Below are 57671 nucleotides of genomic sequence, written 5' to 3'. Positions count from 1 at the left end.
TCGTTTTACGGACAAAAATTCCTTGGCTACAAATACTCTTTACCGGCTAAAAATGCTGGATAATGATGAAAGTTATGAATTTAGCCGGATCGTTTCTGCGAAGACAGATTGTTCAAAAAATGATATCTCGGTTTTCCCAAATCCTGCGATTGATCATGTCACTATCAAAGGTGTGGAGCAGGGAAATAAAATTGACCTTTATAATTCGTCGGGTGCTTTAATTTTATCTCAAAAATCTAAGTCAGAAGTTGAGACTCAGATCAGTCTAAAAAACTATCTGAGCGGGATTTATACCATTATTGTAAAAGATCAGAATGATGTTATTCTCGAAAAAATGAAGCTGGTAAAAGAATAATAATTTTCGTAAAATTCATCGTGACAATAAAAATGTCCCGACTTTAATTTTCAGTCCATCGGCCACGGCCAGACCAAGTTTTGTATCGATTCTGAAAAAATGGTGAAGCTGATCTTTGACAGCTTCATCGTTTTGGGAATTATTGATTCCCTTTAACGTGCAGACAATGGTAGATACCAGATTGATCTTGTCTTCGTCCGATAACATTTCCCTGTAAAAAAGTCCGGGTAAATTATAATCCTCTTCGTTTTCTGAAAAACCTGCTATGGTGTTGAAATTCATTAATAAGGGCGATATTCCTGTGAATTCAGAGGCAACAGAGCATTCCGAATCCGACAAAAATCCTTGCTTAAACCGTATTCCTTTTCCCAAATAAACACCCGATCTTTTTTTGTTATCGCTCATGGTTTAAGAATCTTAAAGTTTTCAGGTTAATTGTTCCCGGAGATAAAATATTCCTTCCAGAAATTAATAACGGGAATAAAGTACCTGCTTCACTCCCGTTTATTGCAATACCATTTAATAGACAATTCAAAAGTACAAATCCCCTACCGCCTGCACGATTGCTAAATAAAGGTAAAACGTGTACAATTTATCGGAATCTTAAACTGATGAAATATAAATGAGGATTATGCGGTTACGTAAAATCCATATACGTAATTCTCACGTATGTAGATTATGAATGCATAACTTTTTTATACAACCATTTACCAAACCAAAATTATGATCACGTTAGGATTACTTGTAAGACTGGAAGCAAAGCCGGGAAAAGAACAGGAAGTAGCGGATTTCCTGAAAAGTGGATTGTCATTGGTTATGGAAGAACCTGATACCATTACCTGGTACGGAATAAAAATTGGAGAATCAACATTCGGGATTTTTGATACATTTCCTGACGAAGCGGGGCGCAATGCACATTTGGCAGGAAAAGTAGCCGCAGCATTGATGGCAAACGCTCCTGAACTTTTGGCATCAGATCCGGTGATCGAAAAAATTGAAATTTTAGCGTCAAAATAAGCTTTAAAAACGACCTGAAACCGGCAGAAAAATTCTGCCGGTTTTTTTATGTCATATGAAATTATTATTTAATAAAACAAGGAACAAAACCATACAAATATCTGATAACAAGATTATTATATAATATTAAAAGAAATTTTATTCGTTTGTTTCCCGACTTAAAAATCGCTAGTTTTCATAACGAAACGGAGTCGTAAATTTAAATTCCGTCCATGTTTTACCAAGTAAGATTATGAAAAAATTAATGTGGATTTCATTGATTATTTTGGCGTTGTTTAATTGTAACTGTGCCGCGTCTAGAAGCAGACACAAGGTTGTGATTCTGGAAAAAAGCGAGGCCACTGTGGCACTTCGGAGCGGTTCATCATTAACTGTAAAACTCCCTTTGCAAGCGGGAACCGGTTATGACTGGACATTGGATAAAGGCAAATCTCAAATTGAAGAAATAGCATCCTCCACACAAAAATCAGCAGAAAAAGATCTCCCAGGAGGTAAAATGATGAAAACATTTACGCTGCGCACCACAAAAGCAATGGGGGAAGATGTGTTGAAATTCAACCTGAGCCGTTCTTTTGAAAAGAATCCACCGGCTGAGACGCGCATTTTAAATGTAATTATCGAACCCTGAAATTCCAGGATAAAACAGGACCCGCAGCCTGCTTATATCCCGGCTATTTCAAGGATCAATATAATAGCGTCATTGGAAAGTGCTTCAAATTCCAGTTCATCAAGATTCCGGAGTGACAAGCCGTCCCGGGCCTCCATTAGCCTGTTCTGAACTTCAAAAGCGCCTTCGATAATAAAAACAAATATTCCGTTTTCTGGATTCTTGAGTTGGTATAAATCTTCTTGCCGCCCAACGTATTTTCCAATATATCCGAAAGTTTCCTGATGCGTAGTAAGACCATTTTGTGCCGGAGAAAAAAGCGGGAAAAGCCTATTTCTGTTTTCCAGATCAATATTAATTTCCTGAATTTTTGGAGGAAAAGAATTGCTGTTATTTGTTAAAAACAGTTGGATAAAATTAACAAGTTCCGTTTCATAAGGATTCGTAATTTTGTAGTTCATGCCTTTTGCAGCTGAAAAAATCTGCATTTGACCGGATTCCAGAATTCCGGTTTCACCCAAACTGTTTTTAAATTCAACCGCACCTACAATTGGAAGTAAAATCACTTCCGTATTTTCTCCCAACTGCATTTTAAAACTTTTTCCGGCGGCCAATGTATCATCATTCAAAACTTGCAAATTACCAAATGGTTTTCTGTTCTGATCCTGATAAAGACCAAAATTAAATGTATGAAAACTACGAAACCAAGGCAATTGAGAGCATCCCCGTTGTCCGGCCAGGTAAATTTGTCCTTCTGTTTGTGTGATCATATCGAAAAGTTAAATCCCTGCATTATGGCTCTTTACATTATCCCGCAACAACAATGGTATGTGCCAGCACATAACCTTCGGAAACGCTACCCGTAAACGAGGCCAGTTCTGTTGTAATTCCATCACTAAAAACATTATCATTTGCGTTTGTGGTATCCTGCAAACCGTGGCTTTTATATGCACCCTGAGCATAAACGGCATTGCAAATTATCTGATCAAAAGCAATTTGCGTGACCAAAAGTGAAGTACCTGAACTATTGTAAATATGCGCATGAATATGTGGCGCACGTCCTGAATACCAACCCGGGTAAATACTAGTAAAGGTTACCAGACCATTCGCGTCCGTCGTTTGCCTTCCGCGAAGAAAATGAACCGTTGTAAAATTGGCAGACTGCATCCCGGTTCCACCATATTCCGAATAATTTCCGCCAGCATCACAATGCCAAATGTCTACAAGAGCATTGGCCAAAGCCGCGCAACTGTTATTTTTGTTTTGAATCGTGATTTTTACCGTAAGTTTTGTTCCTGTGCGATCCGAAGTAATATCGTTTGTCACCAGGGTACCTGGCGTTTTTGTTGGGAATGGCCCTGCTGTTTCCGTAACCGTTGTCGTGCACGAACCTGCGGTTGTGCCTGTTGTTGTTCCAGTGGTGGTCCCGGTTGTTGTTTCCGTCGTTGTCGGATCTACGCTATCTTTACTGCACGACCCTAAAATCGGAAGAATAGCCGTCGATCCTAATGCTGATAAAATACCCCTTCTTAAAAATTCTTTGCGATCCATAGTTCAGTACGTATGTTTTTACAGACCATACGCACCAATGAGCGCCAATGTTGCTGAATGTAAGAATGTTGTGGTAAATTCCGGTATTTATGGCCTATCAGTCAACTAATTAGCAATAACTGATTTACTTTGTCCTATGAAAAAATACGCCATTTTAATCGCCACGCTGGTTTTGGGATGCACAACAGCCAAACAGAAATCCGGTCCAGCAGTATCGTCCACAAATCTTACCGCCGACGGGAAATTATTCACAGCATTATTCCAGCAGCGTGCCGCAGAATATAAAGCGCTTTGTTTTCAGGCGTTCAACATTGCGCATATCCGCGTTGACGAAGCATTGCTTTTACCGCAATCCAAACCATTGGCCATTGTTACCGACATAGATGAAACCGTTCTGGACAACAGTCCATATGACGTAAAACAGTCGTTGCAGGGAAAAGATTATGAACAAAAATCCTGGGAGGAATGGACAGCACTTTCCAAAGCTGATACAATTCCCGGCGCCTTACCCTTTTTGAAATACGCATCTTCAAAAGGTATAAAAATATTTTATCTGACCAATCGCGCGGAAGCTGAACGTAAAGGTACGTTAGCAAATCTGGTAAAATTCGGATTTCCTGATGCTGTCAATGACAATCTGATTTTGAAACAAACGGTTTCTTCCAAAGAAGCCAGACGCCAGAAAATTGCTGAAACACATAACATCATTATGCTAATGGGCGATAACCTGGCGGATTTCAGCGCATTATTTGATAAAAAACCGGCAGACGAAAGATTGAAAAATACATATTTATCGGCAGCTGATTTTGGTAAAAAATTTATTGTTTTGCCAAATCCGGTTTATGGTGACTGGGAAGGCGCGGTTTATCAATACAATCTCAAATTAAAAGCTGCGCAAAAAGATTCTGTTATTAAAAATGTGTTGAAAAGCTATTAACAAAGATGCTGAGACCGTAGATCTAAAATAGGTGCAGCGCACCAAAATACTTATAGAATAACCATAAGTCATTTTGTGGTTAAAGGTGCAGAGCACCTGAATATTTGTAGCACCAACGAGACAATTAAATTTCCACAAGGTGCGGATCACCGTAATATAATCTTAAACAAAGGTGCATAGCGCCGCTGAAATTAACATGCAAAAATCACTATCCATTTTATTCCTTCTACTTCTATCTCTACCCTTTTCCGGAAAAGCTCAAACGGCAAAAAAAGGAAAACCTCTCGGCGAACTTCAACAGCAATTTATCGACTTGCGCTTCGGTATGTTTATCCATTACAATATCCCGACGTAAGTAAATCAGGATTGGCCGGATCCGGATACTTCGCCTTCCGTTTTCAACCCGACAAAACTGGATTGCAATCAATGGGCAAAAGCAGCGAAATCTGCCGGGATGACTTACGGCTGTCTGACGACTAAACATCACAGCGGTTTTTGCATCTGGGATACCAAAACAACTGATTACAATGTCATGAACAATCCTTTGAAAAAAGACGTCGTGAAAGAATATGCAGAAAGTTTCCGGGCCAACGGATTAAAAGTGATGCTGTATTATTCGATTCTGGATACGCATCATAAACTTCGCCCGGGTTATATAGAAAAGAAACATATTGAGATGATCAAAGCGCAGTTAACCGAATTACTAACTCAGTATGGTGAAATTTCCGCGCTGATTATTGATGGCTGGGATGCGCCCTGGTCCAGAATTTCTTATGACGATGTTCCTTTTGAAGAAATTTACACACTGGTAAAAACCTTGCAGCCGAATTGTTTGCTGATGGATTTGAACGCGGCCAAATATCCAAAAGAGGCACTTTATTATACCGATATCAAATCCTACGAACAAGGTGCCGGACAGAAAATTTCAAAAGAAACGAATAAACTTCCCGCACTTTCCTGTCTGCCGATCAATGGCTCATGGTTTTGGAAAACGACTTTCGCAACTGACCCTGTGAAAAATTCGAATGAATTGGTGAATAATAATCTGATTCCATTCAACCAGGTTTTTTGCAATTTCATACTAAATGTAGCGCCAAACCGTGATGGACTGATTGATGATAACGCATTAAAAGCACTAAAAGAAATGGGTGATTTATGGAAAAAAGGTGGAAATGTCCCGAAACTTGGACCAGTCGATGCACCTATAATTTCGTCCAACATTGCCAAACATCAGCCGACAAATTCAAGTTGGAGTAATGATATGGATATCATGGATTTTGCCAATGATGATAATTTCAGCACTTCCTGGGTTTCAAATAAAGAAGTTAAAAATCCGTGGTTTGAGATTTCTTTTGATAAGGATAAGGCATTCAATATGATTACCATTGCGCAGGGTGAAGCTTCGATAAAAAAATACCGGGTTGAATATTTCGAAAATGGAATCTGGAAACCGCTTCAAACGGTGACCAATCCTGAGAAAATAAAAACATTGCGTTTTGACAGAATCTGGGCAGGAAAAGTGAGAATTTCAATCGATGAATTTTCATCACCGCCTACGCTGGCCGAAGTTGGTGTTTATAACGAAAGGAGATAACCAAAAACTCTCAATCCTAAAAATCCATCAATCCCAAAATCAAGATCCAGATGACGATTATCATGAATGCGACCAACCTGCATCAATTTTTCTGCTTCAACGAAGTTCTAGTTTTGAAAAGTGAAAAATTACTACTTCAAGCTACTCATGAGCAAGGAAAATACCACGCATACTTTTCATATTCCCGTTTTAGGATTGGGCTATTCTGTTGATACACCTATTAAAGTTTCTCATTTCGGAATTTCTTCCGTTGCCTCGATTGTGGATGATGAAATGATTGAAAGAATGCGGAAATTTCATAACCTAAGAAACGGCGAAACCTATATTCCGATTCTTTCCAATGAACACGATTTCAGAAGCAGGAGAATTACCGCTTACCTGGATTTAATGGAAAGAATCGTCAACAAACAATTCGAAAATTTGCGTCAGCAACCTTTTGAAGAAGGCACTGACATCACCCGTTATTTTGACCTTTTGCCTAATACCTCTTCTTTAAAAATGCGTTATGAAAAAATGCTTTCATCAACAGATACGGAAGAAAAAAAATGGATGCAAAATGCCTTGCGGAATTGTCTGACAAAAGGAGCAATTGATGTCAACATTATGTCAAAGGTGGATAAGTTAAACAAAGATGCTTTTGGTGAAATTCTGACTGACGACTATTCTGATGCGTCAGCAGCTCTGCGCGGATTTGCGAATAGTACGCTGACTTCCTCGCTTATTCTTTCCGCAGGAATGAACCCAAGACTTTACAATTACCTCGAAAATTTCAGTGACTTTTATCCGGATGAACATGATCATTTCCGCAAAAAAATCATTCTAAAAGTGAGCGATTTTCGTTCTGCTTTCATACAGGCCAAGTTTCTGGCAAAAAAGGGAATCTGGGTTTCCGAGTTCAGGATTGAGTCAGGATTAAATTGCGGTGGACATGCTTTTGCTACCGAAGGATATTTATTAGGACCGATTCTGGAAGAATTTAAAGATAGAAAGCAGGAAATGCTGACAGAACTTTTTGGCTTGTATAAAACTGCGCTTGAAGTAAAAGACTATCAAATCAATAAAATTCCTGAGTTAAAAATCACCGTTCAAGGCGGGATAGGAACAGCCGAAGAGGATCATTTTTTACTTGAACACTATCAGGTAAATGCGACCGGCTGGGGAAGTCCTTTTTTGCTGGTTCCCGAGGTTACCAATGTTGATGAAACTACGTTAAAAGATTTGGCAGAAGCAAAAAGTGATGATTATTATATCAGTAATTCTTCACCGCTTGGCGTTCTTTTTAACAATTTCAAAAAAAGCAGCGCCGAAATACAACGGCTGGAACGCATAGCAGCCGGTAGGCCTGGAAGTCCGTGCAAGAAAAAATATCTGGTTTCCAATACCGAATTCACGAGCGAACCGATTTGCACAGCATCCCGGCAATATCAACATTTGAAAATAAAACAATTGCACGCAATTGAGCCAAAACCTGCTGATTACGAAGAGCAATTCAATGCGATCACAGAAAAACTTTGTTTGTGTGACGGACTGAGCACATCCACGCTTCTCAAAAATCATTTGCTTAAACCAAGAGAAAATTCAGCAGTTTCTATTTGTCCTGGGCCAAACCTCGCCTGGTTTTCAAAAGTATATTCTCTGGATGAAATGGTAAACCATATTTATGGAAAGGTTAATTTGCTTAGCAAAGTGAGCCGCCCCAATATGTTTATCAACGAGCTGAATTTGTATGTTGATTATTACAAAAAAGACCTGGAAGCAAGTGCTGAAAAACTGAATGAGAAAAAGAAAAAATATCTGATCAAATTTAAAGAACAGCTACTCGCCGGAATTGATTATTACAAAGAGCTGGTACCAAAAATTACAAATCAGACATTGGCTTATAAGGCAGAGATGATTGGGCAGTTGAGAGGGATTGAGATGGAGTTGAGGGAGATTGGGGTGTAGTGGTACTAACATGGATTTGTAATCAGTGGTAGCACTCTCAAAAACTTTCCCGAACTTTGCCCCCACATTGGTTTACTTCCAAACCATAAAATCTAATTCCGGACAACCAGTCTGTTTTGACATTGAAATTATATAGAGGATTAATAGAGGCGACGGTTCAGGCCTTGCAGCAAATTTTTTCAGACAAGCAACAGGCAGATCGTGTTGTAGAACGTTTATTAAAATCCAACCCGAAATGGGGAGCACGCGACCGGGCTTTTCTGGCGGAAAATATTTATGAAATCGTTCGTTGGTGGCGACTGATCAAGTTTTCTGCCAGTTTGGAAAAAGTGACGCAGCCTGAGCATTTCTGGAAAATGGTTGGTACCTGGCAAATTATCAAACCTGCACAACTTCTTACTGAAACGGATAATATACTGCCTGAATGGGCGGAATTTGAAGAAATTAATCTGGAAACGGTTTTGAGTCGGTATCAGGAAGCGTTGAAAGTCCGTAAAATCGCACAGTCCATTCCTGATTGGATCGACGAAGTGGGCGAAAGAGAACTGGGTGAGAAGTGGGAAAAGGAAATCACCGCGTTGAATAACCAGGCTCCTTTTGTGTTGCGTGTCAACACGTTGAAATCGGATTTACAATCTGTGATATCTGTTTTTGGTAATGATAAAGTTGAAACCGTTCCCGAGGTCCCGACGGCGATTATTCTTAAAAAGAGGCAAAATGTTTTTGGACAGGAAACTTTCAAAAAAGGACATTTTGAAGTCCAGGATGCTGGATCTCAATTAATTGCTCCGTTTTTGGATATTAAACCAGGACAAACTGTGATAGACGCTTGTGCAGGCGCAGGTGGAAAAACGCTACAAATTGCTTCTTTACTGGAAAACAAAGGCAACATCATTGCCCTCGATATTGAAAATTACAAACTGGAAGAACTCCAAAAACGTGCAACCCGGAACGGTGTAAAAATCCTGACAACCGGCCTGATCAAAAATGACTCTACGGTGAAAGATCTGGTTGAAAAGGCTGATCGCCTTTTGCTGGATGTACCTTGTTCAGGACTTGGCGTTTTGAGAAGAAACCCGGATACGAAGTGGAAACTTCAACCAACATTTCTGAATACGATCCGAAATACGCAATGGCATATTCTGAGCACTTATTCTAAAATGGTAAAAAGAGGCGGGAAAATGGTTTATGCCACATGCAGCTTATTACCTTCCGAATCGGAAGATCAGGTAACAAGATTTATCATGGAATTTGGTGATCGCTGGAGGTTGATGAACGAGCGCCGTACATCCGTAGCAGATGAAGGTTATGACGGATTTTACATGGCTCTTTTAGAAAGAATCAAATGAGATTTTGCTTTTAATTATTTCTAACAACAAGTCAATAGTAATTAAAAACTCTTAAGAATATCATTTTCCAACCGGCATAATTATTTCCTGATTTCATTGGAACCGTCAATTTCATATACCTTCCAGTCACCAAAACTTTTATGCATCCAATTACGATAATTCAATTTTGAAAGCCACAAGGGTTGAGCACTGTAAACCGTCTTAAGTCGGGTATTATTTAACTTTTCGTCAAAAGAATTAAATACGAAATAAACCAACGTATCACCATTCATCAATCTTTTCGATTCAAGCTCAACACTTTTTTCAGTAAGTTCTCTTCGCAAGATTGTATGATTCTTCCGATAGAACCTTGGAGATAAGGATTTTACGTCATTGGCCAGGGTATAATAAAAGAACTCTCCCTGAGTGTATATTACGATTGGCTTGTAAGGTAATGCTCCAATAAATTTGAAGATCTGAGATGAATTGTCGTGTACACGAAAGGAGTTTGCTACAAACCCAAAGAAATTAATTATCGCTAATAAAACTATAACGCTATACAATATATTCTTTTTAAAAAACCCTTCAATAAATAAAAACGAGTCGACGATCATAAATGGTACAAATACCATTATTGGGTAAATGAATCGTATTTCTTTATGCGAAATTAACATGTGTACAAAAAGAAATGGAAAGAATAACCAGGTGAATGGGTGTTTATAATTCCTGATTCCAAAAACTCCCACAAGAATTATCAGAACTATGTTTAAAACAGACAGCCATCTTCCAACCAAAAGCTGTTCAAAATACCACCACCATGGAGCGGTACCGAACGAGGCAGCTTTGTTCTCTATTAGATTAATGTAAAAATAGTTCCATGAACTTAGTACCCATTCTCCATAAAACCATCGATCAATTAGTATTCCAACGAAACAGACTATAAGGAATCCCACAAATATCATAATCCACCTCTTTATCGACTTAAAATAAAATATTAAAAGCCATAAAGAGAGTCCAAAAATCATGATTGCTGATTGATATCGAAACAAAAACGATAATCCTAACAGCATTCCTGTTAGCAACTGGCTATTGTTTGTGAGAACCATTTTATTACTTCCCTTTTCATATTTGCAGAAAGTTGCTATTGCGATAATTAAAAAACAGGCACTCCAGTTTTCAGAAAAAAAACGCACTCCAAAGAGAGGAAAGCAGTACAAAAAGAAGGTTGATAAAAAATAAAAATATTGATAAAATGGGTTAGCAAATCTTTTTCGCAATGAACTGAACAAAAAGTAAGAGCTGAAAAGAAACAGACATGAGGAAAATAGCCTAAGTAAAATCGCTTGGTCAAAAGGATTTTTCAATCCTGCAAAACTCATCGTATTAAGCAGAATATAAGCTATCATGGGTTGAAGTGCCGGTCTGAGCCTATCGGTAAACTCCCATGCCAGATACTTTTTTTCAAGTAATCCTCTCTTGTAGTTTGCAAATTCAAGAATCTGGAAATGTTCGTCATTATTCAACCATCCATCTGAAATTACTGCTGCTAAAAAGTAAAATATTACTATTACGAACAGCGCATATAATAAGAAAGATTTTTTGAAAAACGTATTTTCAATTTGAAAAAAACTTACCATAAATAAACTTAGTAATTCTGCTAAAAAATTTATTTGGGCGCCATTTTACTCCAATCTGATTGTATCCTGAAACAATAATATCTAACTCATTTTATACAGAAAGCCATTAAAATCTGGTTTTGATAATCTTATCCAGATTTACATTTCTGGCGACCAAGATACTATTGTTAATTCTCCTATTCTTCCAGCAGAGCGCAACATCGTAATGCTTTCCAGCCATTTTTTGGGGAAAAATCACAGATCGGGCACTTCCTGCCAAACTAGATTTTGTTATTTTATTGAGCCAATTTCTATTCTCATGCCTTACAGCAACCAGAAACGGCTTGCCGGGCTTGTCACAATTAAACAAAGCAAGGTAAACATCGCTCTCCGGGACTGATGATGGGAGGCTCTTTACTTGAAAACTTATCGCAGGATATTTCCATTTTTGATACTCAGGCAAATGATTCAAATTTTCAATTGTAAATTGTATATCCGAGCTCACCGTGGCAGCCTTTATTTTATTATACCAATCTTCAATATCTCCATTGCTAAAAAAACCCGGGAATTCGTAATGTTGATAAAGTGCAATATTTGGATCCTTAGTATCGGTGTACTGATATAAGAAAAAAGCATGATTTGGGAAATTGTAGGAATCTACTTTCAATTCGTCATTGTGCACTGCAATAGCCTTGTCATACTTTGAGTAAGAAAGAGCATTCAGGGCGATGGCGCAGAAAAGAAACCATATAAAAAAGTATCTTTTGTACCTATCGTCTTTTAAAGCACTTAATACAAGCAAGTAAAACAGGATAAAAGTACTGACAGCATAAACCTGAAATCTTATTGCCAGCATACTTCCGGCTACGTCACCGGCTCTGCCAATAGCAATCATCAAGCCACATGCCAGGAGCTCTAAAAAGCAAATTTCCGTTATGCTTAAAGGAAATAGAACATCCCGCCACTGGCTCCTGTTGAAAAACTTGACTATGTTAATTACGACCAGCACAATTAAGAAAAATGTGCCTGCAACCGTTGACAAAGCAAGTCCGTAAGAATCGGATAATACTTTTAAAATTGACCCGCAATAAGAAACAAAAGCCTTGAATACAATCCCGATGATTTGAGGAAAAGGAGGAAATTTAGATGCGATTGAAAAGTGAAAGTCGGTAAAAAATATGATCACATAAAGTACAGCAAAAATGCCAAATAAGATACTTTCCTTTTTTCGTTTCTGGGTGACCAGCCACACCAACCCAACCGGGATAACACTCAGCCCATCCAGATTAGATACCGTCGCGGCAATCGCAAAAGGAATTGACCAGTACCAAACCTTTTGTTTTGAAGGTTGTAAAAATATAAGACAATAAAGTGAAAATGTAATGGCAAGGGTATATTCAAATGAGGTAATTGCCCAGAGATGGGTAGCATAAACAATAGGCGAAAAAAGCAAAACAGCTACTGGTATAAAATAAGCCAGCCCGGTATTGGCTGATTTAAAAATTAAAAAAAATGCATATCCCAGTAAGACCAGGTTCAGGTAGCCAAAAATGATCATTACTCTGAAATTCATTTTTCCATACATCAACTTTATGATCAAACTTACCAAACGTGAGAAGAACACACGATGATCATTCTGCTGTTCAAATAACAAATAAAATGAATCTGATGGAGCTGTAATGATTTGATTCAGAGAATATAACAAAGCTTCGTCATCGTTGTAGGGGACATTGAGCGCGTGTTTAAAAATAAAGATACCAAATGAAAAAACTGGTACCATTATAATTAAAATATACACCACCGACAGTAATACATTGGCGCGCAAAATAGAGATGTTTATAAAATGAAATTTTGTAGAACACATATAAAGGACAAAAAAATATGCTTATCATCATACGTTTTGACGTAATGAAATAAGCAAATCTTATTGTACGGTAAATACGCTTGTTCTATTAGTTAACTTTTATAAATATACATATCTAAAAATCCGTTTCTGAATTTTCCTTGCGGATCATATTCCTTTATTACCTCTTGGAAATCAGGCAGTTTATCATACAGAGATTGTAGTTTGGCAGGTGCCATGGTAAACATTTTCCCCCAGTGCGGACGCGCATTGAATGGCGCAAGTTCTCTTTCAATAACAGGTAAAACTTTGCTGACATTGGGCCAATCCTGTTTCCAGGTAAAATGTATGGCAACGCTATCCTGTTTGTAACATGGGCTCATCCAAAGATCATCAGCCGCAATGGTACGTATTTCAGTAGTCATCAAATGAGGGGCTACCAGATCTGCCAGTTTGTAAACTGCCATGATAGCTTCTACCGCATTTTTTCGCGGTACAAAATATTCAGATTGCAGTTCAACACCACTACTTGGGGTAAAACCCATTTTAAAATGTGGCATACGTTCATACCATGGACCTGGCACACCCATTTGTACCGTGCAATTTTCAGCCGACAATTCCGGAATCGGGTGTAAATTTTTTGTTGCCAGTTTTGCTCCAAAAAGTTCTGCGTCGGGAGTGTAGTTTTCTCCTTTTTCAATTTTTCGTTTCACCCACACTTCTGCAATATCCCGGCTTTGCCAGTTAGTAAAAAGACTGACGCTATACCCTTTTGACTCTATGGTTTCAAAATTGTCTTTCAATTTTTCGAATGAAAGATTTTGATAAACATACTGATTCATTTCAAAAGTGGGCTGAATATCCAGTGTCACCTTTGTTACTACGCCCAAAGCACCAAGGTTAACAACGGCAGCTAAAAATTCCTGACCGTCTTTTTCCTTTGTCAATTTTATCGTTTCGCCTGTTCCCGTTACCATTTCCATCCCGGAAACCGCTGTAGACAAATTTCCGTTTTTATTCCCTGAACCGTGCGTGGCTGTCGCGCAGGCACCAGCCACAGAAATATGCGGAAGCGAAGCGAGATTATGCAAAGCATATCCTTTTTTATCGAGAACAGGACTTAACTGTCCGTATTTCAAACCGGAATTTACGGTAACCGTTTTACCATCCGAAGAGATTTCGATCAGCTCGTCGGCCTGCGTCAGTGAAATAAATTCATCTTTACTATCCGCGATTTTATTGAAACAATGCCGGGTGCCGAGTACTTTAAATTTGCTGTGTTTTTTAACAAATTCACTTACCTGTTCTGTTGATTTGGCCTGGTATAATTTGGTAGTGCTATATTCCAGATTTCCGGCCCAGTTTTTGAGCTTTTCACCGGTCGCCCAACCTGATAATGGAGAAAGTAATGGAGCCGTCATTAATGCAGATGATATTTTTAAAAAGGTTCTTTTCTTCATACCAATTCGGATCAAAATATAATTTTATCCCAAATTAGTTTAATAATTACAAAAAAGCGATAATATATTATTTGTCTTAAAAAGAAGCGTTTTTTAAGTGGTAATTACTCGAATAGTTATTATTGACTTAGTTTGTCAATCCCGGTTCAAAAGCCGATTGCCGACTGCCGAAAGCCGAAGCCCTTTTCTTACAATTCTTCCCTTTCCCTATATTCCCGTGCGATTTGTTCTCCTGATTTTGCCAGATTTTTTGCTTCAATATAAATTCTTTTAACATCCGGAAAAGCGGCCCGGATGTTATTCTCTGTCCGGCTGATGGCATCAACGACTTCTTTCAAACTGATATCTTTTCTAAACTGAACATCCAGCGCAAGTAAAATTTCATTGGGAGAAAGATGCATCGTTAAAGGATAGTAAACTGTGGAAATATCCTCATCCTGATTAACCAACTCATATATTCCGCGAACAATATCAGACTGGGCACTTTCACCAATCAGTAATTTCCGGCTTTCCACAACCATCACAACGGCTACAACGCACAATATTAAACCGATTACGATGGAAGCAACTCCGTCAAAAATCGGATTGTTGAAATAATGACCAAGAAATACCCCCAAAAATGCTGTAATTAAACCCGCTAACGCTGCGGCATCTTCATAAATAACAGCAAAAAGAGAAGGATCTTTGCTCGCCCTCAATTCACTCCAAAAAGTACCTTTTCCTCTTAATTCATTGAATTTTTTAACCGCAATAATAAGCGAACCTCCCTCGAAAAACATGGAAACGGCCAGGACTATATAATTCCATTTTGGATCTTTGAGCGGCTCCGGATGCTGAATATGTGTAATTCCTTCATACAAAGACATTCCACCGCCCAGCGCAAATATCAAAATCCCGACGATCAACGACCAGAAATACAGCTCTTTTCCATGACCAAAAGGATGTCCCTGATCAGCTGGTTTTTTGCTTCTGCTGATCCCCAAAAGAAGTAATAATTCGTTTCCTGAATCTACCGTACTGTGGATTCCTTCTGAGAGCATTGCGGAGCTTCCGGTAACAGATGCGGCGATAAATTTGATTACTGCAATACCAATATTGGCGCCTAATGCGCCGTAAATAGGGAGTTTGGATTCTTCGGCCATATATGAGGATCAGGAGTGAGCAGATATTTGGGAAGTTAGGGAAAAGAACTGTACCAAATGAGTTTCTTACAATCAGTAAACTTTCCATTTTGAGACTTTTGGTACTAACCATACTCTTCCAGGCTATGAAACGCGTTGAAACTATTGATTTTACCAGAGGTTTGGTCATGATCATTATGGCTCTTGACCATGTCCGAGACCTGATGCATACCACATCTTTATCCCAAAATCCTGTGGATTTGACTACGACCACGGCCGGGATTTTCCTGACCCGCTGGATTACTCATCTCTGTGCCCCAACCTTTGTTTTTCTTTCAGGAACTTCTGCTTTTATTTCGCTCAAAAACAATACTGATATTTCCGCCGGGAGAAAATTTCTGGTTCGCCGGGGATTATGGCTGATCCTTCTGGAATTTACACTCATTAATTTTGCTTTATGGGCTGATATCCATTTTAGAATATTGGTTTTTCAGGTTATTGCAGCCATCGGCGCGGGACTTATCATTATTTCATTTTTATTAAAATTATCTTCCCGGACGATTGGGATTATCGGATTGGTTATCATTTTTGGACATAACCTTTTAGGTAATGTCACTTTCAAAGAAAATCCGGTTTTGAAGGTAATCTGGTCTTTCCTTTTCCGATTGGATGTTTTAACCGTCACGCCAAATTTCACATTTGCTATTCTTTATCCGATCATTCCCTGGCTGGGAATTATGCTGGCGGGTTATGGCTGTGGACAGTTATTTCTACTTGAAGATAAGCAAAGAAAAAAAACCCTATTTTTCATCGGAATTTGTTTGCTGGCATTTTTTACGATTTTACGTTTAAGCAATTTTTATGGCGATCCTTCACCTTGGTCGGTGCAAAAAAATCCCGTTTTTACTTTTTTGTCTTTTATCAATATTTCCAAATATCCACCTTCTTTGCTTTATTCGGTGATCACCTTAGGCTTTGCATTTTTATTTCTGGCTTTGGCTGATGGTGTTAAAAATGGATTCACACGATTTATTTCAGTTTATGGGAAAGTACCTCTGTTTTATTATCTTCTTCATTGGTATCTTATTCATTCTTTGATGTTTATTATGGTTTTTTTTCAAGGGTTTACCTGGAAGGATTTACCTTTTGGTCCGTTTATGTTTGGCCGGCCTGTTAACGGCTCCGGGGTTGAGCTTCCTTATGTTTACCTGATCTGGGCTTTTGTTGTGCTGTCGATTTATCCGTTATGTGCCTGGTATTCAAGGTATAAATCTGCGCATCGGGAGATGAAATGGTTGCGATATCTTTAAGGAATTCACTTATTTCACGCAAAGGCGCGAAGGGCAAAAGCGCCAAGAAGGGAAGCTTTCGTATAGCGGTGAAGGTGAGACATTTTTGGTGGCTTGATTTTAATATGGATAGAGAAAACCTAATTTTTTGGTAAATTGTATATGAATTCAACTGTACCGCAGCCCTTTTACCACAAGCTTTCACATACGATGATCGCTTTGGCCCTAATTACGCTTACCATTTACCTTGGACAGGATATTATTGTGCCGCTAGCCATGGCAACTTTACTGGCCGTTTTACTAAGACCGATTGAAAGCTGGCTTACGCGCCATGGAATTCCAAAAATGCTTGCGATAAGTCTGGCCGTTTTACTTGCTATTTTGATTGTAGCCGGACTTACCGTTTTACTTTCCATGCAGCTGGCCGATTTCTCAGACGAATGGCCAAAACTGCGGAAGAATATTAATGATTTTTATTTAGATGCGCGGCGCTGGATCCGGCGTGAGTATAGTGTCAGTTATCGTCAGCAGGATCAGTATTTGAAAAAGGCACAGACACAAACCATGGAAAATTTCCAGGGCGGCGAAACGCTGGGAATCATAACAGGACCGTTGGGCAGTCTGGTTTTACTTCCGATTTACATGTTTTTGCTACTTTATTACCGAGCGATGCTTTTACTCTTTATGGTTGAATTGTTTACCCAAAAACACAAGGAAAAAGTAATGGAAGTTTTGGGTGAGATCAAGTCTATTATTCAGAGTTATATGGTCGGTTTGCTTCTGGAAACAGCCAGCGTCGCGATTCTAAACTGTATTGGATTACTGGTTTTAAATGTCCAATACGCTATTCTGCTGGGAATTATGGCGGCGATTCTGAATCTGGTCCCTTACATCGGCGGGTTGGTTGCTATCGTTTTGGCAGTCATGGTGACGTTCATCAGTCATCCTGAAATTGATACTATTTTAGGCGTTGTCGGAATATTTCTGGCTGTTCAGTTCATTGATAACAACTTTCTGGTTCCGCTGGTTATCGGTTCAAAAGTTAAGATCAATGCTTTGGTTTCTATCGTCGGGGTTTTGGTTGGCGGCGCCATAGCCGGACTTTCCGGGATGTTTTTATCGATTCCCGTAATTGCGATGATGAAAGTAGTTTTTGATCGCGTTGACGGTTTGGAAGCCTGGGGAATATTGCTTGGAGATGAAACGCCCAAGGAAGCCAGCAGCAGTTTTTTTGGGTTTAAAAAGAAAAAACATCCTGAAAAATCTGAGGATTAAGAAAAAAACCAACGAGCCGAGATTCTCTTTTCGGCTCGTTTTCTACCGGACTACCTATTAACTTAAAACCGGAGCACATGAAGAGTCCGGCCAGACAATACCTTTGCAGTGCATTTATTAAAATCATTGTTTATGAAGTTGTCAGAGTTTTACATTTTATTCTTTTTTATTTTCGTTTTACACGTTGCCAAAGCACAGGAAATAGCACTGGATCCTGTGACCGTTACCTCGTCGCTTATTGAAAAACGGGCGTCAGAAAGTGGACGAAACATTGCCGTGATCAAAGGTGATTTATTTCAAAATTTGCCAGTTCATAGTATTGATGATCTGTTGCGATATATCCCGGGACTGGAAATTCAGGCGCGTGGCCCAATGGGTTCTCAAAGTGATATCGTTTTAAGAGGCGGAACATTTCAGCAGGTCCTCGTCATTATGGATGGTTTGCGATTGAACGATCCGAATACCGGCCATTTCAGCAGTTACATTCCCATCGTACCTTCCGAAATTGAACGGATTGAAGTTTTAAAAGGAGCCTCTTCTGCCATTTACGGTTCTGAGGCTGTGGGTGGCGTTATCTACATTGTTTCAAAAACTTTTGCTGCAAAGCTCGCTGCAAAAAGTGATGATGCATCAATTCCTAGTGCTAACAAAACAGTGGTAAATGCTTCCGCTGCCGGTGGTCAGTATGGTTTATTTACAGGAAATGTTGGTGCATTTGTTCAGCGAAATAAGCTGGCAGTCTCCGGTGGACTCATATCCAATAATGCCGATGGCGTCCAACAACGCGGCACAAAAGGTTATTTCCACAATAATACGGCGTCACTTTCTGCAAATTACGCATTTTCTCCTGCCTGGAACCTGGCAGTCAGATCTTCCTTCGATCACCGCGATTTTGCAGGGCAAAATTTTTATACTGCCGCAAAATCTGATACAGCAAATGAGCAGGTAAAGACACTTTGGAACCAGGTGAAACTGGGTTACAAAAAAGGGAAATCTGCATTTTCATTTGATGCAGGATACAAATTTGTTGAAGATCAATACCTGTTCAATTCCCTGTCTATTAAAAATAACAGCAAATCCAAACTTTGGCAGGGATTGGTAACCTGGCAGCAAACTGTCACTTCCAGCACCAGTCTGGTTGCGGGTTTGAATTACCAAAATAAAAATATTGCTTCCAACGACCGTGGAAATCATTCCATAAACCAGCTTGCTCCTTTTATCACTCTGTCCCAAAGAATTGGAGAAAACTTGACAGTAAGTCCTTCCATCCGTTTTGACTGGAGGGAACATATTGGCACAGAAGCCGTTCCGCAGGTTAATTTATCATACAAAAAAGACAACTGGCAATTACGCGGAAGTGCTGGAAAAACAATACGTGACGCCGATTTTACTGAACGTTATAACAATTACCAAAAACCAATCGTAAGCAACGGAAGTAGCGTTGGCGACCCGGCATTGAAAGCGGAAACTTCATTCAGTTACGAGGCTGGTGCAGACTGGTTTTTAACGAATCTGAAACTTTCAGGAACTGTTTTTCAGCGTAGGCAAAGCAATCTGATCGACTATACCTCCTCGCCTTATGCGCAGATGCCTCGGAAGGATAATCTCTCTCCAACCGGAACTTATGCATTGGCAAAAAACATTGCCAGCGTTAATACTACCGGTGCTGAATTGGATATCCAGTATTCCAAAACTATTGCAGATAATCAAAAATTGTGGTGGACAACCGGACTTACCTGGTTGAATAGTGAAAGCAGTGAAACGACTTCATTTTACATTTCTTCTCACGCCAAATTTTTAGGCAATTTCTCGGTACTTTATCAATATTCCAATTTTTCACTTAGCGTCAACGGAATTTATAAAAACCGCGCAAAACGTGAAGCATCAGCTATTGAAGCGACTATTTCCAGAGATTATTTTGTGTTGAATGCCAAAGCTGAATATGCTATTTTGAAAAAAACATTAGCCGTTTTTGTACAGGCGGATAATTTGGGTGATACCAAATACAGTGATTTATTAGGAGCGAAAATGCCGGGAAGATGGCTGATGGGCGGATTGAGATATAGTTTTGTGAAGTAAGTCTTAAAGAAGGGTTTCATGCAAAGAAGATAAGAAAAAAGGGCAAAGGACGCGAAGTAGAAGCTTTGCGATCTTTGCCCTTAACTTTTTTGCTTTGCGTGAAACCCTTTTTTAATCTTTCCTGAACTTGGCTTCGTACATATATAAAGTTCATTTTCAACAGATGCATTAAAAATATGCTTTACCTTACCCTAATCTTAACCTTATTTTCTCCTTTGATTTCCTCAGAAAAATCCGTTTCTCAAACAGAAATTATAAAACCGATAACAACCGAATCCACAAAAATGAATGTCTATTTTCTAAGTGGCTTGGGAGCGGATAAACGTGTTTTTGATAAACTAAAACTGGATGATCGTTGTGATGTTCATTATATTGAATGGATTTCCCCCAAGAAAAAAGAGCCACTGCATAGTTATGCGCAAAGGTTAATTGCACAAATGGATACGACCAAACCATTCCAGTTAGTCGGGTTGTCTTTTGGCGGCATTATGGCTTCGGAAATTGCGGAGATTATTCGTCCGGAGCAGATTATATTGATTTCAAGCATGCCTACCAATATTCCCATTTCTAAATTTAATCGTGGTTTGATTAAAGTCCTCCTGGCTAGTCCATTTGCTGCACCAATATTGAAATCTACAAATTCATATACCTACAAATATTTCGGCGCTGATACTCCTGAATTAAAAACACTTTTAAAACAAATCCTTCATGATACGGATAGTAAATTTTTAAAGTGGGCACTTACCCGTATGACCGATTGGAAACATCCGAGCAGGGCTGAAAATTTATACCATATTCACGGCTCGGCCGACCGGCTTATTCCGTTGAAAATTGTAAAACCGGATGTTATTATTGAAGGTGGCGGACATTTGATGGTTTACAAAGAGCATGAGGAAATATCGAAAATCCTGAATCAGCAGCTCGCAAAAAAATTAAAATAAGTTTTTTCCTTCTCCGACCCAACCTCACGCATACCCTTTGTAGTTTATTTTATTGACAGCGAAAGTTTCTGTCATTCTTTAAACTTAACTTCAAATGGTCATGAAACAAGGAAAATTGGTAATTGGAATGATTTTGCTGGCGCTCATTCAGCTGGTGGCTTGTGAAAGAAACGATCTTGATTCGGATAATTCCGCTGACAAAATTGAAACTTCCAAGCTGGAAGAAATAAAAGTTGCCAGTAATACCAGTATAGAAAAAGGCAAACCCATTCTTTTTGTATTACAAAACGGATTATCCCCAATCAATTTTCAGTGGAAAGTTTCACCCGCGCAAAATGTCAGAATAGCCAAAAGTGATACCACTGCAGCTATTTATTTCCCTCAATCCGGTAATTACACCGTTACCGCTCTGGATAGTATTTCTCAGGATTCCATTTCTTTTACAGTTGATATCGTCATTACCGATCCCGGAAACACCAACATTGATAAACAACAAGATTTTGATTTGGATGATGTTATTAGTCTAACACCCATCACATTCGCAGACTCTACCTTTCATCTTGAATTTTATGCCGAAACAAAAAACACTTATCAATGCACAGATAATTATTTGTTCTTTTCCCGAGATAAGGTCGAGGATACATTTGTGTATGATTTTAGGAAGGTTGTCATCAGAGCAGGTTGTACTACCGAAAAGGGGAAACTGAAACAATACATTTATACCAATGAGCCGATAGTAGACGGCAAGAATTATAATCTTGAAATCACTTTTAACGGAAAAAATTATAAAGGATCTTTTACAAGAAATGGTGGAAATTACCAGTTCACATGGCCTTATGATGATGGCGTAATTTTCACGACGAAGACATTGTAACGTAAACCTACCAAAAATTCACGCCGGCAAATACTCAACTTTGCCGGCGTTTGGAGCATAAGATTGGACGACTTACAGAAAATATTAGCCGGTTGCCGACGAAAAGAGCGTCAGAGTCAGGAGAAACTGTATCGTCAGTTTTACCCTGTCCTATTTGCTTTATGCAGAAATTTTTTTGACGATAAACACGATATCGTAACGGCCATTAATAACGGAATGATGAAGGTTTTTAAAAATCTGGATCAATACGATGCGGCAAAAGGTGAGTTTTTCAACTGGATGTATACGACCGTTAGAAATGCCGCGCTGACTTTGCTTCGGGATAAGAAAACACAGCATTTTGATTACGATGAGATTAAGGAAAATATGTTTTTTGAAGCAACGGAAAACCCGTTTCAGGAACTGGAATATGATGATATAGAAGTTTACATGAGTCAGCTGCCCATGGCAACACGACGGGTTTCCAGTCTTTTTTATCTGGATGGATTTTCGGTTAAGGAAATTGCAGAAGCGTTAAATATTAGTGAGGGAACAGTGAAATGGCATTTGAGTGAAAGTCGCAGCAGACTAAAAATTATATTTGAAAAGTCGATTTAAGAACTTGTGAGCAAGAAAAACCCACATATCAAAAAATACCTTAACGGTAAATTACCTGAACCGGAAGTTCAGGCGGATGACGCGTGGGGACAATTGAATGATATGTTGGGGCAGACTTCCGTTCCGGATCCACAGTTACAAAACGTTGGTAAGTTCAAGTACTTTTTAAAATATGGGTTAGGATTCTTGTCTGGAGTAGCGATTGTAACTGCCACATGGCTGGTACTTCCCGAAAATAAAAAAGAAAAAACAAACATAAAATCGAATCTGGAGCAAAAATCAGGAGATAGTATTGTATTCAATGATGCACTTGAAGAAATCAAAACAAACATCCCTGAAAAACAGATTATGCGAAAAGACAGTTTATCAAATAGTGCAGCCAACATTGAAAATAACACTATAACTGGTTCATTAACAAACGATAAAACAAATTTCAAACCTTTCGCGGTTAGCAAAAATTAAGCCAATAATTCTGATTTAACTAACAATTCCGAAACAACATTATCAGATGGAAAAACGAATACCTCGTTTAAGCAAAACGTCGAAAATAAGGCGGTTTCGATAGCCGAGAAAGCTGATCATTTTGAAAACACATTAAAGAAAAAGATCAACAAAAGAATCGTATCAAACAGATTACCCGAAAGTATCAGAAGGAATGAGCAGGTTTCAAGCTTGAAAGAAGCGAAATCCGGCAACACTACTTCGGAAAAATCTTTTGGTCCGGCAGGAAATCAAACTGCATATTTTAAAGAAAAAACCAATTCCCTGGAAAACATAAACAATATTAAATCAACCGGTAAGCTCTCATTTCCAGTAAAAAATCTGAATCCGAGATCAACCCGTTTCTCTGGTCCGGAAAAAAGCCGGATGGTACAAGTTCCTGCAAAACCTGAAAGCAAAAAAGAGGAAAACCCAAAAACAAAGTCCAGAAAACCGATATTAAAAACACTTCACGCGGGATTGGAATGGAATGCAACGACTTCATTTAAAAACACGAAATATATTTTAAGCGGAGCGGATAGCATTAGCAAACCTTATCTGCTACTTATTCCGGGCATCTGGATTAGCAAAGATCTGAGTGAAAGACAATCTGTGACATTTAGTTTTTTACCTCACCAATCCTATTTTGGTGGAAACAAGCTAATTCATCAAAAAGCAGATTCCATCTTCATCGCAACGAAAAACACGAATATGATCAAAGCGGTGGGATTGAATTTTTCTTTACAATACAATTACAGGTTCTATTCCAGCTGGGCAATCTCCGGTGGGTTCGGATATAGCAAATTGCAAAAAGCTTTGTTTCAGGGAAATCTCCAAAATTATGCCGGAAAAATTATTCCTGTCTCAATGGTTACTTTGAAAAAACCGGATCTTATAAACTTTCTTCAAACCAATATTATCACCTTCAAAACCGGCATTATCTTCAATCCCGGCCGGTTCCAGGTTGGAGCAAATCTTATTGTTCCACTCACGGATGTTTCCGTTACTTCTACTCCACTGAGAACTTTAAACGGCCAGCTTTTCTTCCGTTTCCGTATAAAATAATTCGATCCTGCACAATTACATTACTTTCCAAATCTACTTTTAGATTATTAGAAGAACCATAATTTTTATTTGGATTCAATCTAATCAATCAATAGCTTTGCCTCTTATTAAGACTAATTATATACAAGGCGAAATATCTGATGAAACACTTAACGTTTACTTTCACTTTGGTATTGGCCATCTGGCTGATTTCAAATAGCGCATTTTCACAAGCAACAGGAAGAATTAAAGGGACAATCCGGACATCCGACGGCGTAGGTGCGGAGTTTGTAAATGTAGGATTGAAAGGACTTTCCAAAGGCTCAACAGCGAATGCAAAAGGAGAATACGAAATCAAAAATATCGAAGCAGGAAAATATATCCTGATCGCTTCCTTCATTGGATTGGAAACAAAAGAAGTTGCCGTTGACATAAAATCAGGAGAAACCACTGTTTTGCCAGACATTACTTTGGCAGAAAATGCAAAAACATTTAGCGAAGTGGTGATCACCGCACAAGGAAAACTGCAACGCGAATCAAGCGAATATGTTTCTAAAATGAACTTGAAAAATCTGGAAAACTCTCAGGTTTACACAACCATCACAAGAGAGCTGATGAAAGAACAGCTTGTTTTCAGCATTGATGATGCGCTTAAAAATGCGCCGGGTATCAGCAAAATGTGGGAAGCAACGGGCCGAAGCGGTGACGGAGGAAGTTATTACAACTCACGCGGTTTCATTTTACAAAGTAAATTGAGAAACGGTATTGCTGGAAATGTTTCCACTAAAATTGATGCAGCAAACCTTGAAAGTGTTGAAGTAATAAAAGGCCCGTCGGCGACCTTATTCGGAAACGCGTTAACTTCTTACGGTGGGTTGATCAATCGCGTTACGAAGAAACCATTTGCAAAATTCGGAGGCGAGGTTGCTTATTCAACCGGAAGTTTTGGTTTTAACCGTATCAGCGCTGATGTAAACACTCCGCTGGATTCAGCGAAAAATATTCTTATGCGTGTTAATACAGCTTACAATTATGAAGGAAGTTTCCAGGACAACGGTTTTGGAAAAATGTTCACCTTGGCTCCAAGTCTATCTTATAAGGTGAATGATAAATTATCTTTCAATCTTGATGCAGAATTTTACGACGGACAAAATCAGGGGAATACCATTATTTTCTTTCCATTCGGAGGAACAATTGCAGCGCTTGGTGTGAACAGCGCGGATAAACTGGATATTGATTACAAACGTTCTTATTCTCGTGGTGATCTTTCTCAGAAATCAAGAAATGCGAATTTCTTCGGTCAGATGAATTACAAGATTTCTGATAGCTGGACTTCATCGACCAACTTTACTGCTACAAATAGTTACTCAGACGGTGTAAATCCATACTTCTACTTACTAAGTAAATCGGCTGTAACAGGCGTTTCGACGGACATTGGAAATGGTTATCTGTCACGTAATGACCAGGCGACGGAAAATAGCAAGGATCGTGTGACGGAAATTCAACAAAATTTTAACGGTGATTTCCAGATTGCGGGCATGAGAAACCGCTTTGTAGGTGGCCTTGATTTCTTCCACCGGGTTGCAGATCAATACTTCACAGGTGTAACCATTGATACAATAGCGGCAACGGGTGATATTCCAACATACGGACAATTCAATCTTAATACCTTGAAGGCAGCATATCAGGCAGGCAAAGGTTTTGATTATCCTTACAACTTCATCAACAATACATACAGCGCTTATGTGTCGGATGTATTGAATATCACAGATAAATTGATCGTTTCCGCAGGATTACGTATCGATTATTTTGACAACAAAGGAAATTACAGCATTGTAACAGGTAAAAGGACAGGTGGTTATAACCAAACATCCTTTTCTCCAAAATTTGGTCTGATTTATATGCCGATTAAAGATGTTGTTTCGATTTTTGCTAACTATCAAAACGGGTTTACCAATCAGGCAGGAAATAGTTTTGATGGAGCAGCTTTCGAGCCCGAACATGCTAACCAGGCAGAAGGTGGTGTAAAAATTAACGCATTCAACGGAAAACTGACTACTACTTTAAGTTATTACGACATTCAGGTTTCGAATCTGATCCGTGCTGATATTGCTCATCCAAACTTCTCTATTCAGGATGGAACGCAGCGGAGCAAAGGTTTTGAAGCAGAAGTAATCGCGCATCCGTTACGTGGTTTGAACGTGGTTGCCGGTTTTGCTTACAACGATTCGAAATATGAAAAAGCAGATGAAGATGTTGTTGGTCTTCGTCCTGCTACTGCCATGTCTCCATATCTTGGAAACCTTTGGATCAGCTACCGGATTCCTGAGGGAATGGTTCGCGGTCTTGGATTTGGCTTTGGTGGAAACTATGCAAGTGATAATAAAGTGGTGAACACAAGAAGCCAGGGTGTTTTCATCCTGCCGGAATATACAATTTTGAACGCAACTGCTTTTTACGAACAATCGAAATTCAGATTCGGGGTGAAAGTGGATAACATTACAGACAAAAAATACTGGATCGGATATTCATCCATTAATCCACAAAAACTAAGAAGTTTTACTGCCAGCGTTTCTTTCCGGTTTTAATAAAACCAGACTGATTTTCTAAGTAAAACCAATATCATTTCCTTCCCGTATTCTGGCCAAAAACCGGAATACGGGATTCGTGTTAAAAATTTGTTGCAGCGATTTATAACTCAATCACCATGAAAAAGGTCTTACATTTTCTTCACCTCTGGCTAGGAATCGGCTCCGGAATAATTGTATTCATCCTGGCTGTAACGGGTTGTATTTACGGATTCCAACAAGAAATCCAGGACGCTACACAGTCTTTCCGTTTTGTTGAACCTCAGCATAAACCTTTCCTGGCTCCTTCTACATTCAGGGTTATTGCGGAAAAAGAATTGCCAAACAAGAAAATCCACAGCGTACAATATGGTGATAGCAAAACGGCTGCGGTAATCACTTTTTTCAATTTTGACCCGGAATATTATTATCTGATGTATGCCAATCCGTACACCGGCGAAATACTGGAAACGAGAAATATGGATAGTGATTTCTTCCGGTTCATTCTGATGGGACATTACTATTTATGGCTTCCACCGACAATCGGTCAGCCAATTGCCGCATCAGCAACGTTGATTTTTGTTTTCATGCTTCTTTCAGGTCTGGTACTTTGGTGGCCAAAAAATAAAGCGGCTTTGAAGCAAAGATTTAAAGTAAAATGGAATGCCCAGTGGAGAAGAAAAAATTACGATCTACATAATGTGTTAGGATTTTATAGTATTCCCATTGCGCTTATCATCGCTTGCACAGGTCTGATTATGGGTTTTCAATGGTTCTCAAAAAGTGTTTATTGGGCAACTTCGGGCGGACAAACCATGACGCCATTTTATGAAGCGGAATCGGTCGGAAAACCAGATCCTAATAAAAAAATTCCTGCCATCGATTTCCTTTGGAAAAAGACAATGGCTGAATATCCGGCTGCACAAACAATTGAAATGCATTATCCGGAAACAGCAAAATCTACGATTGCTGCCGTTACCAATCCTGTCGCAGGTACTTTTTACAAAGCTGATTATATTTATTATGATCAGTATAGTTTAAAGGAAATTCCGGTAACGCATAATTTCGGCAGATATCATGACGAGCTGACTTTGGCAAACAAAATCATGAGGATGAATTACGATATCCATATTGGTGCGATTATTGGCTTGCCCGGGAAAATATTGGCTTTCATTATCTCAGCCATCACGGCTAGTCTGCCGGTAACCGGATTTATTATCTGGTGGGGAAGAAGAAAGAAAAGTAAAAAACCGAAGGTGAAAATGGGGGTTAAAAAAGAAATGGTGAAAAGTTAAACGCAGTGTTAAGGGAGTTCAGCGCGGAGTTACGCTGAGTTTTTTTTTAAATTTAATCTGTGTAACTCCGCGCTAAACCCTCCTAACGCTACGTTTAAACAAAATGCTTCTAAGAACCAACAGCGACAACATAGATTTTCAAAAGTTAACCGGAGAACTGGATATTGAGCTATGTAAAATTTACAATACTAATCCGGAAGATTACGAAGAATATAACAGAATTACCGGCCTGCCAACAGTTGTCTTAGCCTATGAAAATGAAGAGCCCGTCGGCTGCGGATGTTTCAAGATTTTCAATGATAAAACCGTCGAAATAAAACGCATGTTTATCAAAGAAAATCAAAGAGGAAAAGGAGTTGCCTCCGCTATCCTGGCAGAGTTAGAGAAATGGGCGAAAGAATTGGGATACGAAGAAGCTGTGTTGGAAACCGGAAAAGGCCAGCCGAATGCAATAAAGCTTTACCAGAAATACGGTTACAAGATCATTGAAAATTATAACCAATACGACGACCTGGAAATCAGTGTTTGCCTTAAAAAATTACTTTGAAGACACAAAAAAATGCGTGATATCTTTCGACATCACGCATTTTTAAAAATCTATTTTCTTTACGTCAAAGAAACATATTGATTGATGCTAACCTTCGCCTTCAGTTCGTGTAGCAAGCTGAACAAACCGAAAAACGTACGATTGATATAGATAAAATGTTTTGAACCACGGTTCACATTCATTTTTCTCAAATTCTTGTCATTGGCATATTTTTCGCCCAATTCCACCAGTCTTGCAAAGAAAACTTCATCCGCAAAATCAAACTCTTCAACCTGGAAAGGTTCGGTGAACAAAGTCAGAATTTCGTGGAAAAGTTTTGAAAAGTAAGCGGTTTCTTCAGGCGTATCTTTATCCGTCAGAATTTCCAGCTCAAATAATTTGTTTCTGAAAATTTCAGGATCATTCATATTTTCCTTTTCAGCAAGCTCGAAATAAGGCGTGTAGAAATCTTCCGGAATTTCTTTCATACAACCAAAATCGATAGCGATCAGGTTTTCGTCCTTATCAACCAGGAAATTTCCAGGATGCGGATCAGCATGAACTTTCCTCAACTGATGAACCTGGAACATATAAAAGTCCCAAAGTGCCTGTCCGATTTTATCAGAAGCCTCTTGTGAAGGATTTGTTTTTACAAATTCGGAAAGGTGAATTCCCGTCATCCAGTCCATCGTGATCACACGCTCCGAAGAAAACTCCTCATAATATTTTGGAAAACGAAGATTTGGAATATGCGAACACGCCTCACCGATTTCCTTACTTTGAGCAATTTCCAGGATGTAATTTGTTTCCTCCGTCAGCTTGGTTTCAACCTCCTGAAAATATTTGTCCGAATCCTTACTCTGGATATTGAACATTCTCATCGCGATCGGTTTTACCAGCGCAAGATCCGAAGTGATACTTTCTGCAACACCCGGATACTGGATTTTCACTGCCAGTTCCTTGCCGTTTGCAGTTGCTTTATGTACTTGTCCGATACTTGCAGCATTTATCGCATTTGCATTAAATGTATCAAAAAGATCTAGCGGCGATTTGCCAAAATACTTTCGGAATGTTTTAATGACCAAAGGAGCCGACAACGGCGGTACAGAAAACTGCGAAAGAGAGAATTTTTCAACGTAAGCCTGTGGCATAAAACTTTTCTCCATGCTAAGCATTTGAGCCAGTTTCAATGCACTTCCTTTCAGGTTTTTCAGTCCGTCGTAAATATCTTCTGCATTATTCGTATTCAGGTTATCCCGTGCAGATTCAGGATTTGTGATCTTCTCACCGTAATATTTTAAATAATTCCCACCGATTTTAACACCGGTTGTAATCAATTTGGATGCACGCTGAATTTTTGAAGTAGGTATGCTGTCTATGGTTTCCATTCACTACCGTAATTTTTCTTTAATTAAAAATTTACCAAAATCGATCACACTTTCCAACGGTGTAATGTTAATCAGGTCAAATGTCGCACGGATTGATTTTTCGATGAAAAGATCTGTCTTTTCAAACCCAACCGATTCATCATCAAGCCAGAATCTTAGTGTTACCAGTAACTGGACCCATGCTCCTTCTTCCAACCCATCCTGTTGTAATTTCTGGATTCGCTCACTTTTCACTTTCAGATATCCCTGACTGCTTGCCGTGATAAATGATTTGAAATAGGACCGGAATTCTTTCAATTTCATCATTCCGTTCAGCTTGCTCTTATCGCCTTTTAAAGCGAAAACAACATAACTTCTGTTGGCTGTCAGAATTTCAAAGAATGTATAATAATAGGTCAGCAATTTATCCCGAAAGCCAAGCGACTCGGAATCAGCGCTTTTGCTCATCAATTCCAGTGTCAGTTTATGAAAGCTGATAAAAACCGATTTTTCAATCGCTTCGATGGATGAGAAATAAGCGTAAAATTCTTTTTCAACAATTCCGTTTCTTTTACAAAACAGATAAACCGATTTTGGATTTTCATTATTTTCCAGACAGTAATGAATATACATTTCTGTGATACTGGCTGCTGAAATTTCTTTAATTTTTGTTGCCATCTTTTTTTGAATTAGCTCATCGACACGATGATTTCCATTAAATTTAAACGAAAAAACGAATACTATTCTTATTTCAGGTGATTGTTGTGAGGGGAGAAACGCATCTTGTTTTTAACCAATTCGTTTCATTTTTTTCTGTTTTTTTTATTACCAACAGCTTCTGACCAATACGCATGAGATTAAAAGTTCTGGCAAAAATTATTCTGATATGCTGTCTATTAGCTAACACCATTAGCCTGATTTTCATTACAGAATGGGCTCAAAATATTTTAAAAAAATGGCCGCAGGCAATCGTTTTAGGAATAATATTTTTTGCCTTTCAGTCAGTCATTCTTGCCGGTTTGGTAAAACCTTACTTCAAAGATATTTCTGCCAGGATTCTTTTTAGTAAAAAGAAACTTCTGATCGGATTGTTTGCGGGATTTGCAGTCTGGATTTTAACTCAGGTATGGGTACATTATGCAACCGGACTCTCAATCGATTATCCAACATCTTCAAGAGTTAGAAAATACCTTTTCATATTTTTATTGAATTCTGTTCCGGCTGCTTTAATTGAGGAATTTATCTTCCGTTTTCTTCCGGTTCATTATGCAGAAAAGAAAGGAATTTCAAGACAGCAATTAATAGTTTTGGCCGTAGGTGTCGCTCTCGTCTTCAGTCTTTCACACGTTTCTGCTTATATTTTCCGGGATCATACCTCTTTTTCAGAACTGGCTTTTCCGCTCATAAGCGCCTTTTTTTACGGAATGGCCTACTTTTTCGTGTATTTTATGACAGACAATATCTATTTAACCACCCTGATTCACGCATTCAGCAATAATCAATTATATCTGGTCAGTTCGCCTTACAATGATTCCTTTTATTTTTACACGCTGATTTTCATTACGCTCGTCTGGTTTATGAGAAGGGAAGCAAGGAGAATTCGTTATTGATAAGTTACTATGTGGGAATTTTTATGGAGCTAAAAAAACTATCGTTTCTTTGTTGATAATGAGGAGAGTAGTCTGTGTTAATTAAAATATTTACATTCAAGCAAGCAAAATATCAGCTGGAATTCCAAGGTCCTTGTGCAAAAACTTCATAAATCTTACGCTCATCTGTTTTTTACCATTAATGATTTCAGAAATTGCTCCTTTGCTCATGCCAAAACGCTCAGCCAGGTTGCTTTGAGTTAATCCTTGTTCTTCCATTTCAGCTTTTAGAGCTTCAATTGGTGATAATTGTCTGATTGGATAGTTCCGTGCTTCATAATCAGCAATTAGCAGTGCCAATATTTCCAGCTTATCTCCCTCAGGTGTGTTTTTTGATGCAGAGAACACATTTTCCATTTGTTTAAGTGCAAGATCATATTCCTGCTCTGTTTTGATTGGTATGATCGTTTCCATGAGTATATTTAAATTAAACTTCAATTGTTTTGGCGTCAACCTTATCGTATTCTTTGTGTGTCCCGATAAACTTGATATAGCATAATTGGAATTCATAATTAAAAGCCGCAATTAGTCGGTACTTATTGCGGCAAATATTAAAGACTATCCTTTCATTATCTACATAGTCCGCACCTTTAAACTGATCAGTAAGACTTTGAGGAGTGTTATAAGATTGCTTAGCAATTTTACCATACCAATGAAGCAAGTTAATTTGAGCATCAGGATGCTTGTCCCAAAATACTTTAAGTGTTTTAAGTGAGTATATTCTCATAACCACAAATCTATTAAACAAAGTTCACATTTAGCGAACCTTATTTAATTATCAGTCAGCATGGAATATAAGTTATAAAGTTTTTTTATATGCCTGCACTCTTTACAAGGTAAAATATTATTTGTTCTTTCCTGCACAGCTTGGATTTCCGCTCCCTTCTTCTACCAGATTTTACCAGGAATTTGTCAAAATAATCTTCCCGATATGATCACTGCTTTCCATCAATTCATGGGCTTTTGCGGCTTCTTCCAATGGAAATTCACGATAAATCACAGGTTTAAATTTCCCGTTTTCCAATAAAGGCCAGACATTTTCCAGGATTTCTTTTGTCAATTCAGCCTTAAAAGTCACATCTCTGTTACGAAGCGTACTTCCGGTAATTGTCAACCGGTTTTTCATAATCAATCCAAAATCTACACCTTCGGCCTTGTTTCCTTTCATGGTATTGATAAAAACCATACGGCCGTCAACACGCAGTAATCTTAAATTTTTGGGAATATAATCTCCACCAACCATATCCAGAATCACATCAACACCTTCCTTTTTAAGTACCTCTTCAAAATCTTCTTTTTTGTAATTGATACACAAATCAGCACCAAGTGAGACACAAGCCTCGCATTTTTCATACGACCCGGCCGTAGCAAAAACTTTTGCACCAAAACCTTTTGCCAATTGAATCGCTGTGATACCAATTCCGCTGCTTCCGCCATGTACCAAAAGATTTTCACTGCTTTGGAGTTTTCCTTTTTGAAATACATTATGCCAAACAGTGTAAACAGTTTCGGGTAATGAAGCCGCCTGTACAAAAGAAAATCCGGACGGAATTGGCAAACAATGTTGGGCGTTGACAACCGCATATTCCGCATAACCACCGCCGGCCAGTAATGCGCAAACGGCATCGCCAACTTTCCAATTCGTTACGTCCGCTCCGGTTTTCTCAATAGTTCCGGCTACTTCCAAACCAGGAATATCCTGAGGAGCACCCGGAGGAGGCGGATAATTTCCTTTCCGTTGAAAAACATCAGGACGATTAATTCCTGCTGCGTAAACCTTGATTAAAACTTCATCTGCTTTACAATCTGGAATTGGCCGCTCCTGGATTTCTAAAACTTCCGGTCCGCCCGGATGTGTAATGACAACTGCTTTCATAACTTTTTATAGTATAGATCTGCTTCACAATTTCCGTGCCTTTATTTTGTTAAAAGCATTACTGAATTCTTTAAAACAAAAAAAACCTGAGAAATCCCAGGCTTCATTGTTGTTCAAATCGATAGAAAAATCAATAAATATCTTTCCCAAAAGGTGTAAAAGAAAGGCTCATTAGTTTGAAATGTTGTTTGGCAAAAGGCAATCCAATAATAGTAATCGCCAACAAAATTCCAAAAATCAGATGGGTGAGTGCGATCCAGATTCCGCCGATAAAAATCCAGATTAAGTTAAAAATCGTCGACAAGCAGCCGGTTTGCCCAGGCACTTCACGCACTTCTCTTCCAAAGGGCATCAAGGTCAAAATCCCGATTTTGAAACATTGAATACCAAAGGGTATACCGATAATCGTGACGCACAATAGAAACCCCGCAATAAAATATTCCATGGCTACGATAAATCCGCCAAAGATTAACCAGATGATGTTACCGATTAAATTCATGTGTCCTCATTTAATAAGTATGCAAGATCTTTCTTTTTTTTAATATATAATCGCTGTAATCTTGTAGTAACATAAAGATATTTTAAAATGAGTTCTATTCTACACTATCAAAACGCATACAAAAAAATTACTACTGATAGAATTCTGATTTTCTTCTCTATTTTGCTTTTCCTTCCCAAAAATCTAGTGGACAATCCAAGTGGAGGCCAGGATCCATCATGGAAAATAAGCATTAATATGGCTCTTCATCAAGGGCTGATCTTCGGAAAGGATTGGATTTTCACTTATGGACCGCTTGGATTTTTAAGTACCAGAATACCGACTTATGTAGGCGTTTTTCCGATTCTTCTCTATGATATTTTTCTTGTCGGCGTGCTCATTTATATTTTGGCATATACCTTTAAAGAGTTAAACAGCCTTTCAAAATGTCTTATTGTACCATATTTCCTCGTCTTGATCTCGTACAACCCAGAAGCAACTTTTGAACTTTTTACATTATTTGTCTTTCTGATATTGCATCATTTCAGGACGAAAAACGTTATTTCACTAATTTTAAGCGTAATAATTTCGATCCTGATTTTCTACATAAAATTAAATTTAGGTATCGTCACATCTGTAATATTATATGCTTATCTGATTTATCAGGCAATTATTGATCGTAAATTTTTAAGCAGAACATTACTAGTTATCACTGCACATGTAATCGTAACATTGTTGCTGGCTTTTTTTCTGCATGTTGAAATTGGAGGCTATATCAAAAGCGCGCTGTATATAATAGACAACTACAACGACGCCATGTTCAGCGTTGACTATTTAAATCTGGCAGCCCGATATGCCTGGTTTAATATAGCACTTACCATCATTGTTCTTCTTTCACTAATCATTTTCCTGTTCATTTCCTCTCGGCTTCTCTTAAGAACTCCTTCTGATATTCCTGTTTTGGTAATTATGTTCCTCGCACTATATCTGGGCTTTAAGCAAGGTTTTACTCGTTTTCAACCCGCTGGAATGCCTTACTTATTTTTTTACGGAGCATTTTTTGTCGGAATTGCCTATCTTTTTATTGATAATCCTATGCTAAAAAATAACCTTGGCAATGTGTTTAGGGTTTTTCTTTTTGTTTCCCCTTTTGCAAGTACCGGAATTGGTTTGTCCTACAATAAAATATCACTTCCTTATCAGGATATTGTTTTTCAGAACCTGCCCTTTCAGCAAAAAGTCAATAACGACAATTATCGAAAGGAATACCATCTTGACCCAGCCGTTTCCAAGACTTTTAGAGGTAAAACAGTGGATGTGTTCCCTTATGATATCGCTTACTCTTTTTTTAACGATCTACATTACAACCCACGACCGGCCATCCAGTCTTACCAGGCTTACAACAATTACCTAACTACGTTAAATTATAATAAATATTCCTCTACCACTGCGCCAGATTATATTTTGTATAATGTCGGGGCCACAACCGATGTCGGCAGGTACAATTTTTGGGGAGATTCCAAAAGTACACTGGCAATGCTTCAGTGTTACGATTATCAGACCACGACAATCAGCAGAGATACACTCCAGATTTTAAGAAAACGACTTGATAATAAAAAGATTCTGCATTCAAAAGAGCGAAATATATCGTTTAAAATGAACCAGCGTATCGCTCTTACGGACTCTGGCAGACTGACATGGATGGAAACAAAAGTTGAGTATTCACTATGGGGAAAGCTGAAAAGAGTTTTAGTTCAGCCCCCAATTTTAAAAGTGCGAGCAACCTTTGAAGATGGAAAAACAGAGGTTTTTAAAGCCATTATATCTGAAATCGAAGCTGGCACATTTTTAAAAATAGTACAAACAGAAAACGAGGCCGAACATTTTTTTAAAACCGGTGGAAAAGCCAAATCGATAACTCATTTGGAATTCCTCCAGAATAATGCAGGATTTCAGGAAGATATTTCTGCAAAACTTTATGATGTTTCTTTTGAATAAACTTTTATAATACCGGTTAAAAACTTCCGCCCTCAATCCCCTTCACGGCATAATCCACCGCACGTGCGGTCAGTGCCATGTATAGCAACGACGGACTTTGATTTCCCGTACTCGTCATGCAAGCGCCGTCAGTGACAAATACATTTTGACAATGATGCAGCTGGTTATGTTCATTCAACATGGAAGTTTTAGGATCTCTCCCCATCCGGCAGCCGCCCATTTCATGAATATCCAGTCCGGGAGCCTGTTTGTTATCGTGTTGAGAAATATTGGTACAACCTGATTTTTCAAGCATTTCGGCACTTTCTTTCAAAAAATCGCGAATCATTTTTTCATCATTATCATCATAACCTACCGAAGTTACCAAAAGTGGAATTCCCCACTGATCTTTTTTATCGGGACTTAAAGTTACCTGGTTTGAGGCTTTTGGAATCGTTTCTCCCTGCATATACATGTAAACTTTCCAGCCGCCAGGTTTTGACATTTCTTTTTTAAAATCTTTGCCAAAAGTTGAAACTGATTTCTCATTTCCACGCGTCCGGTATGCGCCCATGAAAGTTGTAAAACCACCAACATAATCGGTATCCTGTGTATGCAGATTGCGGTAATTTGCCAGAATCGGTTCTGTCGGATTTCTTCCATAATAATATTTATCTTCAAAACCTTCCATATCAGCAGCCACCGAAGCACGGTAATTATGAAAGGCAATATATTTACCCAAAATACCGCTGTCATTTCCCAGACCATTTGGGAAACGTTTTGATTTTGAATTAAGCAAAACCAGATTACTGTTCAGCGCCGAAGCGTTCAGAAAAATCACTTTGGCAAAATATTCATGCACTTCTTTTGTGTTTGCATCGATGATTTTTACACCGCTTGCCTTTCCTGTTTTTTCATCATAAACAATGGAATGAACAACCGAATGTGGACGAATCGTGAGATTCCCCGTTTTCTCCGCCCAAGGTAAGGTGGAACTTACCGAGCTGAAATATCCGCCATAAGGGCAACCGCGCATACACAAATTCCTGGCCTGACATCCGCCTCTGCCTTGCTGAATATGAATTTCTTTGGGTTTGGTCAAATGCGCCCATCGTGCGTGGACCAAATGCCGGTCTTTGTAATTTTCAGTGATCTTTTCCTGAACCACTTTCTGGACACAATTTAAGTCGAAAGGTGGCAAATACTCACCATCAGGCATGGATTCCAGACCGTCTTTACTACCGCAAACACCTATAAATTCTTCCACGTGTGAGTACCAGGGCGCCACATCTTTATACCCGATCGGCCAGGCAATTCCGTAACTATAACGCTCCGGAGCCGTAAATTCAAATTCACTCCAGCGCTGACAAGCCCGTCCCCAGGTTAGCGACTTCCCTCCTACCTGATACCCGCGAATCCAGTCAAAAGGCTTTTCTTGCACATAAGGATGATCTTTATCCTGCACAAAAAAATGTTTGGTATCATCACCAAAACCGGCCGCTTTGCTGATCAGCGGATTACCATCGAGAAACTTTTTCGTCAGATTTCCACGATGTTCAAAATCCCAGGGATTAAGATGTGCGGTTGGGTAATCTTTATTATGTTCCACATTTCTTCCGCGTTCCAAAACCATCGTTTTCATTCCTTTTTCGCATAATTCCTTGGCAGCCCAACCGCCACTGATGCCTGAGCCTACTACGATTGCATCGAAATGATTCGTGGATTTTGAATCCTGTCCTGAATTTTGTGAAGGATTTGTCATGGCGACTTATTAATTAGAAATGGGTTCCACGAATAGTTTCAGAAAGTTTTGAAGCGACTTCTTCATCAAGAAATATAAAGGAATTTCGATGCTCCCGGATAATGGTTCCCGGAATTTTATTCGATATTTCTTCGGTAAGAACTTTCAAAACAATATCTGCTTTTTTGTCCCCGGCCACGATTAAGACAGCTGTTTTCGCTTCGGAAAAATGTTGCAATCCAAGGGTGATTCCACCGGAAAGCGGAGTATTTTTTGTGAAATATTTCTGAGCAACTTTTACGGTAAGCGGATCCAGTTCGGTCGTATGTGCGTATGAATGGAAGTCCGCACCAGGTTCATTTAATCCAATATGGCCATTCATTCCCAACCCGACTAACATCAGATCAATCGGGCCATTTTCCTGAATATAAGTATCCATTCGCTTGCATTCCTGATCAGGATTTTCAGCAAGACCATCGAAAAAAGTAATTTGTTCGGGGTTAATTTTTAAGGGGTTGAAAAAACTGGAATATAAATAATGTTTACAGCTTCCTTCATCCTTTTCGTCCATACCGATCCATTCGTCCAAACCTACAAAACGGCATTGGCTGAAATCAACATAACCTTCCAGGCCATATTTTACCAGATATTTTAATACAATCGTAGGAGATTCACCGGAAGGGAAACATAACAGAGAATCCGGTTTTTGATGGATTTGATCAACAATCAGATCCGCCGTGGCTTTGGACATGGCGTCCTTGTCCGCATATATAGTCAACTTCATGGATTTGCTTTTACAACAAAAGAACATGACGTTGCTTTGTTACTATTAAATCAGAGTAAAAGTCAATTATTTACTACAACAGACTGGACTGATTCTTCACTCCAATTTTCTATTTTCAGCTTTTTGAAAAAATCTTCCTCTTCAATTTCCTGAACTTTTCCCGGCTGCAAATCACCCAGTTCCAGATCTTCAATAGACATCCGGATCAGTCTTTTACACTTATGACCGGCAGCAAGTACCATTTTTCTTACCTGATGATATTTCCCTTCCGTCAAAGTAATTTTAAGCCAGGAATGCGGCACATCTTCCGGCTCTTTTGAAAGTTTCGCCCAGCCTTTTGGCTTTTCTACAATGTCAACTTCGCAAGGCGTGGTAATATATTCAACATTACCCTTAATTCTGATCGGAATTCCAGTCCTGAGCAAATCGAGTTTTTCCTGATTCACCACATGTTTGACATGAACAACATAAACCCGTTTATGCGGAACCTCCCCCTGAAATAATAAACGGGTAACTTTTTTGTTCGTTGTTAATATCAGCAATCCCTCGGAATGGCTGTCGAGCCGCCCGATGGCATGAATTCCTTCCGGAAAATCATATTCCAGATCGCCAAGCAGGCCCACAGCATCAGGACTGATAAACTGCGAAACCATATTCGGCGGTTTATTAATGATAAAATAACGATGTTTTGACTCGGTCATGAAGCTGGATTGTTGACAGTTTTTGCTGTTATTTTATTCAAAGATCGTTCCTTTTTATTTGGAAATTTACTTGATGTACTAATCGGGAAGGTTAACTATGTCACTTACAGGGACTTTATGCAAGCAGTATTTTAAATCCGCATTATACTTTACAATTAATTAATACTACAATTTCTATATAAATTCTGAACATTTCCCTTGCTTAAAGCCAATATAAAACCGTTTGGAATGCGTACTATTGTAACACAAGCAGACACATTCAACGTATTTGTACTCTCCTCATGAAGTGGGAAAAATTACTCTCGGCAAAACGCTGGGGAAGTGAAGATAAAAATATTGAAGATCAGGCCGAAGCCCGGTCGGAATTCCAGCGTGATTATGATCGTTTAATATTTTCTTCCCCTTTCAGAAGGCTCCAGAATAAAACACAGGTCTTCCCTTTACCCGGAAGCATTTTCGTCCATAACCGACTAACACATAGTCTTGAAGTAGCCAGTGTAGGAAGATCTTTGGGAAGGATTTTTTACAACCGTTTGAAAAAAAACAGACCGGATTTAGACGAAGAACTTCCCCTGATCAGTGAAATAGGAAACATTGTGGCTGCCGCTTGCCTGGCGCATGATCTCGGAAATCCGGCTTTTGGACATTCCGGTGAAGCTGCGATTTCTTATTATTTTACAAATGGCGACGGGCGTATTTATAAAGACAAAGTCACCGAAGCCCAATGGGAAGATTTGACGCATTTTGAAGGCAATGCCAACGCTTTCCGGATTCTTACACATCCTTATGCAGGAAAAGGTTATGGCAGTTTTGCCCTTACTTATTCAACTTTGGCCTCCATCGCAAAATATCCCTGCGAATCTCTGGCAGGACATGATAAATCGAAAATTTTTAGAAAAAAATATGGATTTTTTCAATCCGAACAAGCTGGCTTTGAGAAAATTGCCACGGAACTTGGATTGGCAAAAGTTGAAGATAATCATCTGATCTACAAGCGTCATCCTATTGTTTATCTGGTTGAAGCGGCAGATGATATTTGTTATAACATTATAGATCTTGAAGACGCACACCGGTTGAAAATATTATCCTATCGTGAAGTTGAAGAGCTACTTTTACCATTGGCCAACGATCCAAAGATGGCTGAGCGACTAGACGAAATTGATGATGATGATGCCAAAATAAGTTTTTTACGTGCCAAATCGATTAACACTTTGATTGGTCAATGTTCTGAGCTTTTTTACAAAGAGCAGGAAACCATTTTAGAAGGAGATTTTAACCACAGCCTGATTGATCAGATCAATGAACCGTTTCGATCGATCATGAAGAATATCGAAACCATTTCGATTAAGAAAATTTACAATTATTCCTCTGTTGTACAGATAGAAGTGGCTGGTTACAAAGTTATGGGAGGACTTTTGGAGGAATTTATTCCGGCTTATTTAAACAATAATTCACATTATTCTAAAAAACTTGTTGAGCTGATTCCGAAACAATTCATCACAAAAAAGACCGACGAATACTCAAAAATCCAGACTGTTCTAGATTTTGTATCCGGAATGACAGATCTCTATGCAGTAGAATTATTTCGAAAGATCAAAGGGATTTCATTTCCTTCCATCAGTTAGAAAACTTAGTCGGCACGTATTAAAATTCTATATTTTTCAGGTGTTTAACAAGGGCAGGTTTCGCATCCTGATATTAGTCAACTGCTCAAAAACTTTCATTATCTTGTAAACTCAAACTGGTTTTCAAAAACCTTATCTCAACTATGAAAATTGAACAGTTCGTCTACACAGGCGAAGCCTCCGTAAAACCGTTTACAATAAACCCCCAACTTATATTCGCATTCGGCCACCGGGAACTTCTTGAAAGCCAAACTTTAACACAGGAACTGGCCAAAAATTACCCAAATGCAATTCTTACCGGCTGCTCCACAGCTGGAGAAATTATCAGTGAATCGGTTCGTGACGGAACGATCATTTTTACAGCCATTGAATTTGCCGATGTCAAAATCCAGTCGGCAAAAGTCGGCTTGAAAGATTCCGGTTATAACAGTTTTGAAATTGGCAAAAAACTGGTTTCCCAGTTTCCTCAGGAAGGATTAAAACATGTTTTTGTTGTTTCCGACGGACTCAAAGTAAACGGTACGGATCTGGTAAAAGGCATCGCCGATGAATTGCCAGAAAATGTAACCTTAACAGGCGGACTTGCTGGTGACGGCCCCAATTTTTCAAAAACAGTAATTGTTGAGCCCGATGGAACAATTGCAACGGAAAGTATCGCAGCGATCGGTTTTTACGGCGATACCCTACATATTGGTTTCGGTTCACGCGGAGGCTGGGACAGTTTTGGTTTGGACCGACTGGTCACTAAATCAAAAGAAAATGTATTGTATGAGATTGATGGTCAGCCAGCTCTGGATTTGTACAAATCATTCCTGGGCGACCGTGCGAAAGACCTTCCGTCATCCGGACTTTTGTTTCCACTAAGCATGCGCGACAGCGAAGACCGCGCTCCCGTTGTCAGGACGATTCTTGGTATCAGCGAGGAAGATAAAAGCCTCACTTTTGCCGGAGATATTCCACAGGGAAGCTTTGTAAGATTGATGAAAGCGAATACGGACAGACTGATAAACGGCGCGGAAGAGGCTGCTATTGCTGCTAAAAATGGAGATAATGAATCTCCGGAATTTGCATTGCTGGTTAGTTGCGTCGGTAGAAAACTCGTATTGAAACAGATTGTGGAAGAGGAAGTTGAGTCTGTTTCGGAGGTACTAGACAAGCCGTTTATTACCGGATTTTACTCTTACGGAGAAATTGCGCCTTTCAACCAGAATGTTCAATGTGAGCTTCATAATCAAACTATGACGATTACCACTTTCCGGGAATCATAAAATCATCGACTATTGGAAACAACGGAAATTACTTATCACCGTCTATTAAAACGTCAGATCAGGAAATCGCTATCTCCTGAACTTGCCGAAAATCCTGAATTCCAGGATTTCCTCAATTCTGTCAATCAGGCTTATCTTGAATTTCAGGATGATATCGCCCGAGTGGAACATATACTCGAACAAAGTTCGACAGAATTATTCAGGGCAAATAAAGAGTTGATCAGCATCGCCGATCAGAAAACGGAAGAGGCAGCTTCAACCAACAGAAGATTGGAAGAAGTAGCGAATAGTATTTCAGAAGTGCTTATTCAGCTCAACAAAGATGGGAATATTATTTACCTCAACAATGCCTGGGAAACGGTAACAGGTTTTAAAGTAATCGACAGTCTGAATAAAAACTGGGCTGAATTCCAGATCAATAGTGATTCAAAAACAAGATTGGAATCGCTGTTTACCGGAAAAATCAAGTCAGTTCAGGATACTTTTAAGTTGACTACGGCCGATAAAACTGAAAAATGGCTGGAAATATCGATCTCGACACAGCTGGATTCCTGTAAAGAAGTGATTGGATTTATTGGAACAGTCAGTGATATTACGTCCAGAAAAGCCCAGGAAGAGCAGATTAACCGGATGGTTGAATGGTTTAACGAATCCAGTGAAGCGGTTCAGGTTTCAGATGATACCGGAAAGTTACTCTTTATTAATCACGAGGCTGCCCGTCGTTTAGGAAAAAAACAGGAAGAAATCATTGGGTCCCATATTAGTACCGTAGAAAAAATATTTGAAGATCCTGAAAAGTGGGCGGAGTATGTAGCTACTTTAAAAAGCACGTCCAAAATGATTGTCACCGGTTTTCATAAAAAGAGAGACGGAAGTACTTATCCGGTTGAATCCAGTGTAAAATATTACGAAACTGACGGCCAAGGCTATGTTTTGGCATTTATCCGGGATATTACAGAACGGGTAGAAGCTGAGAATAAACTAAAATCTTACATGCGCGATCTGGAACGGATCAATGCTGAACTTGACCAGTTTGCTTATGTGGTAAGTCATGATTTGAAGGCTCCGTTACGTGCTATTAATAATTTATCCGAATGGATTGAGGAAGATATCGAAGATCATCTTGATGGCGACACGAAAGATCAGTTCAAACTTTTACGTGGACGCGTGCATCGGATGGAAAGCCTTATTAACGGAATTTTATCCTATTCCAGAGCCGGACGTATCAAAACAACCAAAGAAAGATTTTTGATTAAATCATTGGTGGATGATCTTTGTGACACTTTCAGTTCAAAAAAACCAATCGAATTTATTTTTGAAGGCGACCCGAAGAAAGAATTGCTTTCAGAAAAAATTACGCTGGGGCAGATCTTGCAAAACCTGATTTCCAACGGAATTAAATACAACGACAAGGATGAAATTAAAATCACTATTGGCTGGAAAGATGGAGAGGAAGGCATAGAATTTTTTGTACGGGATAATGGGCCCGGAATTAGTCCTGAATTTCATGAAAAAATATTCGTCATTTTTCAAACGCTGCAAGCCAGGGATGAAGTTGAAAGTACCGGCGTAGGACTCGCCATCGTAAAAAAGATCATGGATGAAAAAGGAGCAAAGATCAGTATCCAATCGACTATGAAAGAGTCTACTACATTCTTTTTCACATGGCCGGTAAACGAAATAGCTGAGATCGAAAAAATATAGAATTAATTTGAGTAACCAGCAACATATTAGTAATAAAAAGTCATTAATTATAACAATCTTTACAAAATGTCCAATTCAAATCCAATCCCCATGACAATCTTACTTGTTGAAGATGACGAAGTAGATATCATGAATGTGAAGCGAGCATTTAAAAAAAATAATATCTCAAATCCACTCGTGATTGCCCATAATGGTATTGAAGCCCTGGAAGTTCTACGGTCGACGGCAACAGATGCACCAAAACCAAGAATTGTTCTTCTAGACCTTAATATGCCAAGGATGGGAGGAATTGAATTTCTCAAAGAAATCAGACAAGATCCAGAGCTAAGTTCTCTTTCCGTTTTTGTGATGACCACCTCCAATGAAGACGGCGATAAAATTGATGCCTTTAACCTCAACGTAGCCGGTTACATTTTAAAACCTTTATCCATGGACCGTTTTATTGCGGCCGTGTCTACTTTGAAAAGCTACTGGACCCTTTGCGAGTACCCTGAATAAGCCTGCAAGCCCACTTCTTTTCAAAATGTTATGACCCCCTTGAATCTGCTGTTGGTAGAAGATGATGATATTGACGCGATGGAATTCAAACGTGCCATCCGAAAATGTAATGTTGAAATTCAGGAAATGCGCATATGTAAATATGCTGAAGAGGCCATTACGACCCTTGAAACCTGGCTGCCCACCTGCATTTTTGTTGATTACCAGCTACCAAAAACTAACGGTCTGGAATTACTTAAAAAAATAAAAAAGATTGCACCAAAGCTTCCGGTTATCGTTTTGACTTCTCAAGGCGATGAGCGGATTGCCGTGGAAATGATGAAGGCTGGGGCTATGGAATATTTTCCAAAAGCAGAGATCAATGCTGAAAAACTGACGAAGACTTTCCACACCATGAGCCAGATGTTCGAGGTAGAAAAAGAGCGTGAAGTTGCACAGAAAGAACTCGCAGAAAAGGAGGAATTTATCCAGAAAGTAGCACAGCTTTCACCCAATATTATTTATGTCATAGATATTGAAAAATGGACAAACATCTTTCATAACAATCAGATCAGTGAAATATTGGGTTACAAGGCAGAAGAACCACTTCCTCAAAATGTACTTGCTTTTTCTAAACTGATTGATAATGACGATTTACTGACTTTTAGGAAACATTATAATTATATCAAACAGCATTTAAAAGATGGCGAAGTAATGGAAAAAGAATTTCGCCTGAAACACAAAGACGGATCGGATGTCTGGATTATTACGCGCGAAGTTTCTTTTAAGAGAAATAATGATGGTGAAGTTTTGGAAGTTTTGGGCACCGCCATTGATATTACAAGCCGAAAACTGGCTGAAAAGGAACTGATAAAGGCAAAAAAAGATGCCGAAGAAGCTGCACTGATCAAGTCAGATTTTTTGTCAACCATGAGCCACGAAATCCGTACTCCGATGAACGCAATCATAGGATTTACAGATTTACTGCTAACCAGTAATTTACCGGAAGAATATATGCAATATTTAAACACCATTAAATATTCTGCTGATAATCTGATGGTTATACTGAATGATATTTTAGATTTTTCCAAAATTGAAGCTGGTAAATTTATCCTGGAAGATTTTGAATTTGACCTTCGGGAAAAAATCGGGCATTTATACAGGACTTTTGAGTTTAAAGCAAAGGAAAAAGGAATCAAGCTTTCCTATGAAATTGATGACAAAGTGCCGGCAATTCTGATCGGTGATGCATACCGTTTGAACCAGATCCTGGTCAATCTTATTGGCAATGCGTTGAAATTTACTTCGGAAGGTTTCGTCAAAATTTCCACTCTGGTTGAAAAAGAATATGCTGATAAAGTAGATTTAAAAATCTGCGTAAAAGATTCAGGAATTGGGATTTCTGATGATAAACTTGGCTTGATTTTTGATAGTTTTTCCCAAGCCCACAACAACAATGCAACCAAATTTTTTGGTGGTACTGGACTTGGTCTAAGTATTACCAGGAAAATAACGGAACTGATGCAGGGAAAAATTACAGTAGAAAGCGAGCTTGGCACAGGCAGTAATTTTTGTGTTACCCTTACTTTCCTAAAAGGGAATGCTGCCCCAACCAGCGATATATTGAACACAAATATTCCGTTCTCTCTTAAAGGTTACAGCGTTATTGTTGCCGAAGATATTCTTGCCAATCAACTTTTGCTTAAACACCTGCTTAAAAGATGGGAAGCCGATTTTGTCATTTGTGATAATGGTAAGGAAGTTTTGGAAACCTTGCAGTTGCGCAGTTTCGATCTCATTCTGATGGATTTACAAATGCCTGTTATGGATGGCATTACGGCTATGAAAGCGATCAGGAATTCTTTTCCGCATCTTGCCAAAGTTCCCGTCCTTGCTTTTACAGCAGATACTTTTGCACAAACTTCACAAGAAATTATTGATTGTAAATTTCAGGATTTCATCACAAAACCATTCAGAATTGACGAGTTGACTTCCGTTATCCGCAAGCAATTAAATCTGTAATCGGATATATTTAGATTTGTACTCATGCTAAATTAGACGTTGCCCGCTCTCACTTCCATTCGGATTGTTACCTTTGGTCAAAATTATTCATCATGACAAAAGTAAAGCTTACCGTAAATAATAACGGATCTCTGAAAGTTGACGGAGATTTTGAAATCGTAGACGCGCAGGGAAATGTGTACGGATTGGAAGGAAGAACGGTCGTTTCGATATGCCGTTGCGGACTTTCAGCGAACAAACCTTTCTGTGACGGATCTCACAAAGGACATTTTGAACATAATGCGGTTGCATTTAATTTGCCTCCCAAGAAAGTTTAAGACCAAAAAAAATTCTATTCTAAATCCACTGGTTTTCACAAGCCAGTGGATTTTTTATTGGGTATTCATTTTTATAGCATTTAATCCACGATCATTTATTTGACGTATGTTATCCAAAATAAAAACTAAATAAACGATCAGTGAATTCGCAAACCCGTGTCAGTCTTATTATTATCCTAATTTTATTCGGAGCTTTTTTACTAACACTTTCTGGATGTACGTTCCTGGGTAATAAAGCACATAAAAATATCACTTATGCAAAAGGCTCAGGAGCAATTTCTGACCAACAATTAAATATCTTCGAACCGAAAAAACCCACAGGACCAAAAGATGTTTTGGTCTTCATTCATGGAGGAAACTGGAATTCCGGAAAGAAATCGCAGTATAGCCTGATGGGAAGAAACTGGACAAAAAAAGATATTGTCTATGTCATCATCGACTATCCGTTAAGTCCAGCTGCGACTTATAAAGAAATGGCTGAATATTCTGCAAAATCAGTGAAATGGGTAAAAGAAAATATTCAAAATTATGGTGGAAATCCTGACCGGATATTCATTTCAGGTCATTCGGCTGGCGGACATCTGGCAGCGCTTATTTCTATTGATGATCAATACTTTCAAAAGCTGGGAATGGCTAATCCGATCAAAGGATTGATACTAATCGACGCAGCGGGACTGGATATGTATGGTTATCTGTTGGAAGAAAAATTTCCGAAAGATAATACCTACCTCAAAACATTTACAACCGATCAAAAGAATTGGAAAGACGCTTCTCCACTTTATCATTTACATAAAGGAATGCCGCCTATGACGATTTTCAGAGGTGGAAAATCATATCCTTCCATTATTTCCAGTAATGAAAAATTCATCAAAGCCATGCAGGAATTTGCTCCCGAAACTTCTTATGTAGTTCTGAAAAGCAAAAAACACATTCCCATGATTACACAATTTTTCAATCCCTGGAACAAACGCTACAATCAAATCCACCGTTTCATGGAAAGTATTGACAGTAAAGGAAATATCATTAAAAATTAATTGTTTCACATTTGAATTTTATAAATAAATTCGAGACAAAGTTTATTTCAGTATCAAAAATTTACTATCTTTGTGATACTAATAGTATCATCAACAAACGTTAGAACATCGATATGTCGGAAAGACTTCATGAGAAGCTGGAAATTCTTGCTGATGCAGCTAAGTACGACGTATCGTGTTCATCCAGTGGAAGCAAGAGAAAAAATCATAACAAAGGTTTAGGCGAGGCGACGGGAAGTGGCATTTGTCATACCTATACCGAAGATGGCCGCTGCGTTTCACTTTTAAAAATTCTGCTCACTAACCATTGCATTTTCGATTGTGCTTATTGTGTGACGCGGAAAAGCAATGACATCAAACGGGCGGCTTTTACGGTTCAGGAAGTTGTTGATCTGACCATGAATTTTTACCGAAGAAATTATATTGAAGGTCTTTTTCTGAGTTCCGGTATTTTCAAAAATGCTGATTACACGATGGAAAGGTTGGTTTCTGTTGCGAAAAAACTTCGCACGGAAAACAAATTCAACGGTTATATCCACCTTAAAACAATCCCCGGCGCAAGTGATGAGTTAATGCATGAAGCTGGTTTATGGGCTGACCGGCTTAGTGTTAATATTGAAATTCCTACAGAAAGCGGCTTGAAACTTTTAGCTCCGGATAAGAATATCAAAGATATGATTGAGCCGATGACTTACCTTAAAAAGGAAATCATCAGGACCAAGGAAGAATCGAAAATCTTCAAATCTGCCCCACTTTTTGCTCCTGCCGGTCAAAGCACGCAGATGATCATCGGTGCCAGTGGCGAATCAGATAAGGATATTATGCACACGGCAAATAAATTCTATAAAGGGTTTAATTTAAAACGTGTTTATTATTCTGGTTATGTTCCGATTAGTAACGACAACCGGCTTCCGGAATTAGGAAGTGCAGTACCTGTTTTAAGAGAAAACCGCTTATACCAAACCGACTGGCTGATGCGGTTTTATGGATTCAACGTCCATGAATTATTGAACGATCAATTCCCGAATCTTGATCCTGAAATTGATCCAAAACTGAGCTGGGCGCTTCGAAACATGGCGTTTTTTCCAGTTGATGTGAATACGGCTGATTTGCAGCTTATTCTGCGTGTACCCGGAATTGGTGTACAATCAGCACAGAAAATTGTTGGTGCCCGTCGGTTTAACAAATTAGGTTGGGATCATCTTAAAAAAATCGGGATTGCGCTTAACCGGGCAAAATATTTTATCACCTGCAATAGTCCGATAACTGATCGAAAGGATTATACGGAAGCCAAAATCCGGCAATTCATCCTCAACGAATCCCGAAGTAAATTTCTTACCAATGGAGGCCAGCAGTATAATCTTTTCGGATAAACCCGTCAATGTTTCCTACGATGGAACCTGGTATGGACTGTTGACTGCTGTTTTTGAAGCATATTCAAAAAAGTGGAATGTTTCGGGTTTTGTAGTCATTGACAGAGAAAGTCAGTCGGATTTTTTTGCTGAAAAAGTTATTGTGGTGACGGATGAAGTGAAAGCGCAGCGTGTTTGGCTGGGTTTGAAAAAGAAAGTTCCGAAAGAAAACTGTATTCAATTATACCGCTGTTACCTTTCTGAAATGACCGGAATGGCATTTACCATCTTTTCTTGCATCAAATTTTATTTTTCCGGTTTTGATTCGCCGCATCTGGCCTATGGCAACCCCGACGTCTTGAAGATAAACCAGACGTCAAAAATGGTCTATCGGGAAAAACACAGAATGGAAGCATTTGTTAGATTTCAGCGCACGGCTGATGATTTATATTATGCCGGCATTGAGCCTGATTTCAATGTAATTCCTTTATTAAGCCAGCATTTCGCCGAACGTTATGCCGACCAGAATTGGCTGATTTATGATATCAAAAGGAAGTACGGCATTTATTATGACCAGGATAAAGTAGAAGAAATCACGTTGAATTTTTCCAATGAAGCCGGAGCAAAAACATCGGTGAAAGATGTTTTTCATGATTCGGAAACTTTGTATCAGGAGTTATGGAAAAATTATTTCAAAAATGTGAATATTCCGTCGAGGCGAAATATCAAGTTGCATGTGCAGCATGTGCCGAAGCGATATTGGAAGCATTTGATTGAGAAGAAATGAGAATAATATAATCACAGTATCACTTCAAATGTCTTTTTTCATAAAGTTAAACCAGTTTGCAACGCTAATTCCGGTGGTACGATCTTCTTCTTGCTCGCCCGCGTAAATAATAAATCCGGACTGCTCGCCACTTAATTTATTCCAATAAGTAAGACTTTTAAAAAAATCACTATTTATCGTTTTCCCTGCTTTGATTTCAATGGGTAATAAGCTCATTCCCTGATCCACTATAACGTCAACTTCGTGACCGGTTTTGTCTCTCCAATAATATAAATTGATTTGCTTCCCCGCATTAGTTCTCTTTTTCAACAATTCCGTAACCACCAGACATTCAAATAGACTACCTCTTAAAGGATGAAATGAGAGCTGATCTGATGATGTAATACCCAATAGGGAGCAAACCAGTCCAGTGTCATAAAAATAAATTTTTGGTCTCTTAATCAGGGTTTTATTAAAGTTTTTATAGTGTGGTCTTAATAGATAAATGATAAAACTGCTTTCCAGAATTCCAATCCAGGATTGAATTGTTTTTGTATCCACTCCTGTCTCAACCGCCAAGGAGGTCAGATTCAATTCTTGTCCGGTTCTTCCCGCCAACAATCGGATAAATCTTTCGAAAACAATCAAATCCGTAATATTTTTGATTTGACGCACATCTCTGTCAATATAGGTACGAAAGTAATTGGGAAACCAGTCTTCCGGTGGAATACCCATATCGTAAATGGGCGGGTATAATCCTCTAAAAATTAGTTCATTTTCATCCGGCGCGGCATTTTCCGTACCGAATAGTTCGATAGAGCTGAACGGCAACAAATTTAAAATCGCAATACGGCCAGCCAGACTTTGGGAAATATTTTGTTGGAGCAGAAAATTGTTAGATCCGGTCAAAATGAAGCGCCCTGGCTCCTGGGACTGATCCAAAACTTCCTGCAGATAAGAAAATAATTCAGGTGTTCTCTGGACTTCATCAAAAATGGCACCCGACTCATATCTTTTGAGAAATCCTCTCGGATCTTCTATTGCATACCTCCTTGTATCAGGATTTTCTAGGGATAAATAGGTTTTATCCGGGAATAGTGTTTTCACGAGTGTCGTTTTTCCTGATTGTCGTGGCCCGGTAATGGCAATTGACTTAAAAACACTCGCTAGTTGTAGAATCTTTGATGTTGCACTTCTCTGTATCATAATACAATTTAAACAAAAAGTGGATAAATACGGAATTCAATTCCGTATTTATCCACTTTTTGTTTAACCAAATTCAGATCAATATTATCCAACCGCAAAAACCCGCTCCTCCGTCAACATATAAATCTTTCTTCCTGCTACCAGATCAACGCCAAAACCACCGGTAAAAACGCCAAAACTTGGCACGATTGCCTGGTATTTATCCACCACAAAACATGGCAGCCGAAATCTCTGCCGCCCTTTTCCATACGATGTAAATACCGGATGAATATGCCCGGCGAAAACAAATTTCGTCGGATCCAACTCTACCTTCGGATGGTGTGTAAAAATAAAATTATCTTCTTCAAAATCATTTTTGAAAACTTCAATATTATTTTCCAAAAACAAACTGACCGGCAAAACATCATGATTACCGATCACAATGATCATTTCAACAAAATGATATTTCTTCCTCCATTCAGAAAACGTTTCCCACTCGGAATTGTATTTGTTATGAAAAAGATCGCCAAGAAAAATGATACGTGAGCAATTCGTATTTTCCAGTAACTGATCCAATCTTTCAAAGTTATTACCAGCGGCAATTTGAGGAATCGCGATCCCCTCTTTTCTGAAATGAGTAATTTTCCCTAAGTGCAGATCACCGATAAGAAGTGTTTGTTTTTCCTTCCAAAAAATCGCCTTTTGTGTTAATAAATCAAAGTGGTTATTCTGTATTTCAATCTGCATCACTATACTGTTTGAGCATTTTCTGTATCCGGTCTTCCAATTTTTCAGAAGTAAGTTGCTCCCTTAGCCGGTCTACCATAATAGGGAACGAAAAAGGCGTTGGCTTTCTCGTTTTTTTGATCATTATTTTTTGTGTTGCAATCCTATCCAGTGCCTCGCGCATCCTGACTTCCTCCAATTGATACGTCAAAACTTCCTGATACGCCTGATTTACCAGCAAGTTATTCTTTTCATATTTGGTCATCACTGTAAACAACAGCGAACTTGACGCCTGAACCTGTTTCGTTTTCATAAATTTGCCAGGATAACCCTGAAACATCAATCCTGCGATGGCGGCAATCTCTCTGAACTTTCGTTTCGCCATCTCCGTTGCATTCACGCTTTGATAAATGTCATCAACCAAATGAGCCGTTGAAAATAAATCATTTTCCTTGGTGATTTTTTCCATATCCACATATTGATCACTGAGCAATTCAAAACCATAATCATTCATCGCAATCGAAAAAGTGATTGGAGACAGCTTACTAAGCCGATAAGCAAGAATAATCGCCATACCTTCATGAACCAACCTGCCTTCAAAAGGAAAAATAAAAATGTGATGACCCTCTTTGGTTTCACATTGCTCAATCAATAATTCACTTGTATTCGGAATCATCGACCGCTCCCGTTGTAATTCCAGAAGCGGTTTTAATTTTGACAACTCTTTCTCCTTATGTGGATTTTCTATTGCATCGGACAACCGGTCGCGAATAAAAGCTGACAATTGAGAAGATAACGGCATTCTGCCTCCCGCCCATCGCACCAGAAATCCGCGTTTTCCTTCCGCTTTTTTAACCGTTACGGTCATTTCATGGATACGGATAAACTCTACGCTCATACCTGCAAACACAAAAACATCACCCGCTTTCATTCTTGTCACAAAAGATTCTTCAACCGAGCCTAAATATTTTCCTTGTTGAAATTTTACTTTCAGCGAGGTTTCCGAAACGATGGTGCCCATACTCAGCATATGCCGTTGCGCGATCCGCCGGCTTGTAACTTTATAAAGTCCATCAATCCTTTCAACCTTTTTATATTCATCATACACTTCCAGCGACGGGCTTCCGGTTGTGATATATCCCAAAAGCCATTCCCATTCTTCGCGGTTGATGAACTGATAGCCATAACAATTCCGGACTTCATCAAACAACTGTTTTTCATCAAAACCTTCACCAACGGCAAGCGTAATCATCCATTGCGCCAAAACATCAAAAGCCTGAATAACCGGCGGCCGATCTTCGATAATCTGTTTTTCAACACCATCACGAAGAGAAACAGCTTCAATCAATTCCAAAGCATTCGTGGGACAAAAATATATTTTGCTGGCGACGCCTGGCTGGTGCCCGCTTCGGCCAGCACGTTGAATAAACCGGGCAATACTTTTCGGACTTCCAACCTGAATGACAGTATCAACAGGGCGAAAATCAACACCCAAATCCAGACTTGCCGTACAAATGACCAGCTTCAATTTCTCTGCATGTAAGGATTCTTCCACCCAATCCCGGATTTCGCGATCCAGAGAAGCGTGGTGAAGGGCCATAATCCCGGCAAATTCCGGATATTTTTCAATGATGATCCGGTACCAGATTTCTGTTTGGGAACGCGTGTTTGTAAAAAGTAACGTTGTTTTACTTTTTCGAACGATATCAACCACATAGTCAATAAGTCTCGTTCCCATATACCCCGCCCAGGGAAGTGTTTCTACTTTTTCAGGGAGAATGCTTTCGACAAGAATCTTCTTTTGTGTTTTTGCTTTGATGACCACATTATCTTCCTCGGCAGAATCCATGCCGACCAATACCTGTTTCGCTTCTTCCAGATTTCCGATTGTCGCCGAAATCCCCCAGGTTTGCAGGTCTGGATTGATGGTTCGTAATCGCGCGATTGCCAGTTCAGTCTGGGTGCCTCGTTTACTTCCCATTAATTCGTGCCATTCATCCACGACGATTGTATGCAGATTTTTAAACGTCTCCGAGCTCCCCTTTTGTGCAAATAAAAGGTGCAGACTCTCCGGTGTGATCAGCAAAGCTTCCGGCATTTGCTTTTTTTGACTGGCTCTTTCCTTGGTGCTGGTATCACCAGAACGAACGCCAATCCGCAATGTCAGGTTCATTTCAAGTGCAGCCATTTCCATATTCCGGAAAAGATCTTTTGACAACGCCCGGAGCGGAGTCACCCATAAAATCTGCAAACCTTTACTTCGTTTTGCAGGATTTTCAGGCAGCGAATTTATATACCGGATTAAAAAAGGAATCCATAAAGAATAAGTCTTCCCGCTTCCCGTCGGAGCATTTACTAATCCACTTTTCCCGGAAAGATAAGCCGCGGAAGCTTCCTTTTGAAAAGCCGCCCATTTCCAGTTTTTATACTTAAACCACTGCTCAACAGCGATATGTCCACGGGATTTTGTCAAAGGGATGGTATTTGTTTGAAATAATAGGAACTTGATATTCTGAATTTTCAGAATGTTATTTATGTATCAAATTCCATTCCTGAATATCTTAATATTCCTGATTTTTTAAAATATAAAATAATCTTTGAAATAGGTATCTTTGTTAAGATTAAAGAGGATAGCTATGTTAACAACTATTGAAGGTGTTTATGAAAACGGTCAGGTAATTTTGACCGAAAATGCTCCGTTAAGAAAAAAAACAAAAGTCTTGATAACTTTCATGGATGAAGTTGAGCCAAATGTAATCTTGGAAAAGCGCCCTTTGGGAACTATGAAAGGAACAATCACAATGTCGGAAGATTTCAATAATTCCCTTGATGATTTAAAGGATTATATGTAATGGCATATCTGCTTGACACACATGTCGTGCTTTGGGCTCTTGACAAAAACGATAAACTCTCTTCAAAAGCTGAAACGATCATTTCAGACCTAGATTCAGATTGCTTTGTGAGTGTAATTTCTTTCTTCGAAATCGCAATAAAGAAAAATATAGGTAAGATTGAATTGAACAATAAAATCCCACTTTTTGAAAACCATCGCGATCCTTTTGATCGACTAATCTTATCAACAGCATTTACCGAAAAACTTCAAGTTATTTCTGCCGATGGTAAATTTCAATTGTATAATAAGGTTGTTGATACTATTTGGGAATAATCATAAAATATAGTTTACCGAATTTGGAGTTTAGATATGAACTCGTCAAAATACTTTTAAAAAGTATCGAACTCTGCAAATTTAACATCTTGTGTTAGATTTGCAGAGTTCCCTTATTTATAAACCTCCAAAATCCCCTTCAAACTCTCCAAAGTATCCGCCTCCGCAGCTTTCTTATCCTTCCGCCACCTTAAAATCCTTGGAAACCTGACAGCAATTCCGGATTTATGCCTCGTTGATTCGTTAATTCCTTCAAAACCAATCTCAAAAACAAGCTCAGGTTTAACAGTTCGGACCGGGCCAAATTTTTCAACAATATTGCGTTTGATGAAATAATCAACCTGACCAATTTCAACGTCGGTTAATCCAGAGTATGCTTTGGCAAAAGGGACCAATTTTCCCTCTTCACCCCAAACGGCGAATGTGTAATCGGTGAAAAGTTCAGCTCTCCGGCCGGATCCTTTTTGCGCATAAATCAAAACAGCGTCAATGCTTAGCGGATCAATTTTCCATTTCCACCAGTCACCCTTTTTCCGTCCGACCTGATAGGTACTGTTTTTTCTTTTGATCATAAACCCTTCCGCAATATTTTCGCGGGAAGTGGGATGCAAGTCATGCAATTCGCTCCATTCCTTAAATTCAACCAAAGGAGAAAGATTGAATATAGACTGAACAGGCATGTTTTTATGAATTTCTTCCAACTGAGCCCTTCTCTGCATCTGGCTTAAATTCCTGATATCAACACCATTTGCTTCCATGATATCATAAGCGATAAAAGCAACAGGCGCTTCTTCCAATACTTTCTTTGTAAGATTTTTCCGGCCAATCCGTGTCTGTAAAACATTGAATGGCATTGGCTTGTTGTCAAAATAACTTACAATTTCACCATCCAGAACGGTACCGTTTGGCAAGACAGTGCTCAAAAAATGCAGTTCTGGAAATTTATCGGTTGATAATTCCTCACCTCTTGTCCAAATGAACAATTCGTTATTCCGGTAAATAATCTGAGAACGAATTCCATCCCATTTCCACTCGACAAACCAATCCTCCGGATTACCTAAATTTGAAACGTCGCCCTCAATCGGATAAGCAAGAAAAAACGGATAAGGTCTTGACGCGTTATCGTTTTCACCTTCATCTAAAATCAATTTTTCAAATGTAGTATCCAAAGGATCCCACTGCCCCATAACTCTGTGAGCAATCACATTGGAATCCGTAGAAGTCGCCTCGGCCAATGCTCTTACCACCAGCGTTTGTGAAACACCGATCCGGAAACTGCCCATTAATAATTTATTAAAAACAAAAGTTTCGTGCTGCGAAAGCTGCGACCAGGCCTGAAGAATATGATCATGTTTTTCTTCGTCTGTCATTTTGGGCAACAGCCCAAGATAATAAAACCATTCCGATAAAGATTTATCAGAATTGTCAGACCCATTTCTTGGTAATATCAACGAAATCGTCTCACCCAAATCCCCCACACTCTGATAACTTTCCTGAAAAAGCCACATCGGGATATTTGCTTCTGCGGCGGCCCATTCTTTTACCATTGTCCTGTTTACCTTAAAAGATGGCCGACGACCTGTAAACAAAGTCAGTGCCCACATTTTATCCTCATCTGACGCAGACAGAAAATAATTTTTCATCAACTCAACCTTTGCATTGGTCTTGTTGGTACGGTCCAGATTCATGAAAAGTTCAGCGAATTGTTTCATTTTTAGCGGTTGGCTTTTAGCGGTTAGGGTTTAGCTTAGTTTCAGATCCGGATCATCCGGGATTGGCGACATATCCTTTTTATTTTCAATGCCTTCGGATTCCGGCCCTTCACCTGTCGCCCTGTCTTCCGTTTCCTCTTCATTTCCGTACATCGTCGTCACCTCTCCTGCCTCAATTCCATTTTCATTTAGCCAGCGTGAAAAGATACTGGTATATCCGTGCGTGACATAAACTTTTTCAGCCGCAGATTCGATGACTGCCGTATTCAAATCCGGCCAGTCCACGTGATCGCTTAATATAAAACCCTGGTCAACAGCCCGGCGGTTTTTAGCACCACGCAAAGCCATCCAGCCTGAACAATAACCGAGAGAATAAGGATTAAATTTTCGTATCCAGGTACTGCTATCAACCGACGGAGGTGCCAAAACCAATGATCCGCGAAAGAGTTTCTTATCAGTTTCTTTGGTGACCAAAGTGAGTTCCGGTAAATCATGCCCGGCTTGTCGCAACCTTTCATTTAGTGTGTAAATGGCCCCATGTGCGTAAATAGGCCCATCTGGCAATTGAATTCCCTTCAAAATCCGCTGCATTTTCCCCAACGAATAACCCATCAGGATACTGGCTTTTTCTTCCAGTCTGTTTTGGGCAAACCAGTTATCCATTTCTGAAAATATTTCCTGTTGTGGCTGCCATTTATAAATTGGCAATCCAAAGGTAGATTCCGTAATAAAAACATTACATTTTACAGGTTCAAAAGGGACACAAAACTTATCGTCTTCCAGTTTATAATCTCCGCTCGCCACCCAAACTTCACCTTTGTATTCCACCCGAACCTGAGCGGAACCGATAATATGACCCGCCGGATGTAAGGAAAAAACAACACCATTGATCACAAATTTCTCGCCATACTCAACCGTTTGCAAGGAAATATCCGGCCCCAAACGAAGCCTCAAAATCGGCTCACTGTCCTTATGCGCCAGATAATGTTTGCTCCCCCAACGGGCGTGGTCACTGTGTGCGTGTGTGATGATCGCGCGATCCACTGGTATCCAGGGATCAATGTGGGCATCTGCCTGGGAACAGTAAATGCTTTTGCCGGTAAATTGTAAAAGTGATTGTGTCGCCATGACGGGAAATTTAATAAAAAGCATGCCAATATTAAACCTCAACAGCTGACACGATAAGGCAAGAAATTGTGTTATTTTTGAAATGACTTTTTACCAAATCGGAGTCAAATCAATAAATCGTTATTACTTCCTATTGATATGGCCATTCAGAACCAAGACAATGTACTTTCCCCAGCCGAAGAAGCTGCCCGGTATTTGCAGAACGCAAAAGAAATCCTGAGCGAAAAAGCAGGCAAGAAAGATGGATTATATGCTGATATAAAATATGTTAAAATG

At 39.1% G+C, this 57671-nt stretch carries 53 protein-coding genes and 1 pseudogene (2 of these 54 cut by a window edge); 33 read left to right on the top strand and 21 right to left on the bottom strand.

What is annotated here, in order from left to right:
• On the top strand, positions 1-355 hold the 3' portion of the coding sequence (locus tag FZF08_RS26290) for a PQQ-dependent sugar dehydrogenase (RefSeq protein WP_159475934.1). It extends 1310 nt beyond the left edge of the window; 355 of the gene's 1665 nt are visible here — the last part of the coding sequence; its start codon lies off the left edge, out of view; it ends in the stop codon at positions 353-355.
• A gap of 15 nt (positions 356-370) precedes the next feature.
• On the opposite strand, the gene FZF08_RS26285 is transcribed toward FZF08_RS26290, so the two are convergent.
• Positions 371-760, bottom strand: coding sequence for a catalase-related domain-containing protein (locus tag FZF08_RS26285; RefSeq protein ID WP_159475931.1), 390 nt, complete (start codon positions 758-760; stop codon positions 371-373).
• Positions 761-1078: 318 nt separating this feature from the next.
• Here FZF08_RS26285 and FZF08_RS26280 point away from each other — a divergent pair, with 318 nt between their 5' ends.
• Complete coding sequence (locus FZF08_RS26280) at positions 1079-1372, top strand: putative quinol monooxygenase (RefSeq protein WP_159475928.1); 294 nt, start codon at positions 1079-1081, stop codon at positions 1370-1372.
• A 232-nt stretch (positions 1373-1604) separates the two neighbouring features.
• A complete protein-coding gene (locus FZF08_RS26275) occupies positions 1605-2000 on the top strand; it encodes a protease inhibitor I42 family protein (protein ID WP_159475926.1) in 396 nt (131 codons plus the stop codon).
• A 32-nt stretch (positions 2001-2032) separates the two neighbouring features.
• Here the strand turns inward: FZF08_RS26275 and FZF08_RS26270 are convergent, their stop codons facing one another.
• Complete coding sequence (locus FZF08_RS26270) at positions 2033-2749, bottom strand: pirin family protein (protein ID WP_159475923.1); 717 nt, start codon at positions 2747-2749, stop codon at positions 2033-2035.
• A 37-nt stretch (positions 2750-2786) separates the two neighbouring features.
• Positions 2787-3530, bottom strand: coding sequence for an intradiol ring-cleavage dioxygenase (locus FZF08_RS26265; RefSeq protein WP_159475920.1), 744 nt, complete (start codon positions 3528-3530; stop codon positions 2787-2789).
• 136 nt (positions 3531-3666) lie between these two features.
• On the opposite strand from FZF08_RS26265, the gene FZF08_RS26260 reads away from it, so the two are divergent.
• The 5 genes and pseudogenes from FZF08_RS26260 (at position 3667) to FZF08_RS26245 (ending at position 9354) form a co-directional block, all read left to right on the top strand.
• Positions 3667-4467 carry a 5'-nucleotidase, lipoprotein e(P4) family gene (locus tag FZF08_RS26260; RefSeq protein ID WP_159475917.1) on the top strand — a complete coding sequence of 267 codons (801 nt, stop codon included), beginning with the start codon at positions 3667-3669 and terminating at the stop codon, positions 4465-4467.
• A gap of 403 nt (positions 4468-4870) precedes the next feature.
• Positions 4871-5620, top strand: a pseudogene (locus FZF08_RS32130) (alpha-L-fucosidase); the annotation flags it as partial.
• Positions 5612-6061, top strand: coding sequence for a discoidin domain-containing protein (locus tag FZF08_RS32125; RefSeq protein WP_310590618.1), 450 nt, complete (start codon positions 5612-5614; stop codon positions 6059-6061). The pseudogene FZF08_RS32130 and the gene FZF08_RS32125, both read left to right, overlap by 9 nt.
• 147 nt (positions 6062-6208) lie before the next feature.
• Positions 6209-8005, top strand: coding sequence for a hypothetical protein (locus FZF08_RS26250; RefSeq protein ID WP_159475914.1), 1797 nt, complete (start codon positions 6209-6211; stop codon positions 8003-8005).
• Positions 8006-8127: 122 nt separating this feature from the next.
• Positions 8128-9354 (top strand): RsmB/NOP family class I SAM-dependent RNA methyltransferase, encoded by a 1227-nt coding sequence (locus tag FZF08_RS26245; protein ID WP_159475911.1) that lies wholly within the window; start codon positions 8128-8130, stop codon positions 9352-9354.
• An 80-nt stretch (positions 9355-9434) separates the two neighbouring features.
• Here FZF08_RS26245 and FZF08_RS32120 read toward each other — a convergent pair whose 3' ends face one another.
• The 4 genes from FZF08_RS32120 to FZF08_RS26225 all read right to left on the bottom strand — a co-directional run bounded on the left by FZF08_RS32120 (position 9435) and on the right by FZF08_RS26225 (position 15394).
• Positions 9435-10970: a hypothetical protein gene (locus FZF08_RS32120; protein WP_159475908.1), complete on the bottom strand. Its 1536-nt coding sequence runs from the start codon at positions 10968-10970 to the stop codon at positions 9435-9437.
• Between the two features lie 106 nt (positions 10971-11076).
• Positions 11077-12729 carry a hypothetical protein gene (locus tag FZF08_RS26235; RefSeq protein ID WP_159475905.1) on the bottom strand — a complete coding sequence of 551 codons (1653 nt, stop codon included), beginning with the start codon at positions 12727-12729 and terminating at the stop codon, positions 11077-11079.
• A 176-nt stretch (positions 12730-12905) separates the two neighbouring features.
• Positions 12906-14252, bottom strand: coding sequence for a D-arabinono-1,4-lactone oxidase (locus tag FZF08_RS26230; protein ID WP_159475903.1), 1347 nt, complete (start codon positions 14250-14252; stop codon positions 12906-12908).
• A 188-nt stretch (positions 14253-14440) separates the two neighbouring features.
• Entirely contained in the window at positions 14441-15394 is a 954-nt protein-coding gene (locus FZF08_RS26225) for a cation diffusion facilitator family transporter (RefSeq protein ID WP_159475901.1), read from the bottom strand.
• Between the two features lie 2 nt (positions 15395-15396).
• Here FZF08_RS26225 and FZF08_RS26220 point away from each other — a divergent pair, with 2 nt between their 5' ends.
• From FZF08_RS26220 to FZF08_RS26170, 11 genes are all read left to right on the top strand, one after another.
• Positions 15397-16683 carry a heparan-alpha-glucosaminide N-acetyltransferase domain-containing protein gene (locus FZF08_RS26220; protein ID WP_310590617.1) on the top strand — a complete coding sequence of 429 codons (1287 nt, stop codon included), beginning with the start codon at positions 15397-15399 and terminating at the stop codon, positions 16681-16683.
• Positions 16684-16824: 141 nt separating this feature from the next.
• A complete protein-coding gene (locus FZF08_RS26215; protein WP_159475899.1) occupies positions 16825-17937 on the top strand; it encodes an AI-2E family transporter in 1113 nt (370 codons plus the stop codon).
• Positions 17938-18069: 132 nt separating this feature from the next.
• Positions 18070-20016: a TonB-dependent siderophore receptor gene (locus FZF08_RS26210; RefSeq protein ID WP_159475896.1), complete on the top strand. Its 1947-nt coding sequence runs from the start codon at positions 18070-18072 to the stop codon at positions 20014-20016.
• 176 nt (positions 20017-20192) lie between these two features.
• Positions 20193-20957 (top strand): alpha/beta fold hydrolase, encoded by a 765-nt coding sequence (locus FZF08_RS26205; protein ID WP_159475894.1) that lies wholly within the window; start codon positions 20193-20195, stop codon positions 20955-20957.
• A gap of 100 nt (positions 20958-21057) precedes the next feature.
• Positions 21058-21831 carry a hypothetical protein gene (locus FZF08_RS26200; RefSeq protein ID WP_159475892.1) on the top strand — a complete coding sequence of 258 codons (774 nt, stop codon included), beginning with the start codon at positions 21058-21060 and terminating at the stop codon, positions 21829-21831.
• A 63-nt stretch (positions 21832-21894) separates the two neighbouring features.
• Positions 21895-22428, top strand: a complete 534-nt coding sequence (locus FZF08_RS26195) for an RNA polymerase sigma factor (protein WP_159475890.1) — start codon at positions 21895-21897, stop codon at positions 22426-22428.
• A gap of 6 nt (positions 22429-22434) precedes the next feature.
• Positions 22435-22890 carry a hypothetical protein gene (locus FZF08_RS26190; protein ID WP_159475888.1) on the top strand — a complete coding sequence of 152 codons (456 nt, stop codon included), beginning with the start codon at positions 22435-22437 and terminating at the stop codon, positions 22888-22890.
• Between the two features lie 210 nt (positions 22891-23100).
• The gene (locus FZF08_RS26185; RefSeq protein WP_159475885.1) at positions 23101-23973 is read left to right on the top strand and encodes a hypothetical protein; all 873 of its coding nucleotides are present in this window, start codon (positions 23101-23103) and stop codon (positions 23971-23973) included.
• Positions 23974-24113: 140 nt separating this feature from the next.
• Positions 24114-26540 (top strand): TonB-dependent receptor, encoded by a 2427-nt coding sequence (locus FZF08_RS26180; protein ID WP_159475882.1) that lies wholly within the window; start codon positions 24114-24116, stop codon positions 26538-26540.
• 119 nt (positions 26541-26659) lie between these two features.
• Positions 26660-27814 carry a PepSY domain-containing protein gene (locus FZF08_RS26175; protein ID WP_200837167.1) on the top strand — a complete coding sequence of 385 codons (1155 nt, stop codon included), beginning with the start codon at positions 26660-26662 and terminating at the stop codon, positions 27812-27814.
• Positions 27815-27917: 103 nt separating this feature from the next.
• Positions 27918-28361, top strand: a complete 444-nt coding sequence (locus FZF08_RS26170; RefSeq protein ID WP_159475879.1) for a GNAT family N-acetyltransferase — start codon at positions 27918-27920, stop codon at positions 28359-28361.
• Positions 28362-28420: 59 nt separating this feature from the next.
• Here the strand turns inward: FZF08_RS26170 and FZF08_RS26165 are convergent, their stop codons facing one another.
• Positions 28421-29728, bottom strand: coding sequence for an AarF/ABC1/UbiB kinase family protein (locus tag FZF08_RS26165; protein WP_159475876.1), 1308 nt, complete (start codon positions 29726-29728; stop codon positions 28421-28423).
• Between the two features lie 3 nt (positions 29729-29731).
• Positions 29732-30385 carry a TetR family transcriptional regulator C-terminal domain-containing protein gene (locus FZF08_RS26160; protein ID WP_159475873.1) on the bottom strand — a complete coding sequence of 218 codons (654 nt, stop codon included), beginning with the start codon at positions 30383-30385 and terminating at the stop codon, positions 29732-29734.
• Between the two features lie 173 nt (positions 30386-30558).
• Here FZF08_RS26160 and FZF08_RS26155 point away from each other — a divergent pair, with 173 nt between their 5' ends.
• On the top strand, positions 30559-31317 hold the full coding sequence (locus tag FZF08_RS26155) for a CPBP family intramembrane glutamic endopeptidase (RefSeq protein ID WP_159475870.1): 759 nt from the start codon (positions 30559-30561) through the stop codon (positions 31315-31317).
• A 96-nt stretch (positions 31318-31413) separates the two neighbouring features.
• Here the strand turns inward: FZF08_RS26155 and FZF08_RS26150 are convergent, their stop codons facing one another.
• The 4 genes from FZF08_RS26150 to FZF08_RS26135 form a co-directional block, all read right to left on the bottom strand.
• On the bottom strand, positions 31414-31770 hold the full coding sequence (locus FZF08_RS26150; RefSeq protein ID WP_159475867.1) for a type II toxin-antitoxin system HigA family antitoxin: 357 nt from the start codon (positions 31768-31770) through the stop codon (positions 31414-31416).
• Between the two features lie 13 nt (positions 31771-31783).
• On the bottom strand, positions 31784-32083 hold the full coding sequence (locus FZF08_RS26145) for a type II toxin-antitoxin system HigB family toxin (protein WP_159475864.1): 300 nt from the start codon (positions 32081-32083) through the stop codon (positions 31784-31786).
• Positions 32084-32254: 171 nt separating this feature from the next.
• A complete protein-coding gene (locus FZF08_RS26140; protein WP_159475861.1) occupies positions 32255-33232 on the bottom strand; it encodes an NAD(P)H-quinone oxidoreductase in 978 nt (325 codons plus the stop codon).
• Positions 33233-33362: 130 nt separating this feature from the next.
• On the bottom strand, positions 33363-33731 hold the full coding sequence (locus tag FZF08_RS26135; RefSeq protein ID WP_159475858.1) for a YccF domain-containing protein: 369 nt from the start codon (positions 33729-33731) through the stop codon (positions 33363-33365).
• Positions 33732-33818: 87 nt separating this feature from the next.
• Between FZF08_RS26135 and FZF08_RS26130 the strand changes: the two genes are divergently transcribed.
• Positions 33819-35708, top strand: coding sequence for a hypothetical protein (locus FZF08_RS26130; protein WP_159475855.1), 1890 nt, complete (start codon positions 33819-33821; stop codon positions 35706-35708).
• A gap of 16 nt (positions 35709-35724) precedes the next feature.
• On the opposite strand, the gene FZF08_RS26125 is transcribed toward FZF08_RS26130, so the two are convergent.
• The 3 genes from FZF08_RS26125 to FZF08_RS26115 form a co-directional block, all read right to left on the bottom strand.
• On the bottom strand, positions 35725-37449 hold the full coding sequence (locus tag FZF08_RS26125) for a GMC oxidoreductase (RefSeq protein WP_159475852.1): 1725 nt from the start codon (positions 37447-37449) through the stop codon (positions 35725-35727).
• 13 nt (positions 37450-37462) lie between these two features.
• A complete protein-coding gene (locus FZF08_RS26120; RefSeq protein ID WP_159475849.1) occupies positions 37463-38212 on the bottom strand; it encodes a glucosamine-6-phosphate deaminase in 750 nt (249 codons plus the stop codon).
• A gap of 62 nt (positions 38213-38274) precedes the next feature.
• Positions 38275-38913, bottom strand: a complete 639-nt coding sequence (locus FZF08_RS26115; RefSeq protein ID WP_159475846.1) for a pseudouridine synthase — start codon at positions 38911-38913, stop codon at positions 38275-38277.
• Positions 38914-39194: 281 nt separating this feature from the next.
• Between FZF08_RS26115 and FZF08_RS26110 the strand changes: the two genes are divergently transcribed.
• The 9 genes from FZF08_RS26110 to FZF08_RS26070 all read left to right on the top strand — a co-directional run bounded on the left by FZF08_RS26110 (position 39195) and on the right by FZF08_RS26070 (position 49499).
• A complete protein-coding gene (locus FZF08_RS26110; RefSeq protein ID WP_159475843.1) occupies positions 39195-40538 on the top strand; it encodes a deoxyguanosinetriphosphate triphosphohydrolase in 1344 nt (447 codons plus the stop codon).
• A gap of 143 nt (positions 40539-40681) precedes the next feature.
• A complete protein-coding gene (locus tag FZF08_RS26105) occupies positions 40682-41806 on the top strand; it encodes an FIST signal transduction protein (protein WP_159475840.1) in 1125 nt (374 codons plus the stop codon).
• A gap of 12 nt (positions 41807-41818) precedes the next feature.
• Positions 41819-43510, top strand: a complete 1692-nt coding sequence (locus FZF08_RS26100) for a PAS domain-containing sensor histidine kinase (protein WP_159475837.1) — start codon at positions 41819-41821, stop codon at positions 43508-43510.
• A gap of 90 nt (positions 43511-43600) precedes the next feature.
• Positions 43601-44008, top strand: a complete 408-nt coding sequence (locus FZF08_RS26095; protein WP_310590616.1) for a response regulator — start codon at positions 43601-43603, stop codon at positions 44006-44008.
• Positions 44009-44038: 30 nt separating this feature from the next.
• Positions 44039-46009: a response regulator gene (locus FZF08_RS26090; RefSeq protein WP_159475832.1), complete on the top strand. Its 1971-nt coding sequence runs from the start codon at positions 44039-44041 to the stop codon at positions 46007-46009.
• Between the two features lie 92 nt (positions 46010-46101).
• Entirely contained in the window at positions 46102-46326 is a 225-nt protein-coding gene (locus FZF08_RS26085) for a CDGSH iron-sulfur domain-containing protein (RefSeq protein ID WP_090337638.1), read from the top strand.
• Between the two features lie 140 nt (positions 46327-46466).
• Positions 46467-47360: an alpha/beta hydrolase gene (locus tag FZF08_RS26080; protein WP_159475829.1), complete on the top strand. Its 894-nt coding sequence runs from the start codon at positions 46467-46469 to the stop codon at positions 47358-47360.
• Between the two features lie 113 nt (positions 47361-47473).
• Positions 47474-48733: a putative DNA modification/repair radical SAM protein gene (locus FZF08_RS26075; protein ID WP_159475827.1), complete on the top strand. Its 1260-nt coding sequence runs from the start codon at positions 47474-47476 to the stop codon at positions 48731-48733.
• Positions 48702-49499, top strand: a complete 798-nt coding sequence (locus tag FZF08_RS26070; RefSeq protein WP_159475824.1) for a TIGR03915 family putative DNA repair protein — start codon at positions 48702-48704, stop codon at positions 49497-49499. Before FZF08_RS26075 ends, FZF08_RS26070 begins: the two co-directional genes overlap by 32 nt.
• Before the next feature lie 24 nt (positions 49500-49523).
• Here FZF08_RS26070 and FZF08_RS26065 read toward each other — a convergent pair whose 3' ends face one another.
• From FZF08_RS26065 to FZF08_RS26055, 3 genes are all read right to left on the bottom strand, one after another.
• Positions 49524-50684, bottom strand: coding sequence for an ATP-binding protein (locus FZF08_RS26065; RefSeq protein ID WP_159475821.1), 1161 nt, complete (start codon positions 50682-50684; stop codon positions 49524-49526).
• An 84-nt stretch (positions 50685-50768) separates the two neighbouring features.
• Positions 50769-51410, bottom strand: coding sequence for a ligase-associated DNA damage response endonuclease PdeM (gene pdeM, locus FZF08_RS26060; protein ID WP_159475818.1), 642 nt, complete (start codon positions 51408-51410; stop codon positions 50769-50771).
• Entirely contained in the window at positions 51400-53862 is a 2463-nt protein-coding gene (locus tag FZF08_RS26055) for a ligase-associated DNA damage response DEXH box helicase (RefSeq protein ID WP_159475815.1), read from the bottom strand. Before FZF08_RS26055 ends, pdeM begins: the two co-directional genes overlap by 11 nt.
• A gap of 163 nt (positions 53863-54025) precedes the next feature.
• Between FZF08_RS26055 and FZF08_RS26050 the strand changes: the two genes are divergently transcribed.
• Together FZF08_RS26050 and FZF08_RS26045 are read left to right on the top strand one after the other, a co-directional pair.
• Positions 54026-54241 carry a DUF2281 domain-containing protein gene (locus FZF08_RS26050; RefSeq protein ID WP_159475812.1) on the top strand — a complete coding sequence of 72 codons (216 nt, stop codon included), beginning with the start codon at positions 54026-54028 and terminating at the stop codon, positions 54239-54241.
• Positions 54241-54555 (top strand): type II toxin-antitoxin system VapC family toxin, encoded by a 315-nt coding sequence (locus FZF08_RS26045; RefSeq protein WP_159475808.1) that lies wholly within the window; start codon positions 54241-54243, stop codon positions 54553-54555. Before FZF08_RS26050 ends, FZF08_RS26045 begins: the two co-directional genes overlap by 1 nt.
• A 113-nt stretch (positions 54556-54668) precedes the next feature.
• Here FZF08_RS26045 and FZF08_RS26040 read toward each other — a convergent pair whose 3' ends face one another.
• Together FZF08_RS26040 and FZF08_RS26035 are read right to left on the bottom strand one after the other, a co-directional pair.
• On the bottom strand, positions 54669-56267 hold the full coding sequence (locus FZF08_RS26040; RefSeq protein ID WP_159475805.1) for an ATP-dependent DNA ligase: 1599 nt from the start codon (positions 56265-56267) through the stop codon (positions 54669-54671).
• Positions 56268-56297: 30 nt separating this feature from the next.
• Positions 56298-57395 (bottom strand): ligase-associated DNA damage response exonuclease, encoded by a 1098-nt coding sequence (locus tag FZF08_RS26035; RefSeq protein ID WP_159475802.1) that lies wholly within the window; start codon positions 57393-57395, stop codon positions 56298-56300.
• Positions 57396-57533: 138 nt separating this feature from the next.
• Here FZF08_RS26035 and FZF08_RS26030 point away from each other — a divergent pair, with 138 nt between their 5' ends.
• Positions 57534-57671: the start of a DUF5618 family protein gene (locus FZF08_RS26030; protein ID WP_159475799.1), read on the top strand. It continues 258 nt past the right edge of the window; only the first 138 of its 396 coding nucleotides appear in the window; it begins with the start codon at positions 57534-57536; its stop codon lies off the right edge, out of view.

It is taken from the genome of Dyadobacter sp. 3J3 (genome assembly GCF_009801115.1).
GTDB lineage: Bacteria > Bacteroidota > Bacteroidia > Cytophagales > Spirosomataceae > Dyadobacter.
This window is presented reverse-complemented; position numbering and strand designations above follow the sequence as displayed.

Bases quoted from the DNA above. Each gene is read 5' to 3' on its own strand.
- FZF08_RS26040 (WP_159475805.1), bottom strand. From the start codon at position 56,267: ATGAAACAATTCGCTGAACTTTTCATGAATCTGGACCGTACCAACAAG.
- FZF08_RS26180 (WP_159475882.1), top strand. From the start codon at position 24,114: ATGAAACACTTAACGTTTACTTTCACTTTGGTATTGGCCATCTGGCTG.
- FZF08_RS26065 (WP_159475821.1), bottom strand. From the start codon at position 50,684: ATGATACAGAGAAGTGCAACATCAAAGATTCTACAACTAGCGAGTGTT.
- FZF08_RS26085 (WP_090337638.1), top strand. From the start codon at position 46,102: ATGACAAAAGTAAAGCTTACCGTAAATAATAACGGATCTCTGAAAGTT.
- FZF08_RS26120 (WP_159475849.1), bottom strand. From the start codon at position 38,212: ATGAAGTTGACTATATATGCGGACAAGGACGCCATGTCCAAAGCCACG.
- FZF08_RS26215 (WP_159475899.1), top strand. From the start codon at position 16,825: ATGAATTCAACTGTACCGCAGCCCTTTTACCACAAGCTTTCACATACG.
- FZF08_RS26090 (WP_159475832.1), top strand. From the start codon at position 44,039: ATGACCCCCTTGAATCTGCTGTTGGTAGAAGATGATGATATTGACGCG.
- FZF08_RS26070 (WP_159475824.1), top strand. From the start codon at position 48,702: ATGGAGGCCAGCAGTATAATCTTTTCGGATAAACCCGTCAATGTTTCC.
- FZF08_RS26260 (WP_159475917.1), top strand. From the start codon at position 3,667: ATGAAAAAATACGCCATTTTAATCGCCACGCTGGTTTTGGGATGCACA.
- FZF08_RS26220 (WP_310590617.1), top strand. From the start codon at position 15,397: ATGAGGATCAGGAGTGAGCAGATATTTGGGAAGTTAGGGAAAAGAACT.
- FZF08_RS26165 (WP_159475876.1), bottom strand. From the start codon at position 29,728: ATGGAAACCATAGACAGCATACCTACTTCAAAAATTCAGCGTGCATCC.
- FZF08_RS26110 (WP_159475843.1), top strand. From the start codon at position 39,195: ATGAAGTGGGAAAAATTACTCTCGGCAAAACGCTGGGGAAGTGAAGAT.
- FZF08_RS26075 (WP_159475827.1), top strand. From the start codon at position 47,474: ATGTCGGAAAGACTTCATGAGAAGCTGGAAATTCTTGCTGATGCAGCT.
- FZF08_RS26265 (WP_159475920.1), bottom strand. From the start codon at position 3,530: ATGGATCGCAAAGAATTTTTAAGAAGGGGTATTTTATCAGCATTAGGA.
- FZF08_RS32120 (WP_159475908.1), bottom strand. From the start codon at position 10,970: ATGGTAAGTTTTTTTCAAATTGAAAATACGTTTTTCAAAAAATCTTTC.
- FZF08_RS26130 (WP_159475855.1), top strand. From the start codon at position 33,819: ATGAGTTCTATTCTACACTATCAAAACGCATACAAAAAAATTACTACT.
- FZF08_RS26210 (WP_159475896.1), top strand. From the start codon at position 18,070: ATGAAGTTGTCAGAGTTTTACATTTTATTCTTTTTTATTTTCGTTTTA.
- FZF08_RS26250 (WP_159475914.1), top strand. From the start codon at position 6,209: ATGAGCAAGGAAAATACCACGCATACTTTTCATATTCCCGTTTTAGGA.
- FZF08_RS26170 (WP_159475879.1), top strand. From the start codon at position 27,918: ATGCTTCTAAGAACCAACAGCGACAACATAGATTTTCAAAAGTTAACC.
- FZF08_RS26200 (WP_159475892.1), top strand. From the start codon at position 21,058: ATGAAACAAGGAAAATTGGTAATTGGAATGATTTTGCTGGCGCTCATT.
- FZF08_RS26050 (WP_159475812.1), top strand. From the start codon at position 54,026: ATGTTAACAACTATTGAAGGTGTTTATGAAAACGGTCAGGTAATTTTG.
- FZF08_RS26280 (WP_159475928.1), top strand. From the start codon at position 1,079: ATGATCACGTTAGGATTACTTGTAAGACTGGAAGCAAAGCCGGGAAAA.
- FZF08_RS26270 (WP_159475923.1), bottom strand. From the start codon at position 2,749: ATGATCACACAAACAGAAGGACAAATTTACCTGGCCGGACAACGGGGA.
- FZF08_RS26205 (WP_159475894.1), top strand. From the start codon at position 20,193: ATGCTTTACCTTACCCTAATCTTAACCTTATTTTCTCCTTTGATTTCC.
- pdeM (WP_159475818.1), bottom strand. From the start codon at position 51,410: ATGCAGATTGAAATACAGAATAACCACTTTGATTTATTAACACAAAAG.
- FZF08_RS26095 (WP_310590616.1), top strand. From the start codon at position 43,601: ATGACAATCTTACTTGTTGAAGATGACGAAGTAGATATCATGAATGTG.
- FZF08_RS26140 (WP_159475861.1), bottom strand. From the start codon at position 33,232: ATGAAAGCAGTTGTCATTACACATCCGGGCGGACCGGAAGTTTTAGAA.
- FZF08_RS26125 (WP_159475852.1), bottom strand. From the start codon at position 37,449: ATGACAAATCCTTCACAAAATTCAGGACAGGATTCAAAATCCACGAAT.
- FZF08_RS26035 (WP_159475802.1), bottom strand. From the start codon at position 57,395: ATGGCGACACAATCACTTTTACAATTTACCGGCAAAAGCATTTACTGT.
- FZF08_RS26175 (WP_200837167.1), top strand. From the start codon at position 26,660: ATGAAAAAGGTCTTACATTTTCTTCACCTCTGGCTAGGAATCGGCTCC.
- FZF08_RS26105 (WP_159475840.1), top strand. From the start codon at position 40,682: ATGAAAATTGAACAGTTCGTCTACACAGGCGAAGCCTCCGTAAAACCG.
- FZF08_RS26155 (WP_159475870.1), top strand. From the start codon at position 30,559: ATGAGATTAAAAGTTCTGGCAAAAATTATTCTGATATGCTGTCTATTA.
- FZF08_RS26275 (WP_159475926.1), top strand. From the start codon at position 1,605: ATGAAAAAATTAATGTGGATTTCATTGATTATTTTGGCGTTGTTTAAT.
- FZF08_RS32125 (WP_310590618.1), top strand. From the start codon at position 5,612: ATGGGTGATTTATGGAAAAAAGGTGGAAATGTCCCGAAACTTGGACCA.
- FZF08_RS26045 (WP_159475808.1), top strand. From the start codon at position 54,241: ATGGCATATCTGCTTGACACACATGTCGTGCTTTGGGCTCTTGACAAA.
- FZF08_RS26115 (WP_159475846.1), bottom strand. From the start codon at position 38,913: ATGACCGAGTCAAAACATCGTTATTTTATCATTAATAAACCGCCGAAT.
- FZF08_RS26150 (WP_159475867.1), bottom strand. From the start codon at position 31,770: ATGGAAACGATCATACCAATCAAAACAGAGCAGGAATATGATCTTGCA.
- FZF08_RS26225 (WP_159475901.1), bottom strand. From the start codon at position 15,394: ATGGCCGAAGAATCCAAACTCCCTATTTACGGCGCATTAGGCGCCAAT.
- FZF08_RS26135 (WP_159475858.1), bottom strand. From the start codon at position 33,731: ATGAATTTAATCGGTAACATCATCTGGTTAATCTTTGGCGGATTTATC.
- FZF08_RS26160 (WP_159475873.1), bottom strand. From the start codon at position 30,385: ATGGCAACAAAAATTAAAGAAATTTCAGCAGCCAGTATCACAGAAATG.
- FZF08_RS26285 (WP_159475931.1), bottom strand. From the start codon at position 760: ATGAGCGATAACAAAAAAAGATCGGGTGTTTATTTGGGAAAAGGAATA.
- FZF08_RS26230 (WP_159475903.1), bottom strand. From the start codon at position 14,252: ATGAAGAAAAGAACCTTTTTAAAAATATCATCTGCATTAATGACGGCT.
- FZF08_RS26235 (WP_159475905.1), bottom strand. From the start codon at position 12,729: ATGGTACCAGTTTTTTCATTTGGTATCTTTATTTTTAAACACGCGCTC.
- FZF08_RS26145 (WP_159475864.1), bottom strand. From the start codon at position 32,083: ATGAGAATATACTCACTTAAAACACTTAAAGTATTTTGGGACAAGCAT.